At 65.3% G+C, this 51,153-nt stretch carries 78 protein-coding genes (2 of these 78 running past the window's edge); 20 read left to right on the plus strand and 58 right to left on the minus strand.

The window, feature by feature from the left end; translation table 11 throughout:
• From ASF30_RS10525 to ASF30_RS10605, 20 genes are all read right to left on the minus strand, one after another.
• Nucleotides 1-1,273: the 5' portion of a S8 family peptidase gene (locus ASF30_RS10525; RefSeq protein ID WP_055905825.1), read on the minus strand. 119 nt of this gene lie to the left of the window's left edge; 1,273 of the gene's 1,392 nt are visible here — the first part of the coding sequence; its start codon is at nt 1,271-1,273; its stop codon lies off the left edge, out of view.
• A gap of 328 nt (nt 1,274-1,601) precedes the next feature.
• Complete coding sequence (locus tag ASF30_RS10530; protein ID WP_055905827.1) at nt 1,602-1,838, minus strand: hypothetical protein; 237 nt, start codon at nt 1,836-1,838, stop codon at nt 1,602-1,604.
• Entirely contained in the window at nt 1,835-2,074 is a 240-nt protein-coding gene (locus ASF30_RS10535) for a hypothetical protein (protein ID WP_055905830.1), read from the minus strand. Before ASF30_RS10535 ends, ASF30_RS10530 begins: the two co-directional genes overlap by 4 nt.
• 2 nt (nt 2,075-2,076) lie before the next feature.
• Nucleotides 2,077-2,466, minus strand: coding sequence for a hypothetical protein (locus ASF30_RS10540; protein WP_055905833.1), 390 nt, complete (start codon nt 2,464-2,466; stop codon nt 2,077-2,079).
• 102 nt (nt 2,467-2,568) lie between these two features.
• Nucleotides 2,569-3,189, minus strand: a complete 621-nt coding sequence (locus ASF30_RS10545) for a hypothetical protein (protein ID WP_157497197.1) — start codon at nt 3,187-3,189, stop codon at nt 2,569-2,571.
• Nucleotides 3,190-3,274: 85 nt separating this feature from the next.
• A complete protein-coding gene (locus tag ASF30_RS10550; RefSeq protein ID WP_157497199.1) occupies nt 3,275-3,928 on the minus strand; it encodes a hypothetical protein in 654 nt (217 codons plus the stop codon).
• Between the two features lie 20 nt (nt 3,929-3,948).
• On the minus strand, nt 3,949-4,305 hold the full coding sequence (locus ASF30_RS10555; protein WP_055905840.1) for a hypothetical protein: 357 nt from the start codon (nt 4,303-4,305) through the stop codon (nt 3,949-3,951).
• Between the two features lie 75 nt (nt 4,306-4,380).
• Entirely contained in the window at nt 4,381-4,629 is a 249-nt protein-coding gene (locus ASF30_RS10560; protein ID WP_157497201.1) for a hypothetical protein, read from the minus strand.
• A 136-nt stretch (nt 4,630-4,765) separates the two neighbouring features.
• On the minus strand, nt 4,766-5,224 hold the full coding sequence (locus ASF30_RS10565) for a hypothetical protein (RefSeq protein ID WP_055905846.1): 459 nt from the start codon (nt 5,222-5,224) through the stop codon (nt 4,766-4,768).
• A 21-nt stretch (nt 5,225-5,245) separates the two neighbouring features.
• Complete coding sequence (locus ASF30_RS10570; protein WP_055905848.1) at nt 5,246-5,515, minus strand: hypothetical protein; 270 nt, start codon at nt 5,513-5,515, stop codon at nt 5,246-5,248.
• Nucleotides 5,512-5,802: a hypothetical protein gene (locus ASF30_RS10575; RefSeq protein ID WP_055905851.1), complete on the minus strand. Its 291-nt coding sequence runs from the start codon at nt 5,800-5,802 to the stop codon at nt 5,512-5,514. Before ASF30_RS10575 ends, ASF30_RS10570 begins: the two co-directional genes overlap by 4 nt.
• Nucleotides 5,799-5,936, minus strand: a complete 138-nt coding sequence (locus ASF30_RS22680) for a hypothetical protein (protein ID WP_157497203.1) — start codon at nt 5,934-5,936, stop codon at nt 5,799-5,801. Before ASF30_RS22680 ends, ASF30_RS10575 begins: the two co-directional genes overlap by 4 nt.
• Nucleotides 5,933-6,214 carry a hypothetical protein gene (locus ASF30_RS10580; protein WP_055905854.1) on the minus strand — a complete coding sequence of 94 codons (282 nt, stop codon included), beginning with the start codon at nt 6,212-6,214 and terminating at the stop codon, nt 5,933-5,935. The genes ASF30_RS22680 and ASF30_RS10580 overlap by 4 nt, the downstream gene beginning before the upstream one ends.
• A 1-nt stretch (nt 6,215) precedes the next feature.
• On the minus strand, nt 6,216-6,380 hold the full coding sequence (locus tag ASF30_RS22685) for a hypothetical protein (protein ID WP_157497205.1): 165 nt from the start codon (nt 6,378-6,380) through the stop codon (nt 6,216-6,218).
• A gap of 62 nt (nt 6,381-6,442) precedes the next feature.
• Entirely contained in the window at nt 6,443-6,889 is a 447-nt protein-coding gene (locus ASF30_RS10585) for a hypothetical protein (RefSeq protein WP_055905857.1), read from the minus strand.
• Nucleotides 6,886-7,329, minus strand: a complete 444-nt coding sequence (locus ASF30_RS10590) for a hypothetical protein (protein ID WP_055905860.1) — start codon at nt 7,327-7,329, stop codon at nt 6,886-6,888. Before ASF30_RS10590 ends, ASF30_RS10585 begins: the two co-directional genes overlap by 4 nt.
• Nucleotides 7,326-7,493, minus strand: coding sequence for a hypothetical protein (locus ASF30_RS22690; RefSeq protein WP_157497207.1), 168 nt, complete (start codon nt 7,491-7,493; stop codon nt 7,326-7,328). The genes ASF30_RS10590 and ASF30_RS22690 overlap by 4 nt, the downstream gene beginning before the upstream one ends.
• 61 nt (nt 7,494-7,554) lie before the next feature.
• Nucleotides 7,555-8,067 carry a DUF2510 domain-containing protein gene (locus ASF30_RS10595; protein ID WP_055905863.1) on the minus strand — a complete coding sequence of 171 codons (513 nt, stop codon included), beginning with the start codon at nt 8,065-8,067 and terminating at the stop codon, nt 7,555-7,557.
• Nucleotides 8,068-8,140: 73 nt separating this feature from the next.
• Nucleotides 8,141-8,437 (minus strand): hypothetical protein, encoded by a 297-nt coding sequence (locus tag ASF30_RS10600; protein WP_055905866.1) that lies wholly within the window; start codon nt 8,435-8,437, stop codon nt 8,141-8,143.
• Between the two features lie 73 nt (nt 8,438-8,510).
• Nucleotides 8,511-9,059: a hypothetical protein gene (locus ASF30_RS10605; protein ID WP_055905869.1), complete on the minus strand. Its 549-nt coding sequence runs from the start codon at nt 9,057-9,059 to the stop codon at nt 8,511-8,513.
• Between the two features lie 271 nt (nt 9,060-9,330).
• Between ASF30_RS10605 and ASF30_RS10610 the strand changes: the two genes are divergently transcribed.
• Nucleotides 9,331-9,651, plus strand: coding sequence for a hypothetical protein (locus ASF30_RS10610; protein WP_055905872.1), 321 nt, complete (start codon nt 9,331-9,333; stop codon nt 9,649-9,651).
• Between the two features lie 53 nt (nt 9,652-9,704).
• Here the strand turns inward: ASF30_RS10610 and ASF30_RS10615 are convergent, their stop codons facing one another.
• From ASF30_RS10615 to ASF30_RS10720, 22 genes are all read right to left on the minus strand, one after another.
• Nucleotides 9,705-10,799: a hypothetical protein gene (locus ASF30_RS10615; RefSeq protein ID WP_157497209.1), complete on the minus strand. Its 1,095-nt coding sequence runs from the start codon at nt 10,797-10,799 to the stop codon at nt 9,705-9,707.
• A gap of 141 nt (nt 10,800-10,940) precedes the next feature.
• Complete coding sequence (locus ASF30_RS10620) at nt 10,941-11,315, minus strand: DUF7715 family protein (RefSeq protein ID WP_055905877.1); 375 nt, start codon at nt 11,313-11,315, stop codon at nt 10,941-10,943.
• Between the two features lie 155 nt (nt 11,316-11,470).
• A complete protein-coding gene (locus ASF30_RS10625; protein WP_055905880.1) occupies nt 11,471-12,007 on the minus strand; it encodes a hypothetical protein in 537 nt (178 codons plus the stop codon).
• A gap of 31 nt (nt 12,008-12,038) precedes the next feature.
• Nucleotides 12,039-12,278: a hypothetical protein gene (locus ASF30_RS10630; RefSeq protein ID WP_055905882.1), complete on the minus strand. Its 240-nt coding sequence runs from the start codon at nt 12,276-12,278 to the stop codon at nt 12,039-12,041.
• Nucleotides 12,275-13,396, minus strand: coding sequence for an AI-2E family transporter (locus ASF30_RS10635; RefSeq protein ID WP_055905884.1), 1,122 nt, complete (start codon nt 13,394-13,396; stop codon nt 12,275-12,277). Before ASF30_RS10635 ends, ASF30_RS10630 begins: the two co-directional genes overlap by 4 nt.
• A gap of 31 nt (nt 13,397-13,427) precedes the next feature.
• A complete protein-coding gene (locus ASF30_RS10640; RefSeq protein WP_055905887.1) occupies nt 13,428-13,775 on the minus strand; it encodes a hypothetical protein in 348 nt (115 codons plus the stop codon).
• Between the two features lie 145 nt (nt 13,776-13,920).
• Nucleotides 13,921-14,673, minus strand: coding sequence for a hypothetical protein (locus tag ASF30_RS10645; protein ID WP_055905890.1), 753 nt, complete (start codon nt 14,671-14,673; stop codon nt 13,921-13,923).
• 70 nt (nt 14,674-14,743) lie between these two features.
• Nucleotides 14,744-16,375, minus strand: a complete 1,632-nt coding sequence (locus tag ASF30_RS10650) for a Fic family protein (RefSeq protein WP_055905892.1) — start codon at nt 16,373-16,375, stop codon at nt 14,744-14,746.
• 108 nt (nt 16,376-16,483) lie between these two features.
• Nucleotides 16,484-16,810 (minus strand): hypothetical protein, encoded by a 327-nt coding sequence (locus tag ASF30_RS10655; RefSeq protein WP_157497211.1) that lies wholly within the window; start codon nt 16,808-16,810, stop codon nt 16,484-16,486.
• Nucleotides 16,811-16,861: 51 nt separating this feature from the next.
• Complete coding sequence (locus tag ASF30_RS10660) at nt 16,862-18,118, minus strand: type II toxin-antitoxin system HipA family toxin (RefSeq protein WP_055905897.1); 1,257 nt, start codon at nt 18,116-18,118, stop codon at nt 16,862-16,864.
• Nucleotides 18,108-18,437, minus strand: coding sequence for a helix-turn-helix transcriptional regulator (locus tag ASF30_RS10665; protein WP_055905899.1), 330 nt, complete (start codon nt 18,435-18,437; stop codon nt 18,108-18,110). The genes ASF30_RS10660 and ASF30_RS10665 overlap by 11 nt, the downstream gene beginning before the upstream one ends.
• Before the next feature lie 108 nt (nt 18,438-18,545).
• Nucleotides 18,546-18,881: a hypothetical protein gene (locus ASF30_RS10670; protein ID WP_055905903.1), complete on the minus strand. Its 336-nt coding sequence runs from the start codon at nt 18,879-18,881 to the stop codon at nt 18,546-18,548.
• Entirely contained in the window at nt 18,878-20,377 is a 1,500-nt protein-coding gene (locus ASF30_RS10675) for an RNA-guided endonuclease InsQ/TnpB family protein (protein WP_055905906.1), read from the minus strand. The genes ASF30_RS10670 and ASF30_RS10675 overlap by 4 nt, the downstream gene beginning before the upstream one ends.
• Nucleotides 20,378-20,450: 73 nt before the next feature.
• Nucleotides 20,451-20,861 (minus strand): hypothetical protein, encoded by a 411-nt coding sequence (locus tag ASF30_RS10680; protein WP_055905909.1) that lies wholly within the window; start codon nt 20,859-20,861, stop codon nt 20,451-20,453.
• 84 nt (nt 20,862-20,945) lie between these two features.
• A complete protein-coding gene (locus ASF30_RS10685) occupies nt 20,946-21,389 on the minus strand; it encodes a hypothetical protein (protein ID WP_055905912.1) in 444 nt (147 codons plus the stop codon).
• A complete protein-coding gene (locus ASF30_RS10690) occupies nt 21,386-21,703 on the minus strand; it encodes a hypothetical protein (protein WP_055905915.1) in 318 nt (105 codons plus the stop codon). The genes ASF30_RS10685 and ASF30_RS10690 overlap by 4 nt, the downstream gene beginning before the upstream one ends.
• Nucleotides 21,700-22,443, minus strand: a complete 744-nt coding sequence (locus ASF30_RS10695) for a hypothetical protein (RefSeq protein ID WP_055905918.1) — start codon at nt 22,441-22,443, stop codon at nt 21,700-21,702. The genes ASF30_RS10690 and ASF30_RS10695 overlap by 4 nt, the downstream gene beginning before the upstream one ends.
• The gene (locus ASF30_RS10700; protein ID WP_055905923.1) at nt 22,443-22,775 is read right to left on the minus strand and encodes a hypothetical protein; all 333 of its coding nucleotides are present in this window, start codon (nt 22,773-22,775) and stop codon (nt 22,443-22,445) included. The genes ASF30_RS10695 and ASF30_RS10700 overlap by 1 nt, the downstream gene beginning before the upstream one ends.
• 91 nt (nt 22,776-22,866) lie before the next feature.
• Nucleotides 22,867-23,310, minus strand: a complete 444-nt coding sequence (locus tag ASF30_RS10705) for a hypothetical protein (RefSeq protein WP_055905925.1) — start codon at nt 23,308-23,310, stop codon at nt 22,867-22,869.
• Entirely contained in the window at nt 23,307-23,678 is a 372-nt protein-coding gene (locus ASF30_RS10710) for a hypothetical protein (protein ID WP_055905928.1), read from the minus strand. The genes ASF30_RS10705 and ASF30_RS10710 overlap by 4 nt, the downstream gene beginning before the upstream one ends.
• Complete coding sequence (locus ASF30_RS10715; RefSeq protein ID WP_055905931.1) at nt 23,675-24,298, minus strand: hypothetical protein; 624 nt, start codon at nt 24,296-24,298, stop codon at nt 23,675-23,677. Before ASF30_RS10715 ends, ASF30_RS10710 begins: the two co-directional genes overlap by 4 nt.
• A 33-nt stretch (nt 24,299-24,331) precedes the next feature.
• Nucleotides 24,332-24,931: a hypothetical protein gene (locus ASF30_RS10720; RefSeq protein ID WP_157497213.1), complete on the minus strand. Its 600-nt coding sequence runs from the start codon at nt 24,929-24,931 to the stop codon at nt 24,332-24,334.
• 85 nt (nt 24,932-25,016) lie between these two features.
• Here ASF30_RS10720 and ASF30_RS22995 point away from each other — a divergent pair, with 85 nt between their 5' ends.
• Complete coding sequence (locus ASF30_RS22995; protein ID WP_162240736.1) at nt 25,017-25,169, plus strand: hypothetical protein; 153 nt, start codon at nt 25,017-25,019, stop codon at nt 25,167-25,169.
• Here the strand turns inward: ASF30_RS22995 and ASF30_RS10725 are convergent.
• From ASF30_RS10725 to ASF30_RS10760, 8 genes are all read right to left on the minus strand, one after another.
• On the minus strand, nt 25,144-25,551 hold the full coding sequence (locus ASF30_RS10725) for a hypothetical protein (protein ID WP_055905936.1): 408 nt from the start codon (nt 25,549-25,551) through the stop codon (nt 25,144-25,146). The genes ASF30_RS22995 and ASF30_RS10725 overlap by 26 nt on opposite strands.
• A 197-nt stretch (nt 25,552-25,748) precedes the next feature.
• Complete coding sequence (locus ASF30_RS10730; RefSeq protein ID WP_055905939.1) at nt 25,749-26,168, minus strand: hypothetical protein; 420 nt, start codon at nt 26,166-26,168, stop codon at nt 25,749-25,751.
• A 595-nt stretch (nt 26,169-26,763) separates the two neighbouring features.
• Nucleotides 26,764-27,156 carry a hypothetical protein gene (locus ASF30_RS10735; protein WP_055905942.1) on the minus strand — a complete coding sequence of 131 codons (393 nt, stop codon included), beginning with the start codon at nt 27,154-27,156 and terminating at the stop codon, nt 26,764-26,766.
• 78 nt (nt 27,157-27,234) lie between these two features.
• A complete protein-coding gene (locus ASF30_RS10740; protein WP_157497217.1) occupies nt 27,235-27,708 on the minus strand; it encodes a hypothetical protein in 474 nt (157 codons plus the stop codon).
• Between the two features lie 50 nt (nt 27,709-27,758).
• Entirely contained in the window at nt 27,759-28,199 is a 441-nt protein-coding gene (locus tag ASF30_RS10745) for a hypothetical protein (protein ID WP_157497219.1), read from the minus strand.
• A gap of 65 nt (nt 28,200-28,264) precedes the next feature.
• Entirely contained in the window at nt 28,265-28,795 is a 531-nt protein-coding gene (locus ASF30_RS10750; protein WP_055905951.1) for a hypothetical protein, read from the minus strand.
• A gap of 115 nt (nt 28,796-28,910) precedes the next feature.
• A complete protein-coding gene (locus tag ASF30_RS10755; RefSeq protein ID WP_055905954.1) occupies nt 28,911-29,144 on the minus strand; it encodes a hypothetical protein in 234 nt (77 codons plus the stop codon).
• Between the two features lie 66 nt (nt 29,145-29,210).
• On the minus strand, nt 29,211-29,423 hold the full coding sequence (locus ASF30_RS10760) for a hypothetical protein (protein WP_055905957.1): 213 nt from the start codon (nt 29,421-29,423) through the stop codon (nt 29,211-29,213).
• A 386-nt stretch (nt 29,424-29,809) separates the two neighbouring features.
• Between ASF30_RS10760 and ASF30_RS10765 the strand changes: the two genes are divergently transcribed.
• The gene (locus ASF30_RS10765; protein ID WP_055905959.1) at nt 29,810-31,036 is read left to right on the plus strand and encodes a hypothetical protein; all 1,227 of its coding nucleotides are present in this window, start codon (nt 29,810-29,812) and stop codon (nt 31,034-31,036) included.
• A gap of 61 nt (nt 31,037-31,097) precedes the next feature.
• On the opposite strand, the gene ASF30_RS10770 is transcribed toward ASF30_RS10765, so the two are convergent.
• Nucleotides 31,098-31,325, minus strand: coding sequence for a hypothetical protein (locus ASF30_RS10770; protein ID WP_157497221.1), 228 nt, complete (start codon nt 31,323-31,325; stop codon nt 31,098-31,100).
• Between the two features lie 131 nt (nt 31,326-31,456).
• Nucleotides 31,457-32,404, minus strand: coding sequence for a DUF2510 domain-containing protein (locus ASF30_RS10775; protein ID WP_082467708.1), 948 nt, complete (start codon nt 32,402-32,404; stop codon nt 31,457-31,459).
• A gap of 392 nt (nt 32,405-32,796) precedes the next feature.
• On the opposite strand from ASF30_RS10775, the gene ASF30_RS10780 reads away from it, so the two are divergent.
• Together ASF30_RS10780 and ASF30_RS10785 are read left to right on the plus strand one after the other, a co-directional pair.
• Nucleotides 32,797-33,186, plus strand: a complete 390-nt coding sequence (locus ASF30_RS10780) for a hypothetical protein (RefSeq protein WP_055905968.1) — start codon at nt 32,797-32,799, stop codon at nt 33,184-33,186.
• Between the two features lie 106 nt (nt 33,187-33,292).
• Complete coding sequence (locus ASF30_RS10785; protein ID WP_157497223.1) at nt 33,293-33,592, plus strand: hypothetical protein; 300 nt, start codon at nt 33,293-33,295, stop codon at nt 33,590-33,592.
• Nucleotides 33,593-33,642: 50 nt separating this feature from the next.
• On the opposite strand, the gene ASF30_RS10790 is transcribed toward ASF30_RS10785, so the two are convergent.
• Nucleotides 33,643-33,999 carry a hypothetical protein gene (locus ASF30_RS10790; RefSeq protein WP_055905974.1) on the minus strand — a complete coding sequence of 119 codons (357 nt, stop codon included), beginning with the start codon at nt 33,997-33,999 and terminating at the stop codon, nt 33,643-33,645.
• 88 nt (nt 34,000-34,087) lie between these two features.
• Here ASF30_RS10790 and ASF30_RS10795 point away from each other — a divergent pair, with 88 nt between their 5' ends.
• Both ASF30_RS10795 and ASF30_RS10800 read left to right on the plus strand, forming a co-directional pair.
• A complete protein-coding gene (locus ASF30_RS10795) occupies nt 34,088-34,642 on the plus strand; it encodes a hypothetical protein (RefSeq protein ID WP_055905976.1) in 555 nt (184 codons plus the stop codon).
• A gap of 12 nt (nt 34,643-34,654) precedes the next feature.
• Nucleotides 34,655-35,176, plus strand: a complete 522-nt coding sequence (locus ASF30_RS10800; protein ID WP_055905979.1) for a hypothetical protein — start codon at nt 34,655-34,657, stop codon at nt 35,174-35,176.
• A 74-nt stretch (nt 35,177-35,250) separates the two neighbouring features.
• Here ASF30_RS10800 and ASF30_RS10805 read toward each other — a convergent pair whose 3' ends face one another.
• Nucleotides 35,251-35,775, minus strand: a complete 525-nt coding sequence (locus ASF30_RS10805; RefSeq protein ID WP_055905983.1) for an RNA polymerase sigma factor — start codon at nt 35,773-35,775, stop codon at nt 35,251-35,253.
• A 112-nt stretch (nt 35,776-35,887) separates the two neighbouring features.
• Between ASF30_RS10805 and ASF30_RS10810 the strand changes: the two genes are divergently transcribed.
• The 6 genes from ASF30_RS10810 (at nt 35,888) to ASF30_RS10835 (ending at nt 43,394) form a co-directional block, all read left to right on the plus strand.
• The gene (locus ASF30_RS10810; protein ID WP_055905986.1) at nt 35,888-36,178 is read left to right on the plus strand and encodes a hypothetical protein; all 291 of its coding nucleotides are present in this window, start codon (nt 35,888-35,890) and stop codon (nt 36,176-36,178) included.
• Nucleotides 36,171-38,018 (plus strand): dynamin family protein, encoded by a 1,848-nt coding sequence (locus ASF30_RS10815; protein WP_055905989.1) that lies wholly within the window; start codon nt 36,171-36,173, stop codon nt 38,016-38,018. The genes ASF30_RS10810 and ASF30_RS10815 overlap by 8 nt, the downstream gene beginning before the upstream one ends.
• A gap of 29 nt (nt 38,019-38,047) precedes the next feature.
• The gene (locus ASF30_RS10820; RefSeq protein WP_055905992.1) at nt 38,048-39,409 is read left to right on the plus strand and encodes a C39 family peptidase; all 1,362 of its coding nucleotides are present in this window, start codon (nt 38,048-38,050) and stop codon (nt 39,407-39,409) included.
• The gene (grpE, locus tag ASF30_RS10825; protein ID WP_055905995.1) at nt 39,409-40,014 is read left to right on the plus strand and encodes a nucleotide exchange factor GrpE; all 606 of its coding nucleotides are present in this window, start codon (nt 39,409-39,411) and stop codon (nt 40,012-40,014) included. Before ASF30_RS10820 ends, grpE begins: the two co-directional genes overlap by 1 nt.
• 231 nt (nt 40,015-40,245) lie before the next feature.
• Complete coding sequence (locus ASF30_RS10830) at nt 40,246-41,979, plus strand: Hsp70 family protein (RefSeq protein ID WP_162240752.1); 1,734 nt, start codon at nt 40,246-40,248, stop codon at nt 41,977-41,979.
• Between the two features lie 11 nt (nt 41,980-41,990).
• Nucleotides 41,991-43,394 (plus strand): dynamin family protein, encoded by a 1,404-nt coding sequence (locus ASF30_RS10835; protein WP_055906002.1) that lies wholly within the window; start codon nt 41,991-41,993, stop codon nt 43,392-43,394.
• Between the two features lie 7 nt (nt 43,395-43,401).
• Here the strand turns inward: ASF30_RS10835 and ASF30_RS10840 are convergent, their stop codons facing one another.
• The gene (locus tag ASF30_RS10840) at nt 43,402-43,863 is read right to left on the minus strand and encodes a hypothetical protein (protein ID WP_055906005.1); all 462 of its coding nucleotides are present in this window, start codon (nt 43,861-43,863) and stop codon (nt 43,402-43,404) included.
• A gap of 103 nt (nt 43,864-43,966) precedes the next feature.
• Here ASF30_RS10840 and ASF30_RS10845 point away from each other — a divergent pair, with 103 nt between their 5' ends.
• Nucleotides 43,967-44,278 (plus strand): hypothetical protein, encoded by a 312-nt coding sequence (locus ASF30_RS10845; protein WP_055906008.1) that lies wholly within the window; start codon nt 43,967-43,969, stop codon nt 44,276-44,278.
• 7 nt (nt 44,279-44,285) lie between these two features.
• Here the strand turns inward: ASF30_RS10845 and ASF30_RS10850 are convergent, their stop codons facing one another.
• Nucleotides 44,286-44,999 carry a neutral zinc metallopeptidase gene (locus ASF30_RS10850; protein WP_055906011.1) on the minus strand — a complete coding sequence of 238 codons (714 nt, stop codon included), beginning with the start codon at nt 44,997-44,999 and terminating at the stop codon, nt 44,286-44,288.
• A 161-nt stretch (nt 45,000-45,160) separates the two neighbouring features.
• Here ASF30_RS10850 and ASF30_RS10855 point away from each other — a divergent pair, with 161 nt between their 5' ends.
• A complete protein-coding gene (locus ASF30_RS10855; RefSeq protein ID WP_055906014.1) occupies nt 45,161-45,883 on the plus strand; it encodes a hypothetical protein in 723 nt (240 codons plus the stop codon).
• Between the two features lie 16 nt (nt 45,884-45,899).
• On the opposite strand, the gene ASF30_RS10860 is transcribed toward ASF30_RS10855, so the two are convergent.
• Nucleotides 45,900-47,795, minus strand: a complete 1,896-nt coding sequence (locus tag ASF30_RS10860; RefSeq protein ID WP_055906017.1) for a hypothetical protein — start codon at nt 47,793-47,795, stop codon at nt 45,900-45,902.
• Between the two features lie 166 nt (nt 47,796-47,961).
• Between ASF30_RS10860 and ASF30_RS10865 the strand changes: the two genes are divergently transcribed.
• From ASF30_RS10865 to ASF30_RS10875, 3 genes are read left to right on the plus strand one after another with little or no spacing between them, the layout of a single operon-like run.
• Nucleotides 47,962-48,390 (plus strand): hypothetical protein, encoded by a 429-nt coding sequence (locus tag ASF30_RS10865; RefSeq protein WP_055906020.1) that lies wholly within the window; start codon nt 47,962-47,964, stop codon nt 48,388-48,390.
• Nucleotides 48,387-48,977, plus strand: coding sequence for a hypothetical protein (locus ASF30_RS10870; RefSeq protein WP_055906024.1), 591 nt, complete (start codon nt 48,387-48,389; stop codon nt 48,975-48,977). Before ASF30_RS10865 ends, ASF30_RS10870 begins: the two co-directional genes overlap by 4 nt.
• Before the next feature lie 39 nt (nt 48,978-49,016).
• Entirely contained in the window at nt 49,017-49,703 is a 687-nt protein-coding gene (locus ASF30_RS10875) for a helicase associated domain-containing protein (protein WP_055906027.1), read from the plus strand.
• Nucleotides 49,704-49,925: 222 nt separating this feature from the next.
• Here ASF30_RS10875 and ASF30_RS10880 read toward each other — a convergent pair whose 3' ends face one another.
• Nucleotides 49,926-50,339: a hypothetical protein gene (locus ASF30_RS10880; RefSeq protein WP_055906030.1), complete on the minus strand. Its 414-nt coding sequence runs from the start codon at nt 50,337-50,339 to the stop codon at nt 49,926-49,928.
• A 243-nt stretch (nt 50,340-50,582) separates the two neighbouring features.
• Between ASF30_RS10880 and ASF30_RS10885 the strand changes: the two genes are divergently transcribed.
• Both ASF30_RS10885 and ASF30_RS10890 read left to right on the plus strand, forming a co-directional pair.
• Nucleotides 50,583-50,984, plus strand: a complete 402-nt coding sequence (locus tag ASF30_RS10885) for a hypothetical protein (RefSeq protein WP_055906032.1) — start codon at nt 50,583-50,585, stop codon at nt 50,982-50,984.
• A 101-nt stretch (nt 50,985-51,085) separates the two neighbouring features.
• Nucleotides 51,086-51,153: the start of a cutinase family protein gene (locus ASF30_RS10890; RefSeq protein ID WP_055906035.1), read on the plus strand. Its footprint extends 2,419 nt past the window's final position; the window shows 68 of its 2,487 coding nt (coding positions 1-68); its start codon is at nt 51,086-51,088; its stop codon lies off the right edge, out of view.

Genomic DNA, 51,153 nt, shown 5'->3' on the forward strand with positions numbered 1-51,153 from the left:
CGATGGTCGCGGCGGCGAACGGGACGCCGACGATCAGGGCGAGCTTCACGATGTCAGCCTGCAGCTTCTCCTGCCGGGCGGCGTCTTCCTTCTCGCCCTTCTCCATCCAGCTGTTGTCGACGGCGGCATCCGGGTTCGGCTCCCCGTTGATCTGCCACGGCGCCGGTCTGTACACGCCGTCGTCGATGATGAACGGGTTCGTGTCCGCGTACCCGACCGGGTCAGCGGCGAGCATCGCTGTGGCGGAGACAACACCGTATCCGGCGACTTTGTCCCAGTACGGTTCATGTGTTTCGCCGTTGCTGTTCCGGATCAGCGACTGCAGCAGCTGGTTCGTGGTGGCTTCCGGGTACTTCTGCTTCACCAGGGAGAGGAACCCGGCGGTCATCGGGGTGGCGAACGACGTTCCGGAGATCAACGTCACCTTGTCCAGCAGCCCGGTATCCCCGACCCGCAGGCCGGTGAAGCTGACGCCGGGGGCGGAGATGTCGGTGTCCATGCTGTTGTTCTCGTACGTTGCACCGTCGAGGTCTGTCGTCGCCACGTGAGCGTTGCTGTCCACTGCCTGGACGCCGACGACACCGTTCGCGGCGACAGGGAAGTCGCCGGCCTCGAACTGGAACAGGTCGTTTCTCAGCGACCCGAAGATGGCGACGTCGTTGTGGAGGGCGTACGCGATCGCCGCTATCGCTTCTTCTGACTGGGCGACGCTGAGGGAGATGGTGATGATGTCGGCGCCGTCGTCGACAGCGTCAGTGATCGCGTCAGCGACGTTCGTGTCGGATTCCTTGCCGGCCTTCGTCAAGCATTGAACCTCGTTCTCGGCCAGCCGGTCGCCGGTCTTCGGCGAGACAACGGCGTACATCAGCAGCTTCGCGTCTGGTGCGACACCGCGTTGGGTTGCCGCCCCACGGATAGGTGCGCCGTTCCCGGCCAGGTACAGGGCGATGTTCGTGGCGTGCATCGACGCTTCACCTGCGGTGGTCACCGCGGGGATGACCTTCCCGGCTTCGTCGTAGCAGTAGGAGTTCTTCTTCGCTGTGATGTCCGCATCCGCAAGTCCCGGCGTGGACGGGTCGACGGCACCGTCGAGGACAGCGATTGTCACCCCTTCGCCGGTGAAACCGGCGTCGTGGGCGGCTTGGATGTGCAGCGCGTCGAAGTACCAGTCACCGGCGCCGGCGGCCGTGGCGGGAGCTGCAGTGGACAGGAGGATGCCGGCGGCCACGACGGTCGCGCCGGCGGCGCGGATCCAGCGGGAGCGGTCGGTCATCAGGCAGTCCTTCACGGGGTTGGCGTGCCGGAAAGACATGTGGCGGACAGGGCAGCCCGGGCCGCGCCACACTCCCCCGCTGTCGACGTCATGGGCAGGCTCTCGTCGACTGACCTGCGGGGCGCGTGTCAGGCGGTGCGTTCGTACCAGGGCTTCCGGTATGGCTTCCGGGGAAGGTGGATCCGCGGGTCGCCGGACAGGCGGGTCCATCCGATGTGCGGTGACGACTTCGGTGACCGGAGGTAGTGGCGGTACATGGCGTCGCCTCCGCGGCCTTCCATCACAACGTGACCGCAGTCCATGCACCTGTACTTCGACGGTTGACGGCTCACAGCACCTCCGGAAGCCACACTACGGTGACGGTGTACTTGAACGCACGTCCGATGACCTGGTCGGAGTACAGCGTCTCGGCGGTGCCGAACTGCTGCCATGCCGCCTGGCCCCAGCTGCTGTTCATGCCGCGCTGGAAGAACTTGTGCTCGCTGTGAACGACAGCGTCCTCGGGGAGGTCGTCAAGGGCGGTCGAGGAGGTGATCTCGTCGCCGATTTTCAGTGTGGTCGTCATTTGCTGTCTCCTTTTGCGATGAAGGCGAGGATGGCTTCTGCCTGCTCGTTGAAGCGGCCGCGGATCTTCGTGCCTTCGAGATGAACCCAGTCGCCCACCCATCCGGGCCGGTTCAGGTCGAACAGGAACTCAGCCAGCTCGTCTCGTGTGGGTGCGGTAGACACCTGCGAATCGAAGGGGTCGATCCCACTGGCGGGGTCAAGGGCCAGCTCGACCGCTTGGTCCGAAGTTGGCATGATCACTCCTCGCCTACCCCTCTGCGGTTGATGCGCCCGTCGAGCTCGTCGCGGGTGACCTGCTCGATGGACTCGACGGTGCGGGACAGCCACCAGGTGTCGTTCGGGTAGATGCCGGTGCCGGTGTCGGCTTCGCCGTACGTGGCGTGGCCGACCTTGACCTGACCGGGGAAGCGTTCACCGGTCTCCGGGTGCATGGCGACGATCTTGACGATCGGGAAGAGGATCCCGTCCCAAGAGCTGGGGTCCGAGTGGCGGCCGTCCTTGAAACGCGGGAGACGGGCAACCTTCGGCTGCTCGGTCAGATCCAGCACGTACGCGGTGGATGACTCGGACAGCAGAAGGAAGATGCCGGTGTGCTCGCCGATGATGACTTCTGTGATCTTCTCCATGACACCAACATGTGCGGACCCGTCCGGTTTCAGTGGCCGCGGACGAGGGCAAAACAAACGCCGCGGCCGGGCTTCGGACGCGGCGTCCGTTGGTGAATGCGGCTAGCTGTCGATGTGGGTTGCCAGAGCTCCCCAGAACCCTCCGCGGTTGCGGTTCGGCGCTGACATGCCACCGTTCAGGTCGTTGTCGAGGTCGATGAGCTTCGTGCGTTCGATGATCTGCATGTGCAGGTCCTCGACGGTGTCGGGGACGCGGCCGTCGCGCATCTTGTCCTCGGGGAGGTGGAAGTCGATCGCGAGGTTCTCCCAGTCGTCGCCGTAATCGAGGCTGGCGCCGTAGTTCTGCTCGAGGAACTCGTTGATCTTGTCGTACCGGGCGTTCAGGTAGCCGTCCGGGTCCTCTACATCTCGGGGGACAACATGGTTGAAGTCCAGCGGGATGGAATGCCCGAGGGCGTACATCTCAGCGTCGTGGCGGGCCACCTCGATGCTGTGCAGGGTGTTGTCGTCGGAGATGTCGTAGTACTCGGAGTCGCCGTAGGCGAAGCTCGTGTCGATCGGGGTGCCGCCGTCGAAGGTGAGCTGCGTGCCACCGATGAACCCGGTGCGTGCTCCTTCGCGGCAGGCGGCGCCAGCTGCTTCGCCTTCGGCGTGCTGCTCAGCCCGACCGCAGCCGAGGCAGTAGAAGTACCCCTTCATCAAGGGGCGACGTTGGCTGTTCATGGGTTCCTCCGGTGAGTGGTGGCAGACGTATGGTGCGAGCTGCGTTCACCGGAGTAGGTGTGTGGCGCCAGTCAGGTCAGCTGGCCTAGCGGCGACTGACCCATGCCGCGGCAGATGAATCGCCGTTGTCGGCACGTGCCGCGAGGAGGTCGACGATCAGGTCAGCCCGGCGCTGTGCAGGGCTGGTGGTGGACGCCTGCTGGATGGCCGTAGCGGTAGCTGCCCGGTGCTGGCCGATCAGGTGGTCGGTGCCGATCAGGTGAAGGTCCTGCTTCGGGACTGTGACCTGGGAGGTGTCGACGAGCAGCCTATGGCCGGCGTCGGTGATCGAACCGATCCGGGCTCGGCTGGTGGCGAGGCCGTGCTTCAGCAGCGGCAGGACGGTGTGGTTCTGGTGCCGCTCCAGGCGGTGCAGTTCACCGTCGCCGAGGATGGCGAGCAGGTTCAATGCCGGGCCAGACAGGGCGTACCGTTTCGACGGGTCGACGGGCGGTTCGCTGTACGGGGGCACTGCGGCGCCCAACGCTGTGAGACGGGCGCTGGAACCGATGAGCTCCAGGTAGCCGGCGGCCGCGAGAACGTCGCTGCTCGCATGCTGGCTGCGAGTCAACACGATCACGTGCAAGCCACGCGCTGCGGCATGCTGGAGACGGCTGATCAGCTTCCGCTGCGCGACGGTCAGTGCCGCCACGGGAACGGGCCCTGCCTGCTCCGCGGGCGAGGTCGTCGAATGTGTCAAAGCCTGTGTCCTTCCGCGGTTCAGTTGATTTCTACCCAGCCGCTGAAAGCTTCGCCGGACTCGCCGCAGGTGCGGATGACGAGCCCTGTGTCAGTCGGCGATGCGGCGACGATCGCGCGGGCGGCGTCCTCAGACTCGGCAGCCTCGTAGACGTTCTCCTCCTCAACGTTGGAGACCTCGTAGATGTTGCCCCACTGGATGAAAGTCACCTCACCGGTCAACAGGTCAGCGACGTCGGTCCAACCCTCGACGGTGCGGACCTCGACGGACTCCGACTCCATGGAGCGGTGGTACGTGATGGCTTCGATGGTGCGGTCGATGCGGGCGTTCGCGGCGGCGAGAGCAGCTTCGAGGGTGGCGATGCGGTCTGCGGACATGATGGTGATCCTTCCATGCCGCGGCGGTCGCGGCTTCTTCTCGTCACCTACATGCGCGGAACGGGTATGTTCCGTTCAGGCGCTCGGCTGCGTGCAGCTGCTGTCGCAAGACTCCGTCCAGTGGCCGGCGCCCTCAGGGCAGACGTCCAACTGCGCGCGGAGGTCAGCGACGGTGTACTCGTCGAGCTCCTGGTTACCGTACCTGTCGATCGCAGCGGCCAGCCACCCCAGCGACGTCTGCTCGCTGCGGCCGTCGATGCCGCCCCAGGAGCCGCGGAGGGCGGAGCCGTACTCGTTCAAAAGTGATGCGGTCGTCGTGGCCATGGTCAAGTCCTTCCAGAGGGTGGTGTTCTTCGTCACCCACATGTGCGGATTGGCGGGCGTTCGGGGCTGATCAGCGACCGCCGTCAGAAATATGTGCATACAGATAAGTCGATCTGTATGCACATATTTCGAACCTCTAGTAGGGCCAGCGCAGCAGTTCGCTGATCCAGAGGAAGACGCCATACTGGCCACGAATCCCAGCGATGCCGAAGATCAGCATCAGCAGGCCGAACGCGGCGATGCCTGCTGGGATCTGCCAGGCGACGGTGAAGAGGACCCCGGTGGCGAGCCACACAGCGAGGGCCATAGCCAGCCCGCCGATGGTCCCAGAGAGGACGTCCAGGCCGAACTTCGACTGGCTGGACCAGTCCTCGTCACCGTTCCGGAACCCTTCCGGCTGGATGGAGGACAGAGCAGCGACCAGCAGGCCGCCGGCGGCCGCGGTGCTGACGAGGAACGCAGCCACCCAAGCAGGTTCACCGCGGGTCGAGGTGAGGGGTGCCAGGACGGCAACCGCGGCGCTCACCGCACCGATGAAAGGCAGGGTCAGCGGGACGCTCAAGCGTCGCTTCGAACGGGCGATGGTGTCGGTCACGGGGGCGTCCTTCCGGAAGGGTCAACCGGGAGGCATGTGGCGGGCGGCGTCGGTCGTGTCATCGTCGACGGGCTCGGCTGCTTCCAAGCCTTTCGCGGTGATGTAGATGTGGCTGTCGTCGGTGCCGCCTGTGTACCGGCGTTCCGCGTATCCGAGACGTTCGAGGGCTCCGGCGGTGCGTCCGTCAATGACGCCCCAGACGAAGCTGTTGCCGCGTCCGCGGCGCATCTCACCGGCGGAGGCCAGCCAGTTCAGCGCTTCACGCTGCAGGAGGGTCAGTTTCCGGGTCATGCGGGGTCCGACACCATCTCCTGGGTGACGTGGAGGGTGTGTCCGGTGTCGGGGTTGTAGATCAGTCCGGTGTCCGGGTCGATGATGGCGCACAGGTGCGGGATGCCGAGCGGGGACACCCACATCACCTGTTCGATCGGTCGGTCCGAGTCCTTGTCGGGCTGGCCGTGGATCGGGAGGGTGCCGTCGGCGATGAAGTCGATTCCGCACAGCGAACAGAACCACAGCAGCTGGTCGGTGACAGAGTCGGTGTACCTGAAGACGTTGTGGTGGCAGGGTGCGGTCACGGGGTAACCGTCCGGGCGGCGCGCTTCCACGCCTTCATGACCATCCCGTTGATGCCGCGGGCGACGTGACGTCCCTTGTGGGTGCGGGTGTTCGTGCAGACGAAACCGTCCTTCGTGGATCGGCAGGTGCTCATGATGTTCCCTCTCGGCCGGGGACCTTCGGGAGGTCGCGCGGGTTGGGTCGGTAGCGGGCGAACGAAATCGACTCGTAGGTGTCGGCGACTCGGGTGAGGCCTTCCTCGTGGAGGAACTCGTCCCGGATCATCACGACACCGTTCTCGTTCAGGTAAGTGAGGACGGTGGCGGCGCGGTCGTGGCGGATGGACGGGCCCGGGTATCCGAGCGCCGTGAGGAAGATGACGGCCAGGTACTCCGCCTGGTCCTGCTGGAGGGTGTCGTATCCGGTGGCCATGTCAGCGCACGTCCCAATCGATGAGGGACGCCACTTCGGAGGTGATCTGCTCCTGCGCATCCTCGGGGAGGCTGGTGAGGGTTCCGTCGTACTCGAAGTCGTCTGGCACCTCGATGTCGTGGTGCACCGACTCCCACGTTGCGGTGATCGTGATCGTCCTGGTCATGAGCGGCTCCTTCTGTCGCCACCTACATGCGCGGGCGCCGCCAGAACTGCCGAGTCAGCCGGTCACGGCCAGGCACTGAGCGCCAAGTTGATGACCAGCCAATGCCAGCGGATGCCGGCAATCCCGAGCGCTATCAACCCCAGCCCGACCAAGATGATGACCGAGATCCCCACCCAGGTGAGCGAGAACGCCGCGACAACCCAGAACCAGAATCCGACAGCGACCAGCAACCCGCCGACAACACCGGAGATGATGTCCAAACCGGTCTTCTTCCGGCGGGTCGCTCCGGGCTCATCCTCACGCATCGCCTCCGGCTGAGCGGTGGACACCGTATCGACGATGAGACCACCGGCAGTAGCGGTAGCCAGGATCAACGCCGACACCCACGGGGAGCCACCATCAGTCACGAACGTGAGAAACGCAGCGCAGGCCGCCGCGAGGAGCGCACCCAGCGTCGTCGCAGCCAAGGGGTAGCTCAACCGGCGTGCCTGAGACTCCGCAGCGGTCACACATCCTCCTCATGGTCGACGACATCATCATCTGACAGATCGGTCGTCGCACCGCGGATGTCGTCGGCGAGCTCGAACAGGTAGTTCTGCACGACAGTCGTGGCGACCAACGCGAAGTTCGCTTCCTCCATCCACAGGTAACGGGAGTTGCCGTTCTCCACCACGAACCACGGGTCCAGCTCGTCGGAGAGCTCCTTCATGAACTGGAACCCGAACGCTTCCGCGGCGACCGAGTCGATCACGTCAGCGGAACGGGTGTCCGGGGTGTCATCCTCGTCGAGGATCGCAGCGACCACCTCGAGGTCAGCGCCGCCCGCCAGCTCCTGGCGGATGGCATGCAGCTTCGCTTCCGCAGAAGCGAGCAGTTCCGCGGCGAGTTGCAGCTGGTGGCGGTCGAACGCGGTGTCGTCGAGCTCCGCGATCTCAGCGGCCGGCGTCACGAGAAGTACCGAGCTGCGGCGGCGAGCTCCTCAGCGCCGCACGGGCTGCAGAACGCGATGAAGTTGTACGGGTTCGCGGCAACCTGCTGCGCTTCCGCAGCGGTCAGCTTCCGCAGCACACCGCCGCAGTTCTGGCAGTCGAGGGTCGGCTCTGTGAACGGCATGAGGCTCCTTGCAGGTGGGTGTTCACCACCCTCATGCGCGGACCGGCGCCGGACTGCAGGGTCAGGCGTTGATGCCGGCCCAGATGATGAACGCGAACACCCCGACGACCAGCGCGGAACCGGACAGGGCCACACCCCAGATCGCCAACGTCTTCCCGGTGCGGGCTGGGTCGACTCCGAGCGGCGCGGCGTTCGCTTTCGACAGGGCCACCAGCCCGAGTACCAGGCCGACCGCGCCCAGGACCAGACCGAAGAACGGGATTCCCCAGCCGAGCGCTATCCCGATCGCGCCGAGCAGCGTCGCTGACAACGCCAAACCCTGCGGCGGCTTCCAGGCGGACGCGGCCGGGTACGGCTGGAACTGCTGGGTCGCGGCGAACTGGGCGGGGTACGCGGAAGGCTGCACCGTGTACTGCTGCGGCGGTGTGTACACAGGCGCGTGCTGCACCGGGGCGACATACGCCGGCGGGGCTACCTGTGCGGCTGGTTGAACCGACTGGGTCCACTGGATGCCGTCCCACCACCGGAGGTTCGTGCTGTTCTCCGGGTCCTGGTACCAACCTGCAATGGGCATGAATGCCGCCTTTCACGTTCGCGGAAAACAGTACCGGCGCGCACCCACGGTGCGCACCGCCCAGTCGTGGGGGTCAGGCGGAGGTGACGGTGCCGCCGCCCGCTTCGATGATCTCGGCGAGGACCGACACGAAGTCGAAGTCCTGCAGGTCGATGCGGTACCGTTTGCGTCCGCCGCCGTCGACGAGGACCTCAGCGACCGGGTCTGTCGCGTTCGAGCAGTAGCAGCCGGGATCCCGGCCACCGCAGCAGGCGTAACCTGTCTCGAAGTTCATGGTGACGGTCACGTCAGCAGGATCGACAGTGTCGCCGTAACGGTTCAGCTTGTCAGCGCCCCACTGCTTCAGCGCGGCTTCATAGGACATGGCCATGGTCGTCTCCAACGGTCGGTTGGTCTGTTGTCGCCACCTTCATGCGCGGACCGGCCGGGAAACGAGGTTCAGGTCAGTTGCGGAGTGCAGCATCGAGCACAGCCTGCAGTGCGTGCGGAACGGCGCCGCCGACGACTGCGTCGTCCCCGGCTTCCATCCAGATCGGGATGTCGTTGCCGCGGGTCTGGCAGATGGCGTACCGGCCGCCATCGACGGCGATCGCCACCAACGTCTTCGACTCCGCACCGAGTGGATGGTCGGCTACGGAATGGTTCGCGCAGAACGCTTCTGCTTCCTCGCGCTCTTCCTCAGTTGCGCCGTCGAGGACCAACGCCCACGACTCCGTGAACAGTGCGATCCCGACCACCTCCTGCCCTTCCGGGATCTCCGCGGGCAACGAAGGGGCATCCCGAGTCGTCAGGATGTGGGCGACAAACCCGAGGACATCCGGGACGCGCCCCATCTCCCACATCGCCGGGATGAACTCCACCGGGACAGCCGACACCGGGCCGGACTTCCCCTCGGTCAGCAACGCCATCGACGGGGGCATGTCCCATTCGCCGACAGCGACCTCAGCGGCCAGGAGGACGGTGAGGTCATCGATCAGGTTCGTGTTGCGCACAGGCGGGGCTCCTTCTTCTCACCACCCTCATGTGCGGACGGTGGGAGTGCTGCACCCCAGTCTGCTACTCGAACCGACTGAAGGTCATGCGATCGGTCCCGGTTCCGCGCATGTAGGTGCTGCACGAGATGACGCACCGCCGGCCACACCCGACAGTGTGCTTGAATCGTCGTGCTCCTTTGGCGGCCGGCTCTGAGTCCCGGCCCTTGTTTCGCCCCGCATCTCTGCGGGCGGACCGGCGTGCGCGCCGAACAACCTGAAGGAGTCACCTGTGAGCAGCACCCCTGAGTTCGAACTCGGCGAGACCGTCGGCACCATGTTCGGTTCCGGGAAGGTCGTCGCGATCGACCTGTCCTCGGACGGGAACCTGAAGTACATGGTGGATGTGGAGGACGGCCGGCGGATCCTGGCGTCCGCTGAAGCGTTCGGTGAGCCACCCGCAGTGGAGCCTGGGCGGCTCGCCGCGGAGGAAGCGGTCGAGGCGTTCCTCACCGGCAACTACCCGTGCACATGCGGTGACCCGGAATGCCCGGGGCACCGGTTCGAGGCTTCGATGATCGTCCAGATCGTCGTCGACCACATGCAGGCGTAGTGGCGGCGGGCCCGGTCGGCGCGAGCTGGCCGGACGCCCGGCTCGAAGCAGGGTCATGGGGCGATCGGGTCGTCCGGGTCCTTATGCGTAGTCGGTCCGGGCAAGACGGGCCCATCGGAGGGTTCATCAGAGGGCTCCTCCGAAGGCCCCTCCGAAGGCGCTTCTGAAGGTTCCTCGGAAGGACTGGTTGAAGGTTCATCATCGGGCGGCGCCAACTTACGGTTCTGACCAGGCATGGCGGGCACATCGAACGGGAGGGACAGTCCCCTGTCTGAGGCAACGACACCCAAGATCGACGATTCGCCGCTGTCGACTGCCTGCGTCAGTTGATCCGTGGATAGCTCTCGTTGGACCGTCGCCAGCGAATCCAGCGACGCACGTAAGGCAGTGACGTCGCTGGTGTCAGTCAGCCGTGCGAAGATCGCGATCGTCCCGCGGTACTGCAGGTCCTGCACGACAATGTCGAGGTTGATACCGTTCTGGCTGCCCTCAGGTCCGCACTCGCTCCAGATTCGGAACTCTCCCTCATACCCCTCGGCGAAGAAGTCTTTCGGCTCGCCGCCTTCGCAGGTTGTCCGCGTGACAGCTTTCCCATCCAAGAGGTCGTTGTCCCCATCGAATGCCCCCGACGTGACCAGCTGTAGCCCCGGCACCGCTTCCCCGTTACCCATCGCCAACAGGTTCTCGCTTGCTGCGACAGTCTCTCCCAGCAGATCGCCGTTGCGGGCGGCCCACACCGCTTCGTCCCTGTCGGACCATGCGGCAGGGACGGAGATGCTGGATGATGTCGTACCGATCGTGTCGAAGTCCTGGTACACCGTCTCCCCCGCCGGAAGCTCCGTTGCTGCTGCGGCGGCCACGAGGTCCGTGAGTTCGTCAAAGGAGGCCACCGTGACAACGGCTGACGATGCCGTCGGAGCCGCGGTTGAAGTCACAGCGGGCGGCGGCGCTTCAGCCGCTGAAGGCCCATCCTTCGACAGAAGGAAGATGATCAGCGGGACGACTGCGCTGATGACGGCCGCGCCAGCAGTGGCAAGTACAGCCCAGTCTTTCCAGGTGAGGGGCCGCTTGGTTGTGTGCCGCACCGGTATGGCCGCCGGCGTCGCCGGCGGGAGTTCAACAGGTGGAGGCGTTCCTTTGTCTGGCATGGTGCACCGCGCTCACCACCAGTATGCTCCGGCACACCGACCTGTGTTTGGTGGACTACCCTGATCAGCTGCGTCTGGTCTGACACACAGAAGAGGTGCCGTACCCGGGGTGGGCGCGGCACCTCTTTCGGTGTCTGGTGGTTAGGCGGCGACGAGCTCGCGGACGGCGTACACATCCAGGCGGCGCTGGATGACGTGACCGGCGTCGAACTTGGCGGCGACAGCCAGCATGTCCTTCGCCATCCCGGAGGAGATCGACTTCGGCCAGCTGCTGTTCGCGACGACGTGGGCGATGACCTCGGCGCGGGTCATGTCGGTGTCGACGACGAGGGCGGTGGTGGTTGCCTTGTGGCAGACGGCTCCTGAGAACGAACGGCCGCATCCGCAGCCGCCGTCGGGGTTGCTCTGGTCGCGGCCGCAGACGAAACCGAGGGTGAGGATCTCACCCTCGTCCACCCAGGTGAAGTCGTTGTCGGCGGTGCCCTGCGTGCGGTCGGTGGCGGTGAGGATCTTCATGTCAGTTCGTTCTCCCTTTTCTCGCTACCTACATGTGCGGGATTGCCGAACTTTGGCTGCGCGCGCGAGCGGATGCGCGCCGAGATGCGCGCCGAGCGGATGGGCGCGTCAGGCGTCGCGCTTCGGCGTTGCGCGTCGCACGCTGCGCGCGAGCGTCAGTTCGCGGTGATCGCGACAGCTGCGAGGATCGCCGTGAGACCATCGGCTGCTTTCCCGGTGACGTCGACCCCTTCGAAGGTGGTGGCTGTGCCGTGGCCGCGGGTGAGTGTGGCGGCGTGTCTCCCGCCGCGGATGTCGACTGCGGTGAACGTCTTGACCTCCTTGGCGCGGGGGTGGTCGGGGAACCGGCCGGCCGCCCACTCGTCGAGGCTGTCGAGCTCATCCGAGGTGAGTCCGGCCAGGGACAGCTGCCACCCTTCGGTGTACAGCACGAGCCCGTCGACGGTGTGGTCCTCGGGTGCGTCGTCGGGGATCGGCAACGGGCTTCCCTGCACGACCGCCGCGGCGATCACGTCGAGCACCAGTGCGGTGTCCTGACCGGCCCACAGGTCAGGCGGGAACGGGACGGTGAGGGTGCCGAGCTCCCCCGATGGTGACCGGGTGAGCAGCGCCAACGACTGGGGCATGTCCCACAGGTCGAAGGCTGCGTCGACGGCGAGGAGAGCGGCGAGTGTGTCTGTGACGTCGGACATACCTGTTGGCATGTGGCGGCGGCGACGTTCGTCAGTCGGATGGCTGCTTCGTGCGGCGTCGCTTGTCGCGCGCGTCTAGGAGGTGGAGTATGCCGGATAGAGCGCCGACCGCCGTGGCGAACATCAATATGGCGATGCACACATGACCGAACCGCGCCCACCTCTCAACTCCATTGTCCACCGCCGTGACCCACACCACCGAGACCACTGTGAATACGATCGATGCGATCTGGACGGCGAACATGATCACGACGTTTGTGCGGTCGATCATGCGTCCACCTCCGTGATCGCGAGCTCTGCAGTCGACGCTGTCTCGGAGTCGGTAGGTTCCGAAGGCGCTGCGCTATCGGTCCCGGTCAGGTACTTCCCGACTACGTTGACGACAGCAGCAACCGGGACGGCGAACAACGCTCCGGGGATCCCGGCGACCAACGATCCGACAGCGACTGCCAGGACGACGGCTAGCGGGTGGACCTTGACGGCGTTGCCCATGACCAACGGCTGCAGGATGTGTCCTTCGAGCTGCTGGACGGCGATGATCACGACCAGCATCCACAGGGCGATCCACGGTCCGGAATACAGCAGGGCGAGGATGACGGCGACGGCGCCGGCGACGAGGGCGCCGACGACGGGGATGAAAGCTCCCATGAACACGAGGATGGCGATGGGGACGGCCATCGGGACGCCGAGGAGGGCGGCGCCGAGGCCGATGCCGAGCGCGTCGATTCCGGCGACGAGAACCTGGATCTTCGCGAAGCTGCTGAGGGTGGCCCAGGCCACCTTGCCGGCGCCGTCAGCTTTCGTGCGAGCTCGAGCGGGGAACAGGGTGACGATCCACGACCAGATGCGGGGCCCGTCGATGAGGATGAACAGCAGGGTGAAGAACGCGAGTGCGAGGCCGACGCCGACATGGCCGACGCCGGAACCGACAGACATGGCGCCGGACAGCAGCGCGCTGGAGTCGGACTGAACGGCATCGACGGCTGAGTCGACGTACCCGTTGATCTCAGTGTTGGTGAGGCCGAGCGGGGAGTCGTGGAGGAACACCTTCACGGAGTCCCAGAACTCGACGGCGCGGCCGGCGACGTCGCGGGAGCCGCGGATGATCTGGATGACCGCGACCGTCACCAGGCCGCCGAGGATCAGGACGGTCCCGCCGAGGGTGGCGGTCACTGCAGCCCATGCTGGCCAGCGCTTCCGCTTCAGGAACCCGACGACGGGGACGAGGAGGGAGCCGAGGAGGATGGCGATGAGTACCGGGATGACGATCTCGGACAGCTTCGCGAGGCCCCACATTGCTGCGGCGGCCGCGGCGACGATCACGAGGATCCGCCACGCCCAGGACGCGGCAGCTTGGACCGGTGTGGGGACGGGGTGCGGGGTGCTCATGCCTCATGGGCATGTGGCGGAGCGTCTCAGCTCAGCGTCCGGTGTCGCCGTGTCGCTCCACCCACATCCGGCACAGCTGCCCGTAGTTCTCGATGACGTAGATGCTGGGGGCGGAGCGGTCCATGGTGGCTTTCATCGCGGCCGCCCATAGTTGTTTCTGGACGGCCGGTGGCGGTGGAGCTCCGACGCCACGGACGGCTTGCTCGGTGATGTGTTGACGTTCGGCGCGGTTCATCAGCTTGATGACGACGTACAGGACCAAGCCAGCGATGGTGAGACCCCACCCCCACGCCCATATAACCGGACCTCCACCGAAAGCTGCGATCAGCAGCAAGACGACGCCCGCGGCTTGCAACATGAGCACGAGAAGTCCGAACACGGACCTCCCGACCCCTCCTCTGCGCGCTGGTTCGGGTTGGGTCTGATGCGTCATTGCGGGGTGTCCTTCCCTCGTCCGAAAGGTACCGAGACGGAAGGGACCAGCGCCTGTCCCCTTTCCGGGGGCACGATCCCCCGGCAGTGACTCAGGTTCCCGGCAGCTGCTCGGTCGTCGGCACCGGCGCAGGCCGGTCCGGGTCCGAAGCCAGCAGCCGCTGCATGAGCTCGTCCCGGCTGATGCCGAGCGCCGCGGCGGTCTGCAGGATCTCCTCGTCGAGGGTCGGCATGACAGGAAGGCCGTCAGCGACGGGGTCGCGGAGGAACAGTGCGGTGACAGGAACGACGATGGTGCCGAGAGCGGCGAGGATCCACAGGACTGCCATGGCGCGGGCGTACCCTTCGGACCAAACATCGGGAGTGATGACGATGAGGGCGCCCATTCCGTACAGCAGCCCGATGGTCGCGTAGGTGGTGCGGAGCCCGTACTTGACGAACGGGCGGGTGCGGCCGCCGAGCAACGCCAGCAGGTTGATGTTCACCAGGGCGGCGGAGAGGATCGCGGCAATCAGGAAGGTCTTCCAGACGAACTCCCACTGCCACACGTCAGCGTTCCAGATGCAGATCAGACCCAGGATGAGCGCCAGACCGGCTTCGTACAGGCCGACGGAGGGGCTCCACCTGACACGGCGGGCCGGCGCCAGGTGCGCGAGGGCAGCCACGCCGAACGAACCGACGAGAGCGGTGGTTCCGAGGATTCGTGTGCGGGTTTCGTCGAAGTCGCCCGTCAGGATCATGGCGATGCCGACGATCGCGGTGAGGGTCAGCCCGACAGTCAGGGTGATGATCGAAGCGCGGCGGATGCTGCGGAGCTTCGGCATGACGGCGGTGCGGATGTCCAACAGGTCCCCCTCGAACGACGTGGTCGTCGAGAGGGCATGTGGCGGATCTCGGCCGCCGACGTCCCCCGAGCTAGAGCTGCTGCTCTGGTAGGTGCGCCGGACGCTCGTGGTATCGGCCGCGGTCCGTGAGCTGTCCTGCCTGCCCAGCTCGGTAGTCGTGACGGCCAGTGCCGTCGTCAGCCAGTTCGACGTTGATGATGGAGTCGATCAGCGATGGGGTGGACATGTCGGCCGAGTCCAGATCGGCGTAGCTCCACCCGGCCGGCATCTGGGCTGGAAGGCGAAGGCCGGGCCCTTCGCGCAGGAACGCGTTCGTCCCCCGAAGCTCCCGCCAGGCGGTGTCGAAGTCGGTGAAGTCGATCTGCCCTGCGTACCGTTGCGCGAAATCCATCACTTGCACAAGTCCGTCTGAGTTGCCGTAGTTCGTCAACCTCACCAGCCCGGACAGGTACTCGTTGCGGAGGTTGATGGGGATGATGATGCGTTGCTGGCCTGCTCGCACAAGCTCGGCGTTCATCATGATCCTGGCCGCCCGACCGTTCCCGTCGACGAACGGGTGGACCTCCGAGATCAGGAACAGCGAGTACGCGGCGCGGGTGAACGGTTCGGCAAGCTCAGCGCCGATCTCCCAGCCAGCCTTCAGTGTTTCCAGGACCTGGTCGGGGTGGACGAACTCGGTGTCGCCGGCACGGTTGGAGAGCAGCTTGTACTCGCCGGGTCGCCTCCCGGGACGGCCTTCCATGATCGCGGCGTGGCGCCGTTTCATCGCGTCCTCGAAGTCCGCGAACGTTGTCAACGTGAGGGCCATCTCTGCCGGGTCGTTGACGATCCTGTAGGTGCCGGCGACGTCGTGGGCATCTTCCGGTCGGTCGACGGGGATCTGCCCGTCGATCGCGATCTTCGCGGCTTCCTCAACCCCGAACTCGGTGCCTTCGATGAAGTTGGAGAAGTACGCGTCGAAGAACGGCAGGTACTCCTGATTGGCTGTCGGTGTCCGCGGGCGAGGTGGCTGCTGCTTCAGATCGTCGGCGAACTTCTGGAACAGCTTCACCCGGGCGTGGTCGTAGGGCCGGCCGGTCTTCAATGCGTTCATCAGGGTGGACGGCGAGTCGACGGACGGCCGGTCTCCGGTGGCTGCTCCGAGCGCAGCGCTGATGTCGGCGAGGCCTTCCGGTTGCGCTGACGCCGCAGCGTAACCCTCTGCATTCTTCTGGAACCTGGCCCACTGCTCCTTCGTCCTGGTCGGGGTGAGCTCGGCGATGCGGGTGTGGATCTCCTCCCTGGTGAGGGTGCGCGGCGGGCGGCCGCGGACGGCGCGGCTTGGTTTTGCGTTGTCGATGAACCCTCGGTGTTCCGACGCCAGGTACAGGCCGCCGGATACAGGGATGTCGTCAGGCTGAGCCGCCGGACCGGACGCCGGGACGATGGTGAGCCCGGGAAGTTCAAGCGTGCGGGCGCGGGTGTGGGCGACGAACAGGTGTCCGTCGACCGGCTTCCCCGTGAAAGCGGACCGGTCGGTGATGACAGCACCAGGAAGTTCATGGCCGACGATGCGCTGCCAGTTCTCGGCGACCACTTCATCTAGCGGCCGACGCATGTCGTCGGTGTAGATTCCTTGTGCGATGCGGCGCAGCTTGCCTTGGGAGACCGCGTCGGTGCCGGCGCGGCTGCTGGGCAGGTCTTCGCTGAAGATGATCGCCATGGGTGCCCCGGTTTCTGTCGGCTAAGAACCGACGATAGTAGAAACCTGTCGATTAGTGTAGAAAACCGTCAGCTAAGCCCGAATATTCCTTGGTGTCGGTTGCTCGGATTACTTCTCGCCGGCGCGGGCGTAGTACCCGGCCAGGAACGTGTCCATCTGCTGCGACCCATATCGGGAGTCGGGGCGCTCGGATGCCCATGAGACCCACGCAGCTTCTGCTTTCGCAGTGTCGACCAGCCCGGCGCGTGCGACGTCACCCTCAGGCGTGAGCACGGCGTACCGGTACCGCTGCAGCTCATGGATGGTGAGCAGGCCGGCCTCGGCGAGCTGTCTGGCAGTCTGGATGCTCGGGCCGGTCAGCGGCACATGCGTGTCAGCGTGGACGAAACGGGTCAGCAGTTTTCGCTGGGCGGGGGTCATTTTCACAGTGGTCATCATGGTGTCCTTCCGTCAGCTTCTTCCTGGGCGGAGCTGCGCGGATCAGGGTCAGTAGTCGTATGAGGCGAACGGGTTGAGGATCTGCCGGCCCCAGAGACGTTGCCGCTCCCCCTCGGTCAGTTGTGCGGCGTCGGCGGCGTCCGACCATTCGGAGTGGATGACCTCGACCTGGTGGTCGATGATGTCTCTCGCTTGCTTCGATGTGAGGCCGTACACCGGTGCCGCGTCGACGCATACACGGAACTGGCTCTCCCGTTCCCCGTTGACGCCGATCGCCATGGCTTGAAATGCGGTCTCCCCTGACCTGGGCTGTGGGCAGATGTCGTACGCCGGGGACAGGGACAGCAGTTTTCCGTCCCAGAGGGCAGCGTGGTTTCGGGCGTGGTCGTCGAAGTTGCCGACGGCGATGTTGAACACGATCCTGGCGAACAGCTCGCGGGTGTCCCGGGATGAGGCGAACCGGGCCCGGATGAGGTCGGCGAGGTCGGTGTAGGTGGCGTAGCGGGCGTTCATCTCGCCGAGTCCGAGCATGGTGAGCGCGGACACCGCCATGATTCTTTCTGTCGTCCCGGGCACACGGTCGAACCGTTCGACGAGGAGGACGTCTTTGCCGGCGCTTCTGGTGAGGGTGGTGGGGGCGACGCTCAGTCCGACTCGGCGGGCGAGGTCCATCGCCACGGCTTCAGCTTTCACGACGGGGTACGTGTCGGTGATCGAGGAGAACTTCGCGATCATGTGACGGCCGTTGTCGTGGATGAGTGCTTTCGGGCGGGCGCCACCGATCGAGGTGCCGTGCACGAGGGCGTCGCCGAGCGCTGTGGTGAGCGGGGTGCCTGCCTCGAGCCGTTCTGCTGCGGTCTGCAGCTCTTCCAGGCTCGCGGACTTCTGGCGTGGGACGTATTCGCGTGCGGAGGCTTGGAAGTCGATGGCGCCGAACCGGTCGGATCCGGATTCGAGCATGTAGGTGAGGATGTCGAGCTGGTCGACGTCGGTCTCCCTGGTGACTTTCCCCAGCCGTCGGGCGAGGACGACGCGGCGTCCCCAGGCGTCGGGTGCGCCGTCGGCGAGGCAGCCGGCGAGGGTGAGGTCGCCTAGCGGGCGGATCCTGTCCTTATTGGTCAGCGGTAGCTCTGGGAGGTACAGCGGCACGGCATCGTGAAGGCTCGGGTAGCTGCCTCCGTACGTGAAGAAGTGAGTGTCGCCGATCCGTTCGATGAGCCCGGCGACGACCGGGTCGGATGCTCCGGGGGTCCATACCCACACGAATGCTTCGGTGGGCTGGCCGGTGTTCTGCTCAGAAGTCATTGCGCACCGGCGCTTCCGGCATTCGGACGCTGGCGGGGAGGAGGGCGAGGCGGTCCTCGGCGCGGCGGCGGAGATCCGACACAGTGGACGGGTCTCCGTACAGCTCGACACCGACGATGGTCGCGGTTTCGAAGGCGACTCCGATCGCTACCGTGGGTTCGCCTCGTTCCACGCTCCGGAGGGTGGGGACGGAGATGCCGACTCGTTCGGATAGCTCCACTGTCGTCCACTTGCGTTCCCGGCGGGCCGCGGCGATCCGCAGCCCGAGCACACGGAGCGCCTCGCGGGTGGCTGGCGAGTAGGTGTGAGCGCGTCGCATAGGGGCTATCCTCCGAAAATAGACTTTCGATAAAAGCCTTCACTGAAACTATATCGTCAGAAACCGATGCAGCGTAAGGCCGAGACGAGAACCAGTTGGCCGAACTGCTTACTGCTGGATCGGCTCCGCCACCCCGTACGCGCCGTGGTCGACGTGGACGGTGAGGCCCGCTTCGTTGAGCTCGGCGATGATCCTGTCGATGTTCTGGATGATCTCGTCCCGGAGTTCCGGCTTCGCCCGTCCGTAGTAGAACGGCTGGAGGAAGTCGTTGTCGATGACGTATTCCTCGAAGTTGCCGGAGGCTTTGTCGATCGTCACGTCCAACGTGATGCCGAACTTCCCGACCCGCTTGCAGAGATACCAACGGGTGTCGACACGGTCGGTGAACCCGAGCTCGCGCATCTTCACGTCCGGGAGGACCGGGGTGTTGCCGTCGATGTTCACGCGATGATCCTCTCGGAGTCCGGTCGATCGATGCTGGTGAATGCCTTGACGTCGTCCCTCGGGCTGAAGCCCGGGGATTCCTTTCCCTGTGCTGCTGTTGCAGAGTAGGTCTGGTTTGCCGTGTCGTTGACGGTTGCCTGATCACCGCGTGGGTTAGCGGTTCCTGGGTCGTTGTCTCTGCGGCCGTTTATCGTCTCCACATCGTCCTGCGGCGACAAGTAGTAGTTCCTGAGGTTGGCGGCAGCGTTCACGTCCCGGTCGTGGGTGGCCCCGCAGTCGGGGCAGTCCCACTCCCGGACATCCAAACTCAGGGCTTCGCCCCACACGAACGTGCATCCGGGGGCGGAGCACATGCGGGTGGATGGGAAGTTCCGGGGCACTCGGATGACGGTGCGCCCGGAGGCTGCTGCTTTCTCCTCGATCAGCCGGGTGAGGATCCCCCATCCGGCGTCGTGCACGGATTTCGCCATCCTTGTTCTGGCGAGTCCGGTGATGCCCAACGTCTCCAACACGATCACTTGGTTCTCGCGAACGAGCTGGCGGGCAAGTTTGTGGTGCGCGTCCAACCGCGCTTCCCGCACCCCACGGTGCAGGTTCGCGACCTTCCGCCGGGCGGCAGCCTCCCGCACCGAGGACCCACCGCGACGCTGCTGCGGGTCGACAACGGGCGCCTCACTGCCTGCAGTCTTCGCGCGGGCGGACGCTCGATCGGCGCGCGCCTTCCGACGGGCGGATTCCTTCTGCACGGCGGCGAGTTTTGCCTCTGCTTTCCGGAACAGTCGTGCGGCGTCGACCTTCCGGGATTGGTCGTCTTCGTCGATGATGGTGGCAAGGTCAGTCAATCCCAGGTCGATGCCGACTACCCGGCCGGTGGCGGGCAACTGTTCCTGAGCGGCCCGGTCCACGACGAACGACACGTAGTGGCGACCGTCAGCTTCCCGAATCACCGTCACCGACGATGCTGCCGAGGGTAGGTCCCTAGACCAGGCCAGAGTCAGCTCTCCGGGTATCCCGGTCAACGTCAACCTTCCCCGATTCTTCCCTACCCGACGCACCAGCACGGTGGAGGCAGAGGTCGGGAACCGGGCGGTGTGCCTGTTGTCCTTCTTCGACCGATACTTCGGCGCTCCCACCCGGCGGCCCCTCCGAGTGCCGGCTATGGAGGAGAAGAAGTTCCGGTACGCCTGATCGGCGTCGCGTTGCGCCTGCTGCAACGCCACCGCCGGCATTTCCGCCAACCACTCCCGCTCCGGGGTCCGCTTCGCCGCCGTCAGACCAGCACTGAGCTCCCCATGCGTAGGTGCCTTCAGCCCAGCCTGATACGCGGTCGTTCGCGAGTGGATGTAATCGTTGAACACCACCCGGACACACCCGAACAGTCGGGCGAGCGTCTGTTCCTGCTCCGAGTTCGGATAGGCGCGGTACCGGTAGCGCACCGGGGTGGTGCCTGCCGGACGCACTCTGACGCGCGTCTTCCTCACAACGGCCTGCGCCATCACACCTCCCGGGACAGTCGATCAACCAGCGCCAACGGCAGCCAGTCACATTGCTCACCACCACCATGTGCGGCTAGCGGCGTTCCTGCTGAACGTCGTCGTCGTCGTCGTCGTCGTCGTCGTCGTCGTCGTCGTCGTCGTCGTCTTCGTCCAGCACGAACCGGGCTTCGCCAAGCTCGAACTGCCCGATCAGATCCTCGTACCCTGCGTGCGGGTTGGTGTCCACCGTGCGCACGGCCGTGATGAAACGCAGGGGGCAGGAGTCATCGAACCACTGCTCGATCGTCCGACGGGCGGCGGCACGGTCAGTGACACGGATCAGCTTCCGGGTGTCATCGTCGGCACCGTAACCGCGTTCAACGGACTTGGTGACCTGCTCCTCGTCCATCGCCAGGTAGATCTGGTGGCATCCGTCGAAGGTGATCGCCTTCGCGTCTACCAGGGCGGCGTCAACTCTCGCCCATGCGGCCTCAGTGGCGTCCATCGGTGTTCTCCTCGGTAGGGCTTCCGCCCGGTCGGTGCCTTCTTTCCTATCAGAATGCGGGGAAGCGAAGAAGCCGTGCAGGGTTCAGCGGTGGAACCCCTTGCACGCGAGCACGTATGCGAGGGCGTCGGGGCTGAGACCTCGGCTGCCGGTGAGCGCCTCGGTCAGCGTCTTCACGAGGTCGGGGCGGGCGCCGGCGTTCGCGTGCGTGATCTCTACGATGTCGAAGTCACGGAGGAACACTGTGCTGCCGTCCTCGAAGTTCACCTCAGTGCCCAGCCGGTCGCTGTACTCGGTGTTGAAAACGACACCTTCCTCGGTCCAGTTTCCGAACTTGCTGGATGTGAGCCGGATGGAATCTCCGGCCATGATTGTCGAGGGCGTCTCTGGAGTCTGGGTGGCCTCGGTTCGGAAGCCGCGGCTCACGAGCTCGCGTGCGAGAGCTGCCGTGCCGAGATGACGGCTTGCCACGATCGCGTCGGTCAGATCCTTCAGCGGCTCTGTGCCGAAGAGGTCATGCACGGTCACCGGTGGAATCCCTTGGACACGAGGACGTAAGCGAGCGCTGCAGGGCTGAGAGCGCTGTTCTCCCCGATCACTGCAGCGAGCTCCTCGAGGAGTTCCGGCCGGGCACCGGGGTTCACGCTCACGATCGCCAGCTCGTCGTAGTCGGACAGGTACGCTTCACGGCCGTCGTTGAGGGTGACGTAAGGTCCGAACCGGTTGGTGCGGGTGACGTGGGAGATTATCCCTTCGAACACCTCGGGGTTGTCCTCGTCGGTCTCGCCGTTGCTGTATCCGCTGAAGCGGATGTTGTCTCCGGCCTTGATGGTGAGGCTCATGCGTCCTGCTCCTGCTTGATCGGTTCGTGGGCTTCCCGCCAGGCGTGAAGGCGGGTGAGGACACGTCGGGCGTGCTCGACCTGCTCCGGTGTCCACGGTTCACCGTTGCGCTTCTGCTCGGCCGGCTCGTCCAGGTAGGTCAGCCATTCGTAGGTGAACCCGGTGAAATCACGGAAGTCGGCGAGGATCGGGTTGGTGTCGTGGGTGATGGTGGGAACGAACTCCTCGCGGGGGCGGTAGTAGCGAACGGGGCCGGTGAAGATGCCCTGCTCGGAGAACCGCTCACCGAACGCGTCAACCCACGGGGTCGGGTCGAGGTTCAGGTCCTCGTCCCACTGGGAGGCGAGGATCAACGTCGGCCGGTTCGCCCGACGGACCTTCTTCCACTTGGTGATGACAGCCAGTGCATGCGCAACATGGGCCGGATCGTCGCCAGGGTCGGCGCCGGCCTTCAGGTGGCTGATGGACGCGTCGATGAACTCGTCGATGTCCGTCGCGTCGAACTTGGCGACACGGATGTTGTGCAGCACAGGGTTGTGCGGGTGTGTGAGTGCCGGGGTGAACTCCGGGCGTGGGTCGTAGAGCAGCTGCTCGATGACGCCGAACGGGCCGGACTGTCCCGGCAGGAGGTTCGCCTCCATGTAGGCGCTGCCGCGGGCACCATCGGACGGTCGGACGCACGGGTGCGGGTCGTTGTTCAGCCAGTCCGGGGACTTCGAGCCGAAGATGGGGCCGGTCATCAGGATGCCTTCGGAGAGGTGAGGTTGTGCAGGCGGGTGAGGACGATGGCGGCATGCTCGCGCATCAGAGCATCGAACGATTCGCCGAAGATGCCGGGAGCTCGGGTGGCGGAGATCTTCGCCACGACCGACGATGCGGCGGTCGGGCCGTCGGCTGGAACCTTGGGGAACGAGGTGAGTGCAGCGAGGTAGTCGGTCACGAACTTGTCGTGGTCTCCGTCGAACCCATTGGCGCCCTGACGGAACACATCCAGGTACCGGTTGTACAGGGTCGCGGACGCTTGCGTGCGGCCGTCCTCGAATCGGGCTGGGCTTGCGCTGCCGAAAATCATGCGGGGTGGCTCCTGTCGGTCGATTCTCTCTTCAGGACCAACATGTGCGGACGCCGGCACTCCTGCCGGACGCAGCGAGCTCGGTCCGCGGTCAGCTGGCCGACTTGATCCCGAGCAGCTCGTCGGGGATCCGTTCCCAGGTGGCGCCGGCAACAGCGTCGAGAGGGTTCCGTGATGCCAGCTCCGCCGTGCGGAGGTGTCTGAGGTGCTGGGCGAGGCGCATCAGCACGGTGATCGCGTGCTGCACCTCATCGGCAGTCCACTCGGCTTCCCAGTTCCCCGGGCTGCGCAGCGACGATGCGTATCCGACGCAGACAGCTCCTGGGAGGTCACGTCGTCCGACGGTGCGTCCGAACTCGGCGAGTACCCGGTTGTGAGGGTGGGTGGCGCCGACACGGCGGGGGCGGTACTCGCAGTCGTGGTTCGCTGTCTGGTTTCGACGGCGGGACCGGTCCTTCAGGCGGGCGTCGAGGCGCGGCTCCCACGGGAACAGGTCGGTGAGATCGCGCGGGTCACGGCTGCCGAACACGGTCATGCGGATGCCCTTCCACGATCCTGGCTCCGAATGTACCGGGCGAGCCGTCGGAGCACCACGGTGGCATGCTCGACATGCTCAGGTGTCCACCGCGGGTGCCAGGTGTCCATGTTCCGAAGGCGGACGATCCACTCGGTGAGCTCGTCACCGTACAGGTTGCGGCGGCCGACGACACGGCCGACGGTCGCCAGCACGGGGTTGTATTCGTGGGTGACCACGGGGATGAACTCCTTGCGGGGCAGGAAGCTCACGAACCCTTCCACGACCTGGGCGTGGCGGGTGAGGAGGCCGGTGGCGACCGAATGACGTTCCCATGGCTCCGGATCGGTGTGCATGTCGCGAGGATCCCGCGATCCGAGGATGGTCATGCTGCCTCCTCCGTGGTGGCGATCTGGTGCAGGTACGCACGGGCGTGGGTGACCTGATCTGAGTCGGGGGTGATGCCGTGGTCGTCGATGACGTCGCAGAGGTCGACCTCGTAGTCGTGGTGCTCCCACGGTTCACCGGCCATGTACCGGGTGAGGCTGTCCGTCCAGTCCGCGGCGACGTCGGCGGTTGCGTCCTCGCCGAGCTCGCGGAACGCGGTGACGATCGGGTTGGTGTTGAGGACCGTGACGGTGGACTGGCGGAGCTTCTGGGCGGCGGTGTTCTCGCGGACGATGGACACGGCCGGGTGGTTCCAGTTGAGGTCCCATTCGATGACGTCCATGGCCTCAGCGATGATCTCTCGCCGGTCGGCTCCGTCTTCGGTGAACGTGGATGACCGGCGGGCGGTCTTCAGGATCTGCTCGTCGGAGGTGAACGTCACCCGGTACTGGGTGGCGGCGGTGTCCTCCAGGTTGGCGGTCTGCGCGTACCCGACGCGGGCGGACTCCTCAGCGTCGACGTCAGCTCGTTCGACGAAGAACTCCCACGTGACGGTGGAGTCGAACTCCTTCGTGCTCGGGTCGACGCCGTAGGCGGCGTAGGCGTGGATGATCGTGTTCATGGTTTCGTGGCTCCTCTGGTTTCGGGTCGTAGGTCAGTTGGCGGTGACGAGCTCTGCGGCGCCGAGGCGGTTCAGGACGTCGGCGGCGTGCTCCAGGTAGCCGAGCTTCCAGCTGTCGCCGAGAGCGTCCAGCGACGTGCGCACCTGGTGGTACACGTCGAGGTTGACCTCGTCGCTGAAGATGCCGCCGTCGTCCTCCTCGTCGTCGAAGTACTTCACGTTGTCGATGAGCTCCTTGACGGCAACGGACCAGTCGGTGATCGTGTGCGGGTCCGGCTCGCCGAGGTAGACGGCGACGAACGCAGCGAGCACCGGGTTGGTGTTGCCGACGATCTCCAGCAGCCGGTTGTTGTCCGTGTCGGGGATCTGGGCGGTGAGCGAAACGACGATGTTCTGCATGACGGTGCGGGCCTGGTCGACGATCGCGTCCTGCTCAGCTGTGGTGGAGAGCTGCCCGATCGCGTTGAGCGCGATGAGGACATTCGCCGTCGCGGCCGTGGAAGCTCCGCGGAGGGCCCGGTGGTCGATCTCCGGGCCGGGCCCGCCGAGCGCGTTCAGGAAGTCGGTGGCGTCGGCGGCGGTGACCGGACCTTCGGTGCGGGCCGTGAATGCTGCGAGCAAAGGGTTGGACACGTGTGCCTCCAAGGTGGCGAGTCGACTGCTTCTTCTTCGACACCTACATGCGCGGTTGCGATCCGAAACTGCTGAAGGGGATGGCTTGTCCGGCGCCTCGCCGCGGCAGCCTGGTCGTTGCGTCGTCGTCGTCGTCGTCGTCGTCGTCGTCGTCGTCGTCGTCGTCGTCGTCGTCGTCGTCGTCGTCGTCGTCGTCGTCGTCGTCGTCGTGTCTAGCGAGCGGTTTCGAGGGTGCTGACGCGGTTGCGGAGCTCGGTGACTTCCTGGCGGAGCATGTGGGATTCGTACGCGTCACGGTCGTACCGGCGCATGTGCTCGACGGAGTGCGCTGCGCAGATCTGGTCGAAGTTCGCCAGGCGTGACATCGCCTTCCAGGCGCGGTTCTCGAACTCGAAGAGGGTTTTGAGGACGTAGAGGCCGGTGTGGCCGTCCTGGATCTCGGGGGCGTAGCCGATCAGCTGGCCGTGGCCGGCGATCGATGAGCGCTTCCACAGTTCGGTGTAGACGGCCAGGCCGCGGAGGGTGCGAAGGTCTCGTTTGGTGGCTCCGTGGAACGGGGACTTCAGATTCCGGTTGGTGGCGCGGCTGGCGCCGGCCTTGACCTCGGGGTTCTTCTTCATGATGGTCTTTCGTTCAGGTGTGCAGGTTCCGGAGCCGGGTGAGGACGCGGCGGGCGTGGATGATCTGGGCGGGTGTGGCTTGGCAGATGCTGCCGTCCCACCCGGAGGTGAGGACCGGAGCCATTGCCGGATGGCGAAGATGTTCCGTGCGTCCTCGCGGCGTCGGAAGGCGGCGAGGATCGGGTTGCTGCCGGAGGTCACAGACTCGGGTCGACGGGGAAGGCGCGAGCGAGCCGGTGGATGACTCGTCGGGCGTGGTCGATGTGGTCCGGGTCCAGGCTGACTTCCTGGTTCCCCTCGGCGATGTAGAACACCCAGAGGTCGACGATCTCCTCGAACGTCCCGTTGACGGTGTCTTCCGGGTGCGGGTTGGCGACGTTGCCGCGGAACGCTTCGAGGATCGGGTTGGCGGGGTTCGTGAGCGGGCGGAAGAACTCTGGCCGCGGGGAGACCTTCATGGACGGGCCGCCGATCTCGACCCAGTGGCCGGCGTTCGGTCCTGACTCGGGGACAGCGGTGCCGCCGTCCGGCCGTGAGTGGCGGTGTCCGTCGCCGTCGACCAACGGGTACGGGTCGGCGTTGACGATGTCGTGCTTGCTGCTGCTGAAAGCTGCCATGGGAGGTCTCCTTGTTCACCTCCGACATGTGCGGAGTTGGAGATTTTCACCGGCCACGGAGCCACCGAGCGACGGCGAGCTCTGGTACCCGGATTACCGGCTGGGTAATTTCTGGGTAACGGCGAGAGCCCAGTATTCAGTAGGGCTCTACTACTACTAACTACTAAGAATTACCAATTACCTTTAAGTTAAGTAAGTAGTAGAGGGGAAGGGCTATATCTTTCCCATCCATCCATAGGGAAGAAAGCATTAATCCCTCTCTATATGCATGCAGTGTTTCGGGTAACACGGTCACACCTGCATGAAGGCATGCTTTTGCCCTGGTCAGATGTGGTTTCTCGACGCACCCAGGCCTGGTACCGGCTGGTGATCTGGGTTACAAATCACCCAGATCGGCCCGAAACGCCCGTTTCGGGAGCGAGTGGACCTACCAGAATCGGTAAGTGGTGCTCACGGTGCAGCAGGCGCCGCCCGGCCGCACGAGGCAGGCATGTGCCCTGACTGGGGGTGATGGGACGATTTCGAGCCCATCCGAACGTCAGGAACCCATGCTCGCGAGCGACTCCAATCAGCTCAGACGGGCGTCGCTGAACCGTCAGGCGCGCTGCGCGGCGAGGCTGGATTCGGCCGCTACACGCAGCGCCGCGATCTCTTCCTTCACCTGATCGTCGTCCTTGATGGCGCCGAAGATGGCGCGGTCCAGGCGCGGGGTGGGCACCTGTTCCAGCGTTCCGAGGAACGCTTTCGCGGCGTCGAAGGATGACGGCTCCAGAGGCATTGCGCGTCCGCTGGGGGCGTGGGTGACGACCCACCCCTTCTTCGTGGGCTCGCCGCCGCGGGTCTTCCGGTGGATCGACCACCGGCCGTCGAGGGAGACGTAGCCGGGCATTGTCCGCTTCTCCGCGGCACCATCGTTCAGGTACGCGATCGTGACGGTCGTCTTCTTCACTCGGACGCCGGCGCCAGTCGGCAGGGCAATAACAGTCATCGCTTCGTCTCCTCAGTAGGTTCTTTCCTTCTCCACAAACATGTGCGGCATGAGGAGAAAACCACTGGGCGGGAAGCGCTAGCTGACGGCTGCCGACGACTCCTGTTCGACCGCTTTTCGGGTCGCTTCGACGAACTTCTCGGCGAACTCGACCGCGGGCTCAGCTTGTGCCAGATCGCATCCAAGACCTTGGAGCTCGTTGTTGTCGCGGTCGTCCAGGTAGTGCCGGATCGTCGGTATGAGGGCTTCGTCCGTCTGGTCGAAAGTGAACGCCGCTTCGGCGAAGCGGAGCCACGCCTTCCAGTCCAGGCCTTCGGCCGCTTCGTATCCGTGGGCGAGAGCCAGGGCCTGCAACGCCTTTGACAGGGCGGATGCGGCGAGGATGGCAGCACTGGCCGGGTCGGTGTCGAGAAGTTCCCCGGCCGAGGTGACGTGCTGATCGGCGAAGTCGAGGACGTAGCGGGCGTCGAGGTGGGCTTCGTCACCTCTCGCGGGAATGAGGTACCCGTCTTCGACTGCGATGTCGAGCAACTCCTGGCTGTGAATGTGCACCTGTCCCCCTGGCTGAGTGTGAGTCGGGGAGATTCTAGGCGATCAGTGTTTCAGCCGTGCTGCTCGTCCGAGCCTGCGAGTTCGATGCGCCATCCGGAGTTGATGAGGTCGGTGAGGTTCCGGGTGCCGAGGGTTCTGGCTCCGTCCGGGTGGATGACGATGGGGCCGGTGATGGCCTGGCCGGCGCCGTACACAGTGATCACGTCACCGTCGAGCAGGGCTTCGAGGACCTCGGCGTGGGCTGGGGCTTCGGCCCAGGTCTTCTCCTCCAGGATCAGTCCGCGGTGCTCGTCGAGGACCCAGTCGTGGACGGTGATCACCATGCGCATCGGCTGGAGGACGTGGCTGATGTGCTCTCTGGCGAACCGGGCGGCTTGGGCAGGCTCGAGGTCGTCGACGGTGGCGACGACGGTGATCTCGTTCGGGGTCGGGTCCGCCGTGGCCTCCACATCGATCCATGATGTCTGCTCCTCAAAGAACCGGCGGTTCATCAGAGACGCGAGCTTGTCTGTCGAGTACGGGGACCGGATCCACAACCGGATGGAGTGATGGACCTTCACACGACCACCTTGGTGCCTGCGTCGACGAAGTACCACCCGTCGAACTCGACGAGGATGCGGACGTCGCGGCCGAACAGCTCGAACCTGTCGGAGATCCCCTGCTTCTCGACCGGTCCGCGAAGGATGTGGCCGGCGTCGTTGGTCAAGGTGATGACCTGCTCGCCCTGCAGCGCCTCGTAGGCGACGGTGGTGTCGGCTCGCGTGGGCCGTACGATGATGGTTTCGGTCTGGACGCGGTAGCGGGCGTCGAAGATCTGAGGGTCGCCGTCGACGTCGATGCCGGCGGTGCGGGCGGCGGTGCGGAGAGCTTCAAGGGCGGTGCCGGTCTCGTGGCCTGGTCGGACGTCGAGGTCGAAGGCCACGTCGATCTGCATGCTCCACCGGTCCAGCTTGGCGTTCGGGTTGGCGAACCCGTCGATGCCGTGCCATCCGGCGAAGGCTCGCTGGATGCGCTGGGCGATCGCTTCGAGCTCAGCTTCGACGAGGCCGGGTGCTGTGCTCAGGGTGATGGCGGCTGTGCGGATCATGGGGCGTGCTCGCTTTCAGGGTCGTGGAGGAGTCGACGGGGAGGGAGTCGATCGGGTCGGTGGTGGGGCTACTAGCGCGATTGCGCTCTTCGGGGATTGATCGCTGGACGCGTTACTAACGGAGGGTGTCGACCTTGGCGGACACATCTGTGGGGTTCACGGTTGCGGAGAATCCGCCGATGAACACGATGAGGATGCTGTCGCCGACGCCAGGTGCGTACCCGGCGAGCTGACCGGCGTACCGGGCCTCGGTTACATCCTCATCGGTGAACTTTCGGGTGGTGATGCTCAGCCAGATGTTCTTGCCGATGAGCTGCTCGAGGTCAAAGCGGAGCTTCTTCATGTCCATGGCGGGGGTGCCTTCCTTCTGTCACCACCTCCATGCGCGGACGACGGAAGGTTTGTGCGGAAGCTCCTATACCGGCTGCACCACGTCGGGCCGCGGCACCGCGACACGGGTGCGAGCTTCGTTCGGGATCAGGAACGACGCGTTCTTCTTCGCCGGGTGGTGGTAGAACACCTTCCGGGCGCCGCCGATCGCCTGCACCTTCGTGACGGTGTACTTCGCTCCGGTCGCGTTGCAGAGGACGTCGTCGACGCGCACGTCCTTTCCTTCGATGTATGCCATAGGTCCGCCCATGCGCCTGATTCTGCAGGCACCTACCGACATTCAGGCCCGGGGTTCAGCAGGCTGGATTCGTTGGATCGGTCCGGTGAGGTTGATGTGCCCGCCAGCCGGTGCCGGCGAAGTTGCCTGGGCGCCGGAAAGTGCCTTGTAGTCGGCGTCGTGCAGCCATTTCGACCCGGACCACCACCACACTGCGTCTACGTCGGGGTGCGGTCTGTACCATCCGGCGGGTTTCGGCATCCGGCCACAGTATTGCGCAGCACCCGTGCACCATCAGTCCGCGTCCGGGTGGCATCCTTGTGAGGGGCTCCGATGACAGCACCGCCCCGTGTGGCCCCCGGACTGGGCTGTTTCACAGGTTGACTCAGCTTAGAATCTCCTACGCCATGAACCCGTATGACGACGAACTCACGTTCGATGAGTACCGCCGCATCCTGACGGACCCGAACTCTCGTAAACGTCACGGAATCGACCTCACCGACCCGTCAGGCGTCGAGCTTTCCGACACCGGGATCAACCGCATCCTGAAGGACGAGTACCAGGTTTCAGAGAAGTACCTGCAGTACCGGACCGAGCCTCGCGAGAAGGGCCGACACGCAGCCAAGCGAGACCCGTACACGATGACGTCACGGTCGATGGCAGCCACCTTGGGGATCCTGTTGGTGTTCGTCGGCGGCGGCGTGACCGCAGTGAACGCCTCCACCGAGAACGGCATCATCAACCAGGTTGCCGATGTGGCGAACGACTGGGCTGTGCAGCGAGACGGTGTCGCCGTCAACGCTTCCGCCGGTGATGACTCACCAGCTTCGGGCGGGGTTGAAGAACTGGCCGATGACGAGTCCAGCTCCAGCGAAGACACCGAGTCAGGGTCGGCTTCAGGCTCCAGCGGCTCTGAGGAACAGAGCACCGACTCGGACGGCAAGTCGGGTTCAGATTCGAAGTCGAAGACGAAGTCGGGAGCAACGAAACCCGGCGGCACGAAGTCCGGCTCCAGCTCGAGCTCCTCTTCTAAGGCGACCGACTCCACAAAGTCCGGGTCAGGTTCCTCCAGCGGAGGATCGGCTACCGGCTCCACGTCGGACGGCGGCACCAGCCACGACAGCGCCGAGCCCTCCGGTTCGGCCAGCCCGGCACCGACCGCTCAGACTCCGGTGTCGGCAAGGCCGCCTGTCACTGCAGCGGCGCCGGCAGCTCCGACCCCTCCCCCGGCTCCGGTCTGCCCCACCGGTTCTCTCACCGGGTCGGTCAACAAGTCGTTCGCCTGGGCGCTGGGCGCGAACTACATGTTCGGTCTGTCCGGTTCGCTGACGAACAACACCAGCAGCACGGTCACGTTCCGGTCATCCAACAAGCCGACCGTGAACGTTTCAGCTTCCGGTCCCGTGCACGGCGGCCTCAGCCCGATGTGGTCCTCATGGGATTCGAAGATCACCTTGGCGCCGGGTCAGTCGATGATGTGGCACACGGACACGTGGCGGGTTTCAGCGAAGCGACCACAGGTCACTGCATCCGTTGACCTCGGCGGGATCGGCGCGACGTGGGTCGGTTCTGTTGACGGCCGATGCGCCAGCCCGTCGGTCGGCTCCGGCGGCCAGTCCTCCTGGTCCGCCTAGCCGGAACCTGACGGGGCCGCCGCCCCGCGGTCGTAATGCGCCTGGCGGGACGGCGGCAGCCTCAGCGAGCAGGTGACGCCTCGGCCGACCAGATGTCGTCGGCGAGTCTGCGTCCAGCTGGGTCGAAATCGGAGACGCGGAAACCTTTTCGGCGGAGATGGTCTGACAGCCATTTGATGGCAGCCTTGGCTCCGTACTCTCCGGTCGGCAGGGCGATGGTTTCCACCTCGACGTCTCCGTCCTTCAGGGTCGCCTGCCAGTTCCTGTCGTGGTTCCTGGAGATCTTCACGTCCACAGCCCACCCACGTGGTTAAACGCACGACCGCCGGCGAGAAGTTGGGGGAACTGGCCGGCGGTCGCGGGTTGTTGTGTTCTTCCCGTGGGCAGCACGGTACAGGAACAGGGCCCGGAGGTGAAGGGCTACTGGGCTTGAAGTTCCCAGGTGAACCCGGCCTTGTCGTCGGTGATGGTGACGTTGACCGGTTGGGTGGTGGCGTCGTCGAATGTGGCGGTGCACACCAGTTCTGTTCCGGAGGCGAGACCGGTGTCGGCGGGGCAGTCAACGGCGGTCGGCATGGCTGCGATCCCCTGGGCGACGAACTGGGCAGTCATGTCGGTCTTGATGTTCCCCTCGATCTGTTCCACGAGGTCCGCGTTCATGCCGGCGCTGAATCCTTCCTGGAACTCGGGGTTGCTGACGATGGCTTGGGTGAGGACGACGCCGAGTCCGACGATGAGGATCAGCGGGGCGATGATCAGCCCGGTGATCGCTTTGCCTTTGCCGCGGCCGGTGCGGTTGGCGCGGCGGATGCCGAGGATCGCGAACACGAACCCGGCGATGGTGGCGAGCACCCCGATGGTGCTGAGGATGGGGGCGAGGAAGTTGGAGGCGATGATCATGACCACGCCGAGGATCGGGAGGAGCAGCGCGTTGTTGGCGAAGGTGTTCTTCCCGTGGGCGGCGTCCTTGCCTTCGTTGTAGAAGTTGTAGTTGCTGCCGGTGAGCGGAGCTGACGGTGCTGCCGGTGGGGCGACTGGCGGCATCGGCGGCGGTGTTGTCGGGAGCCCGGCCGCTGGCGGCTGCAGGGTCGGTGCCTGAGGTGCCGGCGGGACGAGGGCCGGGCCGTCTTCGTAGGTGTGGACGTAGGCCGGTGCCGGCTGGGCGGGTGCGGTCGGAGCGGCGTACGTCGGCGCTACCGGCGCCGGCGCTGCGTACACGGGTTCGGGGATGACGGGCGCTGCGGCGACGGGCGGCGCCATCTCTGCCGGGCGGGTGTGTTCCGTCCAGGCGCCATCCCACCAGCGGAGCTGCGGCGCTCCGGTCGGGGGTGAGCTCGGGTCTGGGTACCAGCCGGAGGGTGTGCTCATCGAGGTGCGTCCTGACGTTGAGGAGTAGGGTCGCTGAACGCTATCGGTGAGGTCCGACACCCGTCTTGTCCCAGAGCGGGGCACGGGTCTGGTCCTTCGTATCCGCATGCGGCTGCAAGTCAGAATCAGCGCCGGCCATTTTATGACTTCCGGTGTTGGGCTTGTCGGCGCGATCCTCGAAATGTCCCCCATATGGGGGTACAGTAACTCCAAGCCTTCGGGCTGGACATGGTGCCGGCCGACGCGGCAGTTCGGGTCTGCTGCGTCGGCCGGAGTTCGCCTCAGATAAATGAGGCACCCTCAGAATATAGACCCTCCGGTTACAGCCGCATGACAGTTCGGGGAGCCAGTCGCACCCAGCCCCTAAACTCCCCATCGAGGGACGGGGCGGCATGGACGAAGTCAGATACGTGGTGCTCTGCGACCCGGACGACCCAGACAGCGGACTCACCTACGCCTCCTTCGTCACCGGCGACGCCGCAGCTGCAGCATTCCAGGACATGTGCGGACCTCAGCCTGCCACCGTGTCCCTTTGGGCGGTCCGGATCCCTGAACGTGAAACCCTCAACGTCGACGGCTACCTCGACCGGGTCGTCCTCCTCGGGGCCACCGCAGACGCCATCCGACTCCGATACAGAGAACCCGGCCAGCAGCCCAGCTCCACTCTCCCCGGCCTGAGATTCGGCCACGCCGCAAACCGGTCCGAGAACCCAGAACTGAACGCCCTCATCGCCGCCCGCGCCGCCGGCGCAGCCCCAGAAGACTCCCGCTTCCCCAGTTGAGGTGGCATGTCGCTGAACGACGATGTCGGCAGGCGTCAATAGTGTGCTCAAGCCGTCGACGTCACACCTGCGCCAGCGGATCACACTCCACCTCGAAAGGGTCGCCATGACCAACACCGCCTACCAGCAGCCCGCCTACCAGCAGCAGTACGTCCCCGCCCGCAACGGATTCGCAACCGCCGCCCTCATCCTCGGAATCGTCGGGTTCATCCTCACCCCGATCCCCCTGTTCATCGGCCTGGTCCTCGGCGGGATCCCGAACCTCCTCGCCACCGCGTTCGGCATCGCCGGCATCGTCAAGTCCCGCAAGCTGAACGGCAAGGGGCTCGTCCCGTCGATCATCGCGATCATCCTGTCGTTCTTCGCTGGCGTCGCGATCCTCTTCGGAGCCGGCATCGTCTGGTAACGCAAGCAGCATCGACAAGGCGGCTGGGCTACGGCCCGCCGCCTTCGTCGTCAGCTGAACCTGATCGCACCGTTCGCGACATGAGCCTGGTCGATCGCAGCAGCCGCGTTCCGGGCGTCCCGTGCCGCCAAGCCCAACGCCTGCCACGCGGCCATGTCAGCAGGGGTGTCCGTCCCCGGAACCCGATCCTCACCGGTCGTCACACCGCGAGCAGCGAGAGTGTGATGCCAGTCAGCCAACTGCGCCAAAACCTGAGCGATGGAATGCTGCGCGGCGGACAGCTCACCCAGAAGTATGTACGAATCAGGTGGGCTAGGGACGTTCCTGGTCGAATGAGCCACAGACTGAGCCGTCACCGACAGAATCTCGGCAAGTTTCACCTGCCGGCCCTCCTCATTCACGACCATGATTCGAATACTCTCACCGACAGTTCGGTTTCAAACCACCCCGCGCCGGTACGATCAGGTCAAGACCGGCCCCCGGAGGTGTTGACCGATGACCGCGACCGAAGAACCACCCGTTGAAGAAACGAACCTGAACGAGGATGACGCCGTCCTGTTCACTGTCTACTTCAACCCGATCGACGGTTCCACGCTGAGCAAATGGAGACGAGCGAAGCGGGTGGAAGACCCCGGGGCGTACGCACTAGTGCCGGACCTGTACGACGCTGTCGCCCAGTTCAACACTGAAACCGCCGTCAAACGCAACGGGATGGTCGCCCTCGCCGCCATGCTCGTCTCCGAAGAGCTCCGCACAGGAGACGCCGTCGACCAAATCGTCCAACGCGCCCTCCGCGGAGAACCCATCCCACCGATGATGGTGTTCCGATACCGCCCCGACAGCCGAACCCCCGTCATCGTCACCGCCCAAGAACGGCAATTCCAATCCATCCGAGACCGGGTGCAGAACGACGGCGGCGATGTTCTTGAAGCGAACCGAACTGCGTTCGTAGAGACGCACCAATGCTTCACCGCAGCGGAAGCGGCCACAAGCCTCGACGAAGCCCGGCGGATGAGCGTCGCCGATCTGGAAGCTTTCAAGGCGGAGTAGGACGGGCCACCGATGTGGAAAACGCCCAACCGCGGTGCCGACCCCGCCGAGCTGGCCGTCTACCAAGGGCAACGAGCCCACGAGCTCGAACTGAACCGGGCCACTTCCGCTTTCGAACATGCACTGCTGTCGCCCTTGTTCATCCTGAACGGTGGCGGTGCTGTCGCGTTCCTCACGCTCCTAGGCGCGACCAGCTCGAAAGACTCATCACTGCAGATCTCCCCTTCATCGGCGGCATGGGCTGTCGGGCTGTGGGCCACCGGCCTGTTCGTTGCAGCGGTCGGGGTTCTATTCGCCTATCTGAGCCAGCGAAGCCTCTCAAGGGCGGTGCGGCACCGCCGGTCGCTGATCGAGCACGCGATGCTTGCGCCGGACTCCCGCCTACACCCTGTACTCCTCGAGGTGGGTGCAGTCGATCTGACCCAGTTGATGAAGCGCGGGCGCCGCCAGCAGCTCGAATGGCTCACCTCAGTCGCGGTGTCCCTGGCATTGTTCGTGGCGGGAGCCGCCGCGGCTGCCGTAGCGGTCATCTGAACGCCGGCGGGAACATTCCCGAACCCTGACGCATCAGAGCCTGCATGGGAGAGTTCAACCCGGCATCAGGCCGATCAGGTGACAGCGAGGGCGGCACGCACCGCCGCCCGCGCCCGGTTCAGGCGCGACTTCACCGTCTGCACCGGGATGCCCTGATGCTCGGCGATCTCCTCATAGGTGAGGCTGCCGTACTCCCGGAGAACCAACGCCACCCGGAAGTCCTCCGGGACGGTCCGCAACGCCGCTTGGATCTCATCGTGCATCGCGACACCGTCCTCGAATCCCGGGTCGGGCTCGATGTCGAAGATCTCCGCTACGGGGACTTCACGACGTCGACGCACCACGCCGAGAGCGGCGTTCGCTGCGATCCGATACGTCCACGTGGAGAACGCTGCCTCGCCTCGGAACCTCGGCAGACCCTTCCAGATGGCGACCATCGCATCCTGGACTGCGTCCTCCGCGTCGGCATGGTTCCTGGTGACCCGGACGCAGATGCCCCACAGCTTGTCCCGGTGAGGTCTGAGCAGCTCGTCGAACGCACGGGCATCACCGTCGCGCGCCCGATCGATCAAAGGCGCTTCGGATGCATCATCGATCATCGAAGGCACTCCTCGCTTCGGGCAGCTGTGGAGCATCGAACCGTTCGGGCCGGATTCAGGGCAAACCTTAGCGCAGCACAGGCCAGCGGGGGAAGAGCGATGGGGGAACACGGTGGCAGATGAAGACGACGACGGCCCCGAGGCATTCATCCTCGGGGCGCCACCGCACATGCCGGACGCGGTGTGGGAATCGGCTCTGGATGTAGCTTTCGGGCTGGAGGGTGCCGCAGTCGCTGAGGACGGCGAGGACGCGGCCAACTGGGGTCTCGACGCAGGAGACCCATTCACAGACGACGACACTGACTACGACAGCCCTGACGAACCCGGCGGCGTGGAGATCTTCCAAGTCGACGTCGACGACCCCAGTGAACACAGCGACCAGAACGGTTTCGATGATGACTGACTCGACACCCACCGGGACCATCCGGCCACCTGCCCGTGGCGCTGCAGTGACTGCGACCACGCACCTGCTCACGGAAGCGGAGAAGTCATTGACGTCGCACGGGTACGGCCCGAAGGTGGCTGACATCCGGTGGAGACGCACCCAGCTGTTGGAGACGCCGGCGACGATCGTTGTTGTCGGTGAGCTGTCCGCCGGTAAGTCGTCGATCGTGAACGCGTTGATCGGTGAGCCGGAGTTCGCGCCGGTCGGCGACAAAGTGACGACAGCGGTGACTCTCAGGTTCACACCTCCCACGGAAGCGCTGCCAGCAGGGACGATCCGGTTGAACTTGGACGGCGAGTACCGGGTGATCGGCCGGGACCACTTCAACGACTGGGTGACAGCGGATGGGACGTTCACGAACTCCCCCGCGGCTGACCCGTTGACCGGTGTCGATATCGGCCATGAGTCGCCGGAACTGCCCGGTGTGACGATCATCGACACTCCCGGCGCCGGCGGCCTGTCCGAGGACCATGCCCGGCGGGCGTTGGCGGCTGCGGAACGAGCCGGAGTCCTGCTGATCGTCGCGGAAGCTGAGGGCCGCCTCACTCGTAGCACCCTGTCGTTCCTGCGGCTGGCCGCTCAGTTCTCCGGCACGATCATCGTCGCGGTGAACAAGATCGACCTGAAGCACAACTGGAAGGTGATCCTGGAGGAAGACGCCGCTGTCCTGAAGGAGACGAAGTTCCCCCCGGCTGACCTGGTGGGGGTGTCGGCTCTCTGGGCTGAGAACGCGTTGACTGAAGACGCCGACCGGGATCGGTGGCGTGAGCTCAGCCGGATCGACGACCTGGTGGATGCGTTGGCGAGACCGTTGTCACAAGCGAACCGGATCCCGGACATCAACGCGCTCGCGCAGCTCCGTGACGTCCTCATCACAGCGGTCACCAACCTCGACGAGCAACTTCTGCTGCTCGCAGAGCCGGACCGCACGAAGGAGCTGTGGGAGCAACGGAAAGCTGATCTGGCGAAAATCCGCAAGGACATGCGGAACTGGCGGTACCGGCTGAGCCGAGGCATGAACGAACTCCGGACGGAGATCCTGAACCAGCAGCGCCGGCTTCTCGCAGAGTTCGAGGAGCAGTGGCACACCAACGTGAAGTCCCTCTCTGGCCAGTCGAAGACGAAAGCGCAGATGCTGCAACGAGACATGGCGGCCGCAGTGGTGGAGATCGAGCAGACCGTGGCGAAGGTGATGGAGGCGCAGGCTGCAGCGATCGTGAAACGGTTGTTCACGTCAGCGGGCCTCCCCGTCCCTGACTCTCTGGTCGGTGACATCACCTTCGACGCAGTGGAGAAGCCGAACCTGCGGGCGACGTTCGAGTCCGGTGGGAAGGTCGGAGTCATGGCGTCCGGGGTGACGATGGCGATGATGCTCGCCCGCCCCGGGATGCTGCTCGGCCCGTTGGTCGGCGGGTTCGCCGCCCCGATCATCGCCGTCGGCGTCCTCGGAGGGTTCATGCTGACCGCCAGGATCCGCAACTCCCGTGAGCTGCAGCAGCGGATCACCGACCACACGCGGGTGCTGCAGCAGGAGCTCGCCGACGCTCTTCAGCAGTGCTCTTCCTTCTTCAGCGCCGACGTTGCCGAGGCATTCGAGGATGCTGTCCGGGATGCCGAGGAGGACCTGGACATGAAGATCCGGGAAGCAGAGAGAGCGAAGTCGGAATCTGCAATGGATCGCGCGCGGCGACTCTCCGACTACAAGGCCGCGAAGAAGACGTTCGAGGAGCTGAACGTGAAGGCCGGCAAGGAGTATCGACGGCTTCGCGGGAACTTGACGACGCCGGGCCGCGTCTAAGGATCAACCGCACGAAAGGCGAAACGATCATGTCAGACATCAACGACCACGTGGCCGCCCCCGACATCCCGGACGAGTTCGCGGAGATCGGAGGGCTCGAACCTGCCGGCGAAACCGGCGACACGGGTGAGCAGAATCCGTTCCCGACCGGGCAGCCCGGGTTCGAGCCTGGCACTTACGAGGTGGAGGGCACCCTCAACTCGGCGGAAGCGTTCCAGCAGATCGACTCAAACTCCGACGGCATCGTCGACGGGTTCGCGATCGACACCAACGGAGACGGCCTCACCGACCTCGGTATCTACAAGGTCGGCGACCAGTACTGGATCACCTCAGACCTGACCGATGACGGCTACTCCGAGGGCGACATGAACCTGTCCTCGGAGCAGATGCAGCTGATGTGGCCGGACCTGTGGGCGGCGCTCAACGCACCACCAGCAGAAGGCGAGTCGGACGCGCAGACGTTCCCTCCTGACTACACCGACGGCGACGAGACCGTCCCCGAGCCGGTCTGGGATGACGACGGCAACCTGACCGGCGACCCGGATGACTGGGCAGCCGTGTGGTTCCACCAGTCGTACCAGAACTCGTGCGTGCCGACGTCGATCGCTCAGATCTTCGACCTGTACTCCGGGCAGAGCATCAACGAGGAAGCGTTCGTGCAGATGGCGACGGAGCAGAACATGTGGTCGCAGATCGGGACGACAGGCATTCCAGGACTCGACCCGTGGGATGCTCAGTCGCTGCTGCAGCAGGCGGGGATCCCCGCCACCGTCAACACACTCGAATCCTCCGGCCTCAGCCTGGACCAGTACTTCGGCAACCTGCAGGCTGAGATCGATTCAGGCACCGGCGTGATGGTGATGGTCGACTCCTCTGAGTCTGTCGGGCAGGACGTCGACGGGGACACCACCTCCGCGACCGACCATGCAGTACTGGTCACCGGGATCGACTTCGACCGCGGCATCGTCACCCTGAATGACCCGGACCGCGACAACGGCGCCAACCTGGAGATCACCCTCGCCGACTTCGAGGACGCATGGGCTGACTCCGGGTATGCGGAACTGGTCTGCGACCAGTCGGCGGATGAGTTCCAGGCTGCGAACGGGATCGTCCCCGCGGAAGCTGCCGGCACGGATCTCCCCGCCGCTGACCTCGCTGTTGGACCGGCCGCCCCGGTGGCTGACGTCACCACGCCGGCAGTGCCCATCGACGACTTGCTCGGTCAGCTGTCCGAGCAGCCCGCCTACCGCGGCATCGACCAGCTGCAGCCGTCCATCGGCGACCAGATCGTCTCGCAGATCAGCCGACACGGCTGGATCCTGCTGCCGGTCGCGTTCGCCATCGGCTCCGCCTCCAAGGGCCTCGTCGCCAAGAGGGCGTCGGGTGCGTGATGCTGCTCGACGACCCGCGCGACTGCACCCACATCATGGGCGAGACGTGCACCGAGCCTCAGAAGATCGGTGAACCACCGGTATGCACACCAGTGCATGTCAGCGACTGCCCGAAAGGATCCTCCGGTTTCGACCTGTGGGGAAGCGCCCTGTCATGGGCTCCGTGGGTCGTCACCGGGATCCTGCTGCTGTCAGTCATCGCATTGTTGGTGCTGTTCCTCATCCAGATGCGCCGAACCAGGGATGCGGAGGCCGCTGCCGGGAAAGCCCGAGCTGACGCCGTCGCATGGCAGGCGGCGGCGAATCAGGCTGCTGCTGGCGGGTTCAGCCAAAGCACTGTGAATGAGCTGCTCGAGCTGGGTGACCTGACCGACTCTGAAGCGGCGAAGGAGAAGCTCAGCCAGGTGTTGGCGCCGTCCGGGGTTGCCCGCATGGCGGTCGCTGCCGGCGACCCTTTCAACGACGCATGGCACAGGTCGGTGGAACGCCGCCAGGCGACCGACCATTCGCAGGACCGGACGATCGCTGCAGTCCTCCGGGACGGGTATGTGTCCGGGTCGCAGGTGGTCCGGGTCGCGGATGTCGCCGTATGGATGGCTGGATAGGGAGAGACGAAGAAGATGAGCTCAGCACCTTGGACGTTGTCGATCGATTTCGGCACCACGAACACATCCGCGTCGTACTACCGGGAAGGTGATCCGCAGCACCGAGTGCTACAGCTCGGAGCTGACGGGGCGACGATGCCGTCATCGGTGATCATCGACTCAGCCAGCAATCAGACGTTCGTCGGTGAGTCCGCGGCGAACCAGATGACGATGTACCCCACCGGGTACGAGATGCACCCGAAGCTGTTCCTGGGGAAGGATCGGGTCTCCATCGGGTACTCCACCACCAGTGTCGTCGCCGCTGTCCTCCGCCATGTCCTGAATCTCGGCGAGGCCGCCAATGAGGGGACGGCTCCGGCGGAGGTGATCCTCACCCACCCTGCCGAATGGGGTGATGAGCAGGTCAACGCCCTCCGAACAGCCGGTGCGGAAGCTGGAATCCCGGAAGCGTCGATCCGGATGGTGGAGGAACCGATCGCGGCCGCGTACTACTACGCCACTCAGGGGTCGAACCCGGCGGTCGGGGAGAAGATCGCCGTGTTCGACTTCGGTGGCGGGACGTTGGATGTCGCGATCATCGAACGGACTGCTGACGGCTACGAATCGTTGGATTCCGACGGCGCGGAAGACCTCGGCGGGAAAGACTTCGACGAGCTGCTGTACAACTGGGTGTTGCAACCCGCAACGGAACAAGCCGGGGTCGACATGGGGGTTGTCCTGTCCCAGCCTCAGAACCTGGCGCAAGCGTTGACGTTGCGGGATCAGGTGAAACGGGCGAAGGAGAGCCTGTCCACGAACGAAAGCGCACGGGTGCCAGTCCGCGCTCCAGGGTTCGACGGGGTGGTCACGGTCACCGGTGACGAGTACCGAGCACTCATCAAGCCGTTGGTCGACCGTGCGGTGCGGATCACCACCGGGCTGATCGCCGCGAACGGCGGAAAGGTCGACCGGATCTACCTGACCGGCGGATCCTCCCGCACCCCGTTGGTTCGGGACAGCCTGCAAGCGGCGCTCGGGCTGGAACCGAAGACCAGGGACAACCTGAAACTGGTGGTGACTGAAGGGGCACTGTACGTGCCGCGGCCGGCGGTCGAGACGGAGCCGGTGACGCCGGCTCCGGTGCCGGTGGACCCGGAACCGGCGCCAGACCCTGAGCCGACTCCGGACCCCGAGCCGATTCCAGACCCCGAGCCGATTCCAGACCCCGAGCCGATTCCAGACCTCGAGCCCGACCCTCGGAAGAAGTCCAAGACCGGTCTGATCGTCGGTCTCAGCGTTGCGGCCGCAGCGGTTCTGCTGTTCGGCGGGATTGGGTTGGCAGCGGCTTTGAGTCAGCAACCTTCGGAGCCCACCACAGCGCCGGCCGACTGCCCGCCCGGGGAGCATCGAAGCGACGGCGGGAACTGCGTCGCCGACGACCCCACCGACGAACCCAGCACAACAGCTACAGTCCCGTGCTGGGATGGATCTGAGGCTGCATCGGCTTCGGACTGCCCAGCCCTGGAAGGAACAGCAGCTCTTCAGGCTTCCTTCGCGCTGGACGACAACCCTGACTGCGAGCCCTCGGACGCAACAGATGCCGAAGAATCCATGCAATGCACATGGACCGATCTGCCCAACACGTACGTCACGATTGCCCGGTTCTCCCAGCCGTCTGCCGTCTACTGGCGAACCTACTGGGGGGACACCAGTCAGGACACAGACACACTCGCAGTGGATGACGCCCCTCTCGCCGATGACACGGGAACGGCAGTGGGGACAATCTGGGACATCGCGATCTACAGCGACGCAGGGGACAACACCAGTCTGGGCAAGGTGATCGGATACAACGATCTTCAGTTCTCCTCCGACATCTTCACCGACGTCGAGGGCGGAGGAACGCTGGACAATCAAAACGCTGCAATCGGGCGGGTGCATTTCCTCTCGAATGCCGACATCCAGACTCTCCTGAGTGGGGCTCCGTGACGGAATCGCACATGACCAGCCTCACCAGCGCCGTCCTCGCAGTCTGCGACCGGTTCGATCAGGTCGGCGGCCCGGAAGTGCTGCCGGCGACCACGTATGCGCGCGCCAGGCTGAAGGAACCGCTCCGGGTGGCGGTGGTCGGGGATGTGAAGGCGGGGAAGTCGACGCTGATCAACGCGGTTGTCGGCCGGAAGATCGCCGCGACCGCCGACGTGGAATGCACGAAGGTCGTCACCCAGTACAAGTTCGGCGCCGACGAAGGCTGCATGCTGCACTTGGCTGGCGGGAACCGCATGCCGGTCCTCCTGGTGAATCGGATGCTTCCGGACCGTCTGCCGGTGCCGGTCGATCAGATCTCCCATGCTGTTGTCACTCTCAGCTCGGACCTGCTGAGGGAGTTCACGTTGATCGACACTCCCGGGCTGTCGACGACCACCGCAGAGTTGGAGGTGGCGTCCCGGCAGTATGTGCTCGGCGCGTCCGGGGTCCGGCAGGCCGACGCGATCATCTACGTGTTCCGGGGCGACCAGAAAGCAGATGACGTCGCGTTCCTGAAGGAGTTCCAGAGGGTGGCCGGGGACAGCTCAACCGCGTCGGCGATCGGTGTGCTTTCCCACGCGGACGGGTACGGGAAAGGCCCGTGGGGCAAGGAGTACGACCCGATCGTCAGGGCAGGCGAGCGAGCGGCGGAGATCGAGAAGGACCGCGCTTCTGAACTGTCCGCTGTGCTCCCGGTGGCTGGGCTGATGGCGGAAGCGTCCGTGATCGGGCAGCTGCGCGAAGCCGACGCCCGCACCCTGAACTTGCTGGCGGGCCTGTCGGAGCTCGACCTGCGGACCGGTCAGCTCCCTCAGGGAGTCTCTGGAGAGGACGTGCCGAGGTTGGCGCGGATGGTCGGGGAGTACACCATCCGTCACGGCCGGGGCCCCGCTGCCGGCGGCACCGCGGGCCTGACCGATTGGATGCAGTCCCGGTCCGGGATCGACGCCGTCCGTGCGTTGATTCGCAGACGATACATCGGCCGGCATCCGCAACTGAAAGCCAAGGAGGCGATGGAGCAACTGGAACGTGCTGCGCATCATTACAAACAGAGGATGCCGTTGCGTCGGATGCTGTCGGACGCGAAACTGTCCCCTGCACTTCACCCACTGGAGGAGGTTCGGGCATGGGAGGCGCTGGTGTCCCGACACCACGACCATGAGCTCCTCAGCGTGGCGGACAGGTTGCTTCGGTCGGGCACCGACACAGAACGGGTCGGTTTGCCTACAGGGTCCGGGAAGGCTGACATTGCCCGACGTGCCGCCGAGGAAGCGAGCGCCGCCCGTCAGTTCGGTGCGGGCGGTGACCCGGCGTTGGCGAGGGCCGCAGCGACGATCTCGTTGTCGTTCACGATGGTCGCCGACCGGAACCGCTGATCAGGTCTCACTGCAGCCACTGCTCGTTCATCCGGTCGATGGTAGCGTAATGCTCCTTGATCGCTTCCTTCACGTCAGCGGGGACATCGGGGTTGTCCAGCTGCTGCATCAGCAACGGCGGGTCCGTGGCAGGCCCTACAACGGTGGCACTCATGATCGCTTCAGCGGGGTCGGTGGGGCCAGGCTCCATCACCGTTTCGAACTGCCCGTCGCCGCGGTCCTGAAGGATCGTGTCCACCACGGTGTCCCGGTTGGTGTCGATCCCGACAGCATCGATGTTCCCGTCTCGGTTGGTGTCTGAGTAGACAGTGTCGGCGTTGCCGTCCTTGTTGGTGTCGACGGCGAGCTGGTCGACAACATGGTCGTGGTCGCTGTCGATGAGAACCTCGTCGACCTGCCCGTCGCCGTCAAGGTCGACTTTGCCGAGGTCGCCGAAGCCGTCTCCGTCTGTGTCTTCCCAGGAGGTCATGATCTGCCCTTTCGTCGGGTGCGTGGTTCAGATGCTCCACCCGGGCGGGAAGTTCCCGCAACCAGCAACGGAACATCCGGGGCTGGCGGGGCATCGAAGGAGGATGAAGGAAATCTGGAGACACGGGCTCGCGGTGATGTTGGCTACGGCGGTGCTGTGTGGTGCTGGCTGCACCTCAGGAACCCCGAAGGCTGACGACGCTGCCCCTGCCGCCGGGGATTGCATCAACGAGAACGTCGCGGACGCGAACCCGTTCGTCGCTTGCGGCGACCCGGCGGCGACCCGTGAGCTCGTATCGGAGCTCGGGGACGCCGAAACGTGCGAGGACGGGCTGGAGCCGTACACACATCAGCGGACAACGATCGCAGGTCCCGTCGGACCGAAGACGGAATGGTGCTCGCGGGTTCTCGACTGAACGTCCGTCACTCCTCGACCGGGTAGCACCCTTCGACACCCAGGGTGCGTCCGTCGTTGAACGCGTCGATCCGGTCGAGCGGGTCGCCGTGGTCGTCGCTGTCGGTCCATTCGGTTTCGTCTGCGAGGAACGTGAGGGCGTTGGTGATTTCGGCTGTGTCTCCGGTCTCGAACGCCCACGTTCCGTCGTCGGCGGCGCCGTACAGCGCTGCGGCGGCGAAGCAGTCAGCTTGGAGCTCTTCGGAGTTCCACAGCCCTTCTGAGGAGATCTGCTCTTGGATGGCGTGGCCCCATTCATGGGCGATCACCAGGTAGACGACGGAGTCGCCACCTTCGGTGTACAGGTAGTCCATCAGGTCCTGGTCCCACAGGATCGTGTTGTCGGGGACGCAGTAGAAGGCGTTCCCGGGCTCCAGCTGTTCGCCGCCGCAGGAGGGCAGGTCCGATTCGATGTACGGGATGAAGTCCGACGGTGGCGTGTAGGGGTCTCCGCCTTCGTAGAAGTCGGAGAAGTGGTCCGACCAGAATGTGTCGACGACGTCGATCGCGTTTTCGATCTCCCCGTCGATCTCGTCGTAGTTCAGTGGGTCGCCGGAGCGTTCAGTGTCGGAGATCGGTCCGGTGTTGCCGCCGGAGTAGAGGCCGCCGAGCAGCCCGGTGCATCCGGTCAAGGTGAGCAGTACCGTCATCGCGGCGGCCGCAGCCATCAGTTTGCGGGGCATCGGGCCCTCCGTTCGGTACACACCTTCGATGCACGGTACCGGGTTGGTGTTCCCGTCCGGCAGCCCGAATCCGAGGGACAGCCGGTGGCGTTCTTGGGTCGATTCTGTGTTCGTCCGCACATGTTGGTGGCAGAAGAAGACATCTACCTCAGGAGAAGACCATGACGACCACAGCGCCGACGATCACCGCAGGCACCGAGTTCCGTTCCATCGAAGGTGACGAGAACGTCCTGTGGAAGGTGACCGACGTCGAACCGTCTGGGATGGTCACCGTCGTCGGTGCTGACGAGACCATCGAGGTCGAAGGAGAGGAGTTCTACTCCGACTACGCCGGTGTGGTGAAGCGGTTCCCGATCGAGTTCGTTCAGGGCCAGGTGGCCCGCGAGAAAGCCCTCGCTGGCCTGTTCACTCGCAGTGCCGATGAGACGAAGTCGTTCTGGGACTCGATGAACGTCGGCGACGTTCTCCACTACAACGATCGCCGTGACAGCTGGATCCGAGGCGTAGTGGCACTGACCGCTGACGGCAAGAAGGGGTTCAAGGGCACGGCGCTGGTTGGCGAACGGAGCCAGGGTGCGATCTACAGCATCGGGATCGACGGCACCGTCCACCACGGCTACGACGTCCGGAAGATCCTGAACGGTGACATCTGGGTTCCTCGCAAGGGTGACTTCTTCGAGTACGCGTCCAACAATAGGTCGGACGTCGACCCGCGCACCCTCCCGGTGCTCCCCCTGCACCCGCCGGCACCGACCGCGGAGCAGGCAGCTGAGTACGCCCTCGGCGGTCAGACGGTCCGAATCCGTGCCGCGCTGGACGACACGGCCATCACCATCGAGGAGCGCCTCGCGCTGATCCGTTCGATCCTCGACGGCAACGCCTAAGCAGACGCTGCTGCGCTCAGCTGTCCTTCGTCTTCGTGTTCGTGAGGTGACGGCCGATGTACCCGATGTACACCTTCCCGGTCCCGGTGGTGTCGTCGTGGAAGTGCAGTCGCGGTGCGATGGTGTTCTCGTTGGTGGGTTTGAAGTGCGACCCCATGAGCACCTGACCAGTCTCGGATACGGTGGTCGGAACGGGGAAGACCCGTTCGTCGGCCCACCGCTGCATCGTCGATGCGGACTCCCTTGACGCGAACCGGTCCAGCGGGACGACATGCCCGCTGTGGGTTCCTTCCGCGGTGAGGTACTGGTGGAGGCTGCCGGAGAACTCGCCGCCGGCTTTCAGTTCCGCGTAGTCGTGGAGGCAGTGGACGTACTCCCAGAACGCTGACGCGTACCGGCCGACCGGGTCTCGTTTCTGGATCTCCATCGTCGGCGCCAGGTCGCCGGTGAACACGACGTAGCTGAGCGCCGGGTGCGGCTCCTCGCTGCTGTCGGCATCTTCGGTGATCCGGTTGATGAGCTCCTGCAGGTCTTCCGGTGACTGCCAGTCGACCGGCAGTGGTTCAACGTACGTGTCTTCCGCGGCGCCGGCTTTCACCAACCTGGTGCGGAGGATGTGCGCTTCACGTTCCGCGGCTGCTGCGGCTTGGGCTTGCATCCCTGCTTCCAGTTCGACGTCGTCGACCCTGGCAAGCGCCTGCTCCAGTTCCAGCTGCAGCCGGGTGTTGGTGTCGATCATCTCGTCCAGCTGCTCCACGGCAACGTCGGATTCCGCGGCGGTCTTCGACAGCTTCTGGCCGAGCTCGTCGATGGACTCCTCGGTGACTTCGGTCTTCCCGAGCCACTGGCGGACGAGCGCACGGATGCGTTTCAGCAGTGGTGCGTTCGGGTCAGCGGCGACAGCTTCGGGGGTGAGGATGATCTCGCCGGTGCCGGTGTCTGTGGTGATTGGCGGTACGGGTTTCGCTGCGACGGTCTTCTCGACCCGGACGAGGCGTTCCTCGCGGGCTTCCTCTTTGGTGAGGATGTCCATGGTCCGTCGGACGTCTGCGGGGAGTTCGGAGAGGAGGACCCGGCGGCGGATCCCGGACGCGTGGACGGCGGGCAGCATCCCGCTGACGCGGTCGCGGCGGATGGCGCGTTCCAGGGTGGCGGGCCCGAGAACGCGGTGGCGTAGTCCATCGCCGGTGTCGTCGAAGTCGACACCGGGGAGGAAGGTGCGGACCCGGCCGGGCGGGACGTCGTGGGTTGCGGGGACGGCCGCGTTGAACTTGTCGGCTGCGTCGTCGGCGATGACGAACACGGTGGCGTTGCCGACGGACTCCTTCGTCAGCGAGGAGACGATCTGAACCCATTTCGGGTCGAGGCCAGGGCCGGGTGAGGTGGCGACTACGACAGCTCCGGATCGTTCCGGGTCGAGGATCGCGTCGACAGCCTCATCGACTCGGTGCCCGTGGATGAGCTGCGGTGCTGCGGTCATCTCGGTGTCACCGTCGCGGACGACGACAGCTTCGAGCAGCTGCTGCACCACCTTCGGGGTGGCGACCTTCCTGATCGCTTCTTCCTGGTCGACGCCGGCGAGCCCGGCGGTGACGTACAGGGTCTGCTTGTGGGTTCGGTCCAACGGGAGGGAGACGGCGACGACTGACACTTCCCATGTGCCGCCGGGGTTCGTTTCGGAGAACCGGATCGCGCGTCTGCGTGACCCGTCGAGGTCGTGGTCGAGTTCCGCGACGCGGAGGGTGGCGCCGGGGCCGAGCGGGTGGGTTCCGGGGCCGTCCCAGTCGGCGGATTCCAGGTTGGACCGGCCTTTCTGCTTCGTCCGCAGCCACGACCTGACTTGGTCTTCGGCGACGGTGACCGCGTCGGCGGTGTCGTCGAGACGGAAGATGGCGCGGTACCCGGTTGTCACGGTGGTGGAGCTCCTTCGTCGGTGGCGGCTTGAGGGTTGCTCGGATGGTACTGGCGACCCCCGACGCTGCGCGGGTACGGCCCCAGAACCGGGGTCTGCCCGTGTCGTGCGGCCCGGTGGTAGAACTGGAGCATTCCCTTGACCACCCGACCCTGAGGGAGCTGCGATGTCCGACGCTGCGCATCCGCCCATCACCCGTGGGGTGAACCCAGCCCCGGACACCGGATGGTCGTGGTACCTGACGGACTACGAGATCGCGTACATCCACCAGTTCAACGTCCGCCCGGTCCGTGAGGATTGGCCCGGGACCCCGGAGGAGATCGCCCGCCTCGACCAGGAAGCCGACGGTGTCCGAGCCCGCGGGTACCAGCCGGCACCGGAACCGAGGCTTGTCGCGGCTCCCCCGCCCATGCTGGAACCAGAACCTCAGGCCTATGTGCCGGCCGAGCCTCGGCGGTACCGGCGGTGGCTGTGGGTGCTGATCGCTGCCGTGATGGTCGCCGGCGGTGCAGTCGCCGCGACCATCGGGATCATGAACCTGAACGCAGCCGCCACGCTGAACGAGCAGACCGCTGAGATCGAGGCGAACCTGTGAGCGAGACGAAGCCGAAAGGCACGATCGGTGGGGGCGTCATGCTGGCGTTGCTGCTCAGCTCCGTCCTCATTTTGGGCGCCGGGGTTATGGTGTACGGCTGGTCGGCAACCCAACTCGCCTCCGCCGAAGAACTTCACCAGAACGCCGAACGAAAGCAAGACTCGAAGGAAGCCGCCGAGCAGGCTCAGAACGAACGCGACCTCGAGATCGCTCGGGAGAAGGAGGCGAAACGGAAGGCGGATGCTGCCGCTGCTGCGCTCGTGCGAGCCGAGCAGGCGCGGAAGGACAAGGCTGCGACCGATCAGGGCTACTACGTCATCCCTGGCGACGTATCCATCTATTACAAGGCCCATGAGGGCGATTACACCTGCACGTCCGAGGGTCGCTGTGCGGTGTTCACCGTCATGACGGCCGACCCCTGCCCGGAAGGTATCGCCGTTACCGTGTCCGCTTTGGACGGCGATGTCTCTGTCGGCGCGGTGTATGGGGTGACAGCAGGACTGCCTGCGACTGGGGTGGCCCAGCTGGAGCTGGCGATGCCCGGTGGCGACAAGTTCCAAGTCACCGAAGCCCACTGCATGGACTAAACCTGCCAGCCGCCCTCTGTGCTCGCGCATAGAGACTGTATGGACAACCTCACCTCTTCCCCTGAGATCAACGCTCACGACGCCCGTTTCCAGAAGATGGCGGACGAGCTCGCTTGGTTCGTGAACGACCGCGGCCGCATGCCGATGCGTGTGCAGGACGACGCGGATGAGCGCCGTCTGGGGATCTGGCTGACGAACCAGCGGATCGCTCACCGGAAGAACCCCGACTCTCCGAAGCAGAAGGCCCGGTTCGCTCAGCTGACCGCTGCCGCTGGAGACTGGATGAACCCGGAACGCCCTGACTGGAACCTGAAGCTCGACGCTGTCGCCGCGTTCCTCGACGAGCACGGCCGTCTCCCCCGCGCTGCCGCCGCTGACCACACGGAGAAGCTCCTCGGCATGTGGGTGGCGTTGCAGCGACGTTCCGCGAAGGAGGACGGCATCGGCGCCGGCCGCCTCGCCATGCTGGATGAGGCGATCCCCGGTTGGTCGACCACCGCTCACGACAAGACGTTCGAACAGACCGTCGAGAAGCTCCGCGCTTGGCGTGCCGCCGGCAACGATCGCATCCCGTCGCCGCGCAGCGGCAGCGACGAGGAGCGGTCCCTCGGCTGGTGGCTGCACAAGCAGCGGTCCGCGGTCATCCACGGGCAGCGCACCGCGGAGCGGATCGGCATGATCGACGCTGTCATCCCCGGCTGGTCGGACACCATCGACCGCGACTAGCCCGGAGATGGAAATGGCCGCCGAAGCCCTCACCCGAAGAGAGACCGGCGGCCTGGACGCTCCTCACAGAGAGCGGGCCCCGGAGGTGGTTCCGAAGCCTCCCCGAGGCCTCTTTACCGTGATCGAGTCTATGTCAGCCCGGCCGCGAGGCGGCGCCATCCCAGCGAGTGCGAAGGGTGCTCACAGCGTTTGCTGAGGTGCAGCTCCACCCTTCCCACCGAGTCAGTCTTCGTCCGGGTTCAGGGTCAGCTCGACGACACCTTCGAGGTAGTGCGCGACAGCCAGCCCGGCATCGGCGTGTCCGGCTCGGACGTGGATGTGCAGCGGGCCCCGCTCGTCGTCCATGATCGTCTGGATGCGGAGCTCGCCGAGCTGGTAGGCGTGCACGAGGTCGATCCGGATGAGTTCGTCGCGGACGGCGCTGACTTCAAGCGTCACCGGGGTTGCTCCCAACCCGAGCACGGCCAGGGTCAGCTCGCGGTACGCAGCGAAGATCTGGTCGATGTTCCGGCGGGCGGCTGTCGTCTGACGGAACCGCTCGAGGTCGGTGTTCACCTGGTCGGGGATCTCGGTGACGTCGACGCCGGTGCCGCCTGTCTCGGCGAGTGCTTCGTCGCGGGTGGTGAAGTAGTGCATGAGGTGCCTTTCGTTCGGTGGGTTGGTACCTCGAATCGATAGAGGTGCGGCACGTGGCACTTGGCCGCGATGATTGCCTCTGCCGGTGTTCCCACGGTCCGCTTCTTGGCCGTTCACGGCAGGAGTGGGTGCTGCCGCACATGATGGTGCCGGAACCATCGGCACTATGGAGCGTTGCTCTGCGAGCATGCAGTTGCTGTCCGCGGGACCGATAACCTGACACCCCCTGATGAGAGGCGTTTGATGTTCGCTGTGTTCGCTGTGATCGTGTTCGCCGCCCTCGTTGCTTCTTGGATCGGATTCGCCCGCGTCCGCAGCAAGCGTGGTACCGGACCTCGCGGCGCCGGCTGGGCAATCGCTCACCATCTTGTGGTGATGGCCGTGGTCCTCGAAGGGGCAGTGGTGTCGTTCCTGCCTTCCGGGGCGCTCGGCGATCCGCACGGCGGGGTCGGCGGTGCTTCGGGGCTGATCATCTCGGCGGCGGTGATCTCGGTGGTCTTGGCTTTCCTGTCGGTGGCCATCGACGCGGCTGTCACGTTCATTGAGAACGCAGCCGGCCGCCGCACGGTCGTCGTCGTTGTGTGGGTCCTGACGGCGGGGCTGCTGTGGCTTCATCTCATGGCCTGGCTCAACACCACCGCCTGACCCCCGATTAGGGGGATACGGCACTTCGCAGGCCCTGATACGTTGCGACTGCCGGAAACCCGACCCTCCGGCAATAGGGGCGTCACGTGTACCCACGAACCGTGAAGTTGGCCGCCAGCACCACCCTCGCAGTTCTCATCAGCGCCGCCTTTGCGGTCATCCCGGCAGC

Source organism: Leifsonia sp. Leaf264 (assembly GCF_001422325.1).
Lineage (GTDB): Bacteria > Actinomycetota > Actinomycetes > Actinomycetales > Microbacteriaceae > Orlajensenia.

Bases quoted from the DNA above. Each gene is read 5' to 3' on its own strand.
- ASF30_RS10665 (WP_055905899.1), bottom strand. From the start codon at position 18,437: ATGCGACGCGCTCACACCTACTCGCCAGCCACCCGCGAGGCGCTCCGT.
- ASF30_RS10775 (WP_082467708.1), bottom strand. From the start codon at position 32,404: ATGAGCACACCCTCCGGCTGGTACCCAGACCCGAGCTCACCCCCGACC.
- ASF30_RS22685 (WP_157497205.1), bottom strand. From the start codon at position 6,380: ATGACCAGGACGATCACGATCACCGCAACGTGGGAGTCGGTGCACCAC.
- ASF30_RS10725 (WP_055905936.1), bottom strand. From the start codon at position 25,551: ATGAAGAAGAACCCCGAGGTCAAGGCCGGCGCCAGCCGCGCCACCAAC.
- ASF30_RS10700 (WP_055905923.1), bottom strand. From the start codon at position 22,775: ATGATTTTCGGCAGCGCAAGCCCAGCCCGATTCGAGGACGGCCGCACG.
- ASF30_RS10635 (WP_055905884.1), bottom strand. From the start codon at position 13,396: ATGAGCACCCCGCACCCCGTCCCCACACCGGTCCAAGCTGCCGCGTCC.
- ASF30_RS10625 (WP_055905880.1), bottom strand. From the start codon at position 12,007: ATGTCCGACGTCACAGACACACTCGCCGCTCTCCTCGCCGTCGACGCA.
- ASF30_RS10745 (WP_157497219.1), bottom strand. From the start codon at position 28,199: ATGAACCGCCGGTTCTTTGAGGAGCAGACATCATGGATCGATGTGGAG.
- ASF30_RS10655 (WP_157497211.1), bottom strand. From the start codon at position 16,810: ATGACCACTGTGAAAATGACCCCCGCCCAGCGAAAACTGCTGACCCGT.
- ASF30_RS10650 (WP_055905892.1), bottom strand. From the start codon at position 16,375: ATGGCGATCATCTTCAGCGAAGACCTGCCCAGCAGCCGCGCCGGCACC.
- ASF30_RS10530 (WP_055905827.1), bottom strand. From the start codon at position 1,838: ATGACGACCACACTGAAAATCGGCGACGAGATCACCTCCTCGACCGCC.
- ASF30_RS10730 (WP_055905939.1), bottom strand. From the start codon at position 26,168: ATGGCAGCTTTCAGCAGCAGCAAGCACGACATCGTCAACGCCGACCCG.
- ASF30_RS10830 (WP_162240752.1), top strand. From the start codon at position 40,246: ATGCACCCGAAGCTGTTCCTGGGGAAGGATCGGGTCTCCATCGGGTAC.
- ASF30_RS10570 (WP_055905848.1), bottom strand. From the start codon at position 5,515: ATGACCCGGAAACTGACCCTCCTGCAGCGTGAAGCGCTGAACTGGCTG.
- grpE (WP_055905995.1), top strand. From the start codon at position 39,409: ATGCTGCTCGACGACCCGCGCGACTGCACCCACATCATGGGCGAGACG.
- ASF30_RS10755 (WP_055905954.1), bottom strand. From the start codon at position 29,144: ATGGACATGAAGAAGCTCCGCTTTGACCTCGAGCAGCTCATCGGCAAG.
- ASF30_RS10780 (WP_055905968.1), top strand. From the start codon at position 32,797: ATGGACGAAGTCAGATACGTGGTGCTCTGCGACCCGGACGACCCAGAC.
- ASF30_RS10875 (WP_055906027.1), top strand. From the start codon at position 49,017: ATGGACAACCTCACCTCTTCCCCTGAGATCAACGCTCACGACGCCCGT.
- ASF30_RS10785 (WP_157497223.1), top strand. From the start codon at position 33,293: ATGACCAACACCGCCTACCAGCAGCCCGCCTACCAGCAGCAGTACGTC.
- ASF30_RS10680 (WP_055905909.1), bottom strand. From the start codon at position 20,861: ATGGACGCCACTGAGGCCGCATGGGCGAGAGTTGACGCCGCCCTGGTA.
- ASF30_RS10555 (WP_055905840.1), bottom strand. From the start codon at position 4,305: ATGTCCGCAGACCGCATCGCCACCCTCGAAGCTGCTCTCGCCGCCGCG.
- ASF30_RS10760 (WP_055905957.1), bottom strand. From the start codon at position 29,423: ATGGCATACATCGAAGGAAAGGACGTGCGCGTCGACGACGTCCTCTGC.
- ASF30_RS10535 (WP_055905830.1), bottom strand. From the start codon at position 2,074: ATGCCAACTTCGGACCAAGCGGTCGAGCTGGCCCTTGACCCCGCCAGT.
- ASF30_RS22680 (WP_157497203.1), bottom strand. From the start codon at position 5,936: ATGAGCACCTGCCGATCCACGAAGGACGGTTTCGTCTGCACGAACACC.
- ASF30_RS10600 (WP_055905866.1), bottom strand. From the start codon at position 8,437: ATGGCCATGTCCTATGAAGCCGCGCTGAAGCAGTGGGGCGCTGACAAG.
- ASF30_RS10705 (WP_055905925.1), bottom strand. From the start codon at position 23,310: ATGACCGTGTTCGGCAGCCGTGACCCGCGCGATCTCACCGACCTGTTC.
- ASF30_RS10620 (WP_055905877.1), bottom strand. From the start codon at position 11,315: ATGAAGATCCTCACCGCCACCGACCGCACGCAGGGCACCGCCGACAAC.
- ASF30_RS10795 (WP_055905976.1), top strand. From the start codon at position 34,088: ATGACCGCGACCGAAGAACCACCCGTTGAAGAAACGAACCTGAACGAG.
- ASF30_RS10855 (WP_055906014.1), top strand. From the start codon at position 45,161: ATGACGACCACAGCGCCGACGATCACCGCAGGCACCGAGTTCCGTTCC.
- ASF30_RS10690 (WP_055905915.1), bottom strand. From the start codon at position 21,703: ATGAGCCTCACCATCAAGGCCGGAGACAACATCCGCTTCAGCGGATAC.
- ASF30_RS10595 (WP_055905863.1), bottom strand. From the start codon at position 8,067: ATGCCCATTGCAGGTTGGTACCAGGACCCGGAGAACAGCACGAACCTC.
- ASF30_RS10815 (WP_055905989.1), top strand. From the start codon at position 36,171: ATGACTGACTCGACACCCACCGGGACCATCCGGCCACCTGCCCGTGGC.
- ASF30_RS10805 (WP_055905983.1), bottom strand. From the start codon at position 35,775: ATGATCGATGATGCATCCGAAGCGCCTTTGATCGATCGGGCGCGCGAC.
- ASF30_RS10790 (WP_055905974.1), bottom strand. From the start codon at position 33,999: ATGGTCGTGAATGAGGAGGGCCGGCAGGTGAAACTTGCCGAGATTCTG.
- ASF30_RS10710 (WP_055905928.1), bottom strand. From the start codon at position 23,678: ATGACCATCCTCGGATCGCGGGATCCTCGCGACATGCACACCGATCCG.
- ASF30_RS10835 (WP_055906002.1), top strand. From the start codon at position 41,991: ATGACCAGCCTCACCAGCGCCGTCCTCGCAGTCTGCGACCGGTTCGAT.
- ASF30_RS10850 (WP_055906011.1), bottom strand. From the start codon at position 44,999: ATGCCCCGCAAACTGATGGCTGCGGCCGCCGCGATGACGGTACTGCTC.
- ASF30_RS10800 (WP_055905979.1), top strand. From the start codon at position 34,655: ATGTGGAAAACGCCCAACCGCGGTGCCGACCCCGCCGAGCTGGCCGTC.
- ASF30_RS10580 (WP_055905854.1), bottom strand. From the start codon at position 6,214: ATGGCCACCGGATACGACACCCTCCAGCAGGACCAGGCGGAGTACCTG.
- ASF30_RS10630 (WP_055905882.1), bottom strand. From the start codon at position 12,278: ATGATCGACCGCACAAACGTCGTGATCATGTTCGCCGTCCAGATCGCA.
- ASF30_RS10675 (WP_055905906.1), bottom strand. From the start codon at position 20,377: ATGGCGCAGGCCGTTGTGAGGAAGACGCGCGTCAGAGTGCGTCCGGCA.
- ASF30_RS10840 (WP_055906005.1), bottom strand. From the start codon at position 43,863: ATGACCTCCTGGGAAGACACAGACGGAGACGGCTTCGGCGACCTCGGC.
- ASF30_RS22690 (WP_157497207.1), bottom strand. From the start codon at position 7,493: ATGCCGTTCACAGAGCCGACCCTCGACTGCCAGAACTGCGGCGGTGTG.
- ASF30_RS10660 (WP_055905897.1), bottom strand. From the start codon at position 18,118: ATGACTTCTGAGCAGAACACCGGCCAGCCCACCGAAGCATTCGTGTGG.
- ASF30_RS10820 (WP_055905992.1), top strand. From the start codon at position 38,048: ATGTCAGACATCAACGACCACGTGGCCGCCCCCGACATCCCGGACGAG.
- ASF30_RS10880 (WP_055906030.1), bottom strand. From the start codon at position 50,339: ATGCACTACTTCACCACCCGCGACGAAGCACTCGCCGAGACAGGCGGC.
- ASF30_RS10545 (WP_157497197.1), bottom strand. From the start codon at position 3,189: ATGAACAGCCAACGTCGCCCCTTGATGAAGGGGTACTTCTACTGCCTC.
- ASF30_RS10560 (WP_157497201.1), bottom strand. From the start codon at position 4,629: ATGGCCACGACGACCGCATCACTTTTGAACGAGTACGGCTCCGCCCTC.
- ASF30_RS10845 (WP_055906008.1), top strand. From the start codon at position 43,967: ATGAAGGAAATCTGGAGACACGGGCTCGCGGTGATGTTGGCTACGGCG.
- ASF30_RS10865 (WP_055906020.1), top strand. From the start codon at position 47,962: ATGTCCGACGCTGCGCATCCGCCCATCACCCGTGGGGTGAACCCAGCC.
- ASF30_RS10540 (WP_055905833.1), bottom strand. From the start codon at position 2,466: ATGGAGAAGATCACAGAAGTCATCATCGGCGAGCACACCGGCATCTTC.
- ASF30_RS10615 (WP_157497209.1), bottom strand. From the start codon at position 10,799: ATGCCAGACAAAGGAACGCCTCCACCTGTTGAACTCCCGCCGGCGACG.
- ASF30_RS10765 (WP_055905959.1), top strand. From the start codon at position 29,810: ATGAACCCGTATGACGACGAACTCACGTTCGATGAGTACCGCCGCATC.
- ASF30_RS10735 (WP_055905942.1), bottom strand. From the start codon at position 27,156: ATGACTGTTATTGCCCTGCCGACTGGCGCCGGCGTCCGAGTGAAGAAG.
- ASF30_RS10750 (WP_055905951.1), bottom strand. From the start codon at position 28,795: ATGATCCGCACAGCCGCCATCACCCTGAGCACAGCACCCGGCCTCGTC.
- ASF30_RS10715 (WP_055905931.1), bottom strand. From the start codon at position 24,298: ATGAACACGATCATCCACGCCTACGCCGCCTACGGCGTCGACCCGAGC.
- ASF30_RS10885 (WP_055906032.1), top strand. From the start codon at position 50,583: ATGTTCGCTGTGTTCGCTGTGATCGTGTTCGCCGCCCTCGTTGCTTCT.
- ASF30_RS10695 (WP_055905918.1), bottom strand. From the start codon at position 22,443: ATGACCGGCCCCATCTTCGGCTCGAAGTCCCCGGACTGGCTGAACAAC.